54 protein-coding genes (2 of these 54 only partly in view) are annotated in these 57,349 nt (G+C 64.5%); 24 read left to right on the forward strand and 30 right to left on the reverse strand.

Going from position 1 to position 57,349, the window contains the following annotated elements; translation table 11 throughout:
• Positions 1-714, forward strand: the 3' portion of a protein-coding gene (locus tag MUG94_RS09335) for an MFS transporter (RefSeq protein WP_227907715.1). 615 nt of this gene lie to the left of the window's left edge; only the last 714 of its 1,329 coding nucleotides appear in the window; its start codon lies off the left edge, out of view; its stop codon occupies positions 712-714.
• Positions 715-742: 28 nt separating this feature from the next.
• Here the strand turns inward: MUG94_RS09335 and MUG94_RS09340 are convergent, their stop codons facing one another.
• Positions 743-2,404, reverse strand: a complete 1,662-nt coding sequence (locus tag MUG94_RS09340; protein ID WP_227889904.1) for an ABC1 kinase family protein — start codon at positions 2,402-2,404, stop codon at positions 743-745.
• Positions 2,405-2,557: 153 nt separating this feature from the next.
• On the opposite strand from MUG94_RS09340, the gene MUG94_RS09345 reads away from it, so the two are divergent.
• Positions 2,558-5,011, forward strand: a complete 2,454-nt coding sequence (locus MUG94_RS09345; protein ID WP_227907712.1) for a glycoside hydrolase family 3 C-terminal domain-containing protein — start codon at positions 2,558-2,560, stop codon at positions 5,009-5,011.
• Between the two features lie 26 nt (positions 5,012-5,037).
• Here the strand turns inward: MUG94_RS09345 and MUG94_RS09350 are convergent, their stop codons facing one another.
• From MUG94_RS09350 to abc-f, 8 genes are all read right to left on the reverse strand, one after another.
• Positions 5,038-6,090: an SDR family NAD(P)-dependent oxidoreductase gene (locus MUG94_RS09350; RefSeq protein ID WP_227907711.1), complete on the reverse strand. Its 1,053-nt coding sequence runs from the start codon at positions 6,088-6,090 to the stop codon at positions 5,038-5,040.
• 198 nt (positions 6,091-6,288) lie between these two features.
• Complete coding sequence (locus MUG94_RS09355) at positions 6,289-6,726, reverse strand: acyl-CoA thioesterase (protein ID WP_227889907.1); 438 nt, start codon at positions 6,724-6,726, stop codon at positions 6,289-6,291.
• Between the two features lie 142 nt (positions 6,727-6,868).
• Entirely contained in the window at positions 6,869-8,563 is a 1,695-nt protein-coding gene (locus tag MUG94_RS09360; RefSeq protein ID WP_227907709.1) for a DUF4389 domain-containing protein, read from the reverse strand.
• 26 nt (positions 8,564-8,589) lie between these two features.
• The gene (lpdA, locus tag MUG94_RS09365) at positions 8,590-9,990 is read right to left on the reverse strand and encodes a dihydrolipoyl dehydrogenase (RefSeq protein ID WP_227889909.1); all 1,401 of its coding nucleotides are present in this window, start codon (positions 9,988-9,990) and stop codon (positions 8,590-8,592) included.
• Between the two features lie 88 nt (positions 9,991-10,078).
• Positions 10,079-11,596 carry a carboxylesterase/lipase family protein gene (locus MUG94_RS09370; protein ID WP_227907706.1) on the reverse strand — a complete coding sequence of 506 codons (1,518 nt, stop codon included), beginning with the start codon at positions 11,594-11,596 and terminating at the stop codon, positions 10,079-10,081.
• Between the two features lie 167 nt (positions 11,597-11,763).
• Positions 11,764-12,936 carry a N(5)-(carboxyethyl)ornithine synthase gene (locus MUG94_RS09375; protein WP_227889911.1) on the reverse strand — a complete coding sequence of 391 codons (1,173 nt, stop codon included), beginning with the start codon at positions 12,934-12,936 and terminating at the stop codon, positions 11,764-11,766.
• A 104-nt stretch (positions 12,937-13,040) separates the two neighbouring features.
• Positions 13,041-13,265: a hypothetical protein gene (locus MUG94_RS09380; RefSeq protein ID WP_227907704.1), complete on the reverse strand. Its 225-nt coding sequence runs from the start codon at positions 13,263-13,265 to the stop codon at positions 13,041-13,043.
• A 177-nt stretch (positions 13,266-13,442) separates the two neighbouring features.
• A complete protein-coding gene (gene abc-f, locus MUG94_RS09385; protein WP_227907703.1) occupies positions 13,443-15,080 on the reverse strand; it encodes a ribosomal protection-like ABC-F family protein in 1,638 nt (545 codons plus the stop codon).
• A gap of 118 nt (positions 15,081-15,198) precedes the next feature.
• On the opposite strand from abc-f, the gene MUG94_RS09390 reads away from it, so the two are divergent.
• From MUG94_RS09390 to MUG94_RS09405, 4 genes are all read left to right on the forward strand, one after another.
• The gene (locus tag MUG94_RS09390) at positions 15,199-16,092 is read left to right on the forward strand and encodes an arginase family protein (RefSeq protein ID WP_227907702.1); all 894 of its coding nucleotides are present in this window, start codon (positions 15,199-15,201) and stop codon (positions 16,090-16,092) included.
• Between the two features lie 105 nt (positions 16,093-16,197).
• Positions 16,198-16,860 carry an SDR family oxidoreductase gene (locus MUG94_RS09395; RefSeq protein WP_227889915.1) on the forward strand — a complete coding sequence of 221 codons (663 nt, stop codon included), beginning with the start codon at positions 16,198-16,200 and terminating at the stop codon, positions 16,858-16,860.
• Complete coding sequence (locus tag MUG94_RS09400; protein WP_227907701.1) at positions 16,860-17,171, forward strand: putative quinol monooxygenase; 312 nt, start codon at positions 16,860-16,862, stop codon at positions 17,169-17,171. The genes MUG94_RS09395 and MUG94_RS09400 overlap by 1 nt, the downstream gene beginning before the upstream one ends.
• Before the next feature lie 192 nt (positions 17,172-17,363).
• Positions 17,364-17,918: a hypothetical protein gene (locus MUG94_RS09405; RefSeq protein WP_227889917.1), complete on the forward strand. Its 555-nt coding sequence runs from the start codon at positions 17,364-17,366 to the stop codon at positions 17,916-17,918.
• A 43-nt stretch (positions 17,919-17,961) separates the two neighbouring features.
• Here MUG94_RS09405 and MUG94_RS09410 read toward each other — a convergent pair whose 3' ends face one another.
• From MUG94_RS09410 to MUG94_RS09450, 9 genes are all read right to left on the reverse strand, one after another.
• Complete coding sequence (locus tag MUG94_RS09410) at positions 17,962-19,398, reverse strand: cryptochrome/photolyase family protein (RefSeq protein WP_227907699.1); 1,437 nt, start codon at positions 19,396-19,398, stop codon at positions 17,962-17,964.
• A 75-nt stretch (positions 19,399-19,473) separates the two neighbouring features.
• On the reverse strand, positions 19,474-20,025 hold the full coding sequence (locus MUG94_RS09415) for a MarR family winged helix-turn-helix transcriptional regulator (protein WP_227889918.1): 552 nt from the start codon (positions 20,023-20,025) through the stop codon (positions 19,474-19,476).
• 35 nt (positions 20,026-20,060) lie between these two features.
• Entirely contained in the window at positions 20,061-21,770 is a 1,710-nt protein-coding gene (locus MUG94_RS09420; RefSeq protein WP_227907697.1) for an AMP-binding protein, read from the reverse strand.
• Entirely contained in the window at positions 21,767-22,639 is an 873-nt protein-coding gene (locus MUG94_RS09425) for an enoyl-CoA hydratase/isomerase family protein (protein WP_227907696.1), read from the reverse strand. Before MUG94_RS09425 ends, MUG94_RS09420 begins: the two co-directional genes overlap by 4 nt.
• Before the next feature lie 24 nt (positions 22,640-22,663).
• Complete coding sequence (locus MUG94_RS09430; RefSeq protein WP_423724334.1) at positions 22,664-24,187, reverse strand: aldehyde dehydrogenase family protein; 1,524 nt, start codon at positions 24,185-24,187, stop codon at positions 22,664-22,666.
• Between the two features lie 51 nt (positions 24,188-24,238).
• Entirely contained in the window at positions 24,239-25,015 is a 777-nt protein-coding gene (locus MUG94_RS09435) for an enoyl-CoA hydratase (protein WP_227907695.1), read from the reverse strand.
• Entirely contained in the window at positions 25,012-26,052 is a 1,041-nt protein-coding gene (gene mmsB, locus MUG94_RS09440; RefSeq protein ID WP_227907693.1) for a 3-hydroxyisobutyrate dehydrogenase, read from the reverse strand. The genes MUG94_RS09435 and mmsB overlap by 4 nt, the downstream gene beginning before the upstream one ends.
• Entirely contained in the window at positions 26,049-27,164 is a 1,116-nt protein-coding gene (locus MUG94_RS09445) for an enoyl-CoA hydratase/isomerase family protein (protein ID WP_227907690.1), read from the reverse strand. Before MUG94_RS09445 ends, mmsB begins: the two co-directional genes overlap by 4 nt.
• 1 nt (position 27,165) lies before the next feature.
• Complete coding sequence (locus MUG94_RS09450; protein WP_227889924.1) at positions 27,166-28,302, reverse strand: acyl-CoA dehydrogenase family protein; 1,137 nt, start codon at positions 28,300-28,302, stop codon at positions 27,166-27,168.
• A 421-nt stretch (positions 28,303-28,723) separates the two neighbouring features.
• On the opposite strand from MUG94_RS09450, the gene MUG94_RS09455 reads away from it, so the two are divergent.
• Positions 28,724-29,794, forward strand: a complete 1,071-nt coding sequence (locus tag MUG94_RS09455) for a YeeE/YedE family protein (RefSeq protein WP_227907689.1) — start codon at positions 28,724-28,726, stop codon at positions 29,792-29,794.
• Between the two features lie 100 nt (positions 29,795-29,894).
• On the forward strand, positions 29,895-30,122 hold the full coding sequence (locus tag MUG94_RS09460; RefSeq protein ID WP_227907687.1) for a sulfurtransferase TusA family protein: 228 nt from the start codon (positions 29,895-29,897) through the stop codon (positions 30,120-30,122).
• Positions 30,123-30,153: 31 nt separating this feature from the next.
• Here MUG94_RS09460 and MUG94_RS09465 read toward each other — a convergent pair whose 3' ends face one another.
• The gene (locus MUG94_RS09465) at positions 30,154-30,924 is read right to left on the reverse strand and encodes an enoyl-CoA hydratase/isomerase family protein (protein ID WP_227907685.1); all 771 of its coding nucleotides are present in this window, start codon (positions 30,922-30,924) and stop codon (positions 30,154-30,156) included.
• A 165-nt stretch (positions 30,925-31,089) separates the two neighbouring features.
• On the opposite strand from MUG94_RS09465, the gene MUG94_RS09470 reads away from it, so the two are divergent.
• The 3 genes from MUG94_RS09470 to MUG94_RS09480 all read left to right on the forward strand — a co-directional run bounded on the left by MUG94_RS09470 (position 31,090) and on the right by MUG94_RS09480 (position 34,631).
• Positions 31,090-32,706, forward strand: coding sequence for a fatty acyl-CoA synthetase (locus MUG94_RS09470; RefSeq protein WP_227907683.1), 1,617 nt, complete (start codon positions 31,090-31,092; stop codon positions 32,704-32,706).
• Between the two features lie 80 nt (positions 32,707-32,786).
• Entirely contained in the window at positions 32,787-33,791 is a 1,005-nt protein-coding gene (locus tag MUG94_RS09475) for an aldo/keto reductase family protein (protein ID WP_227907681.1), read from the forward strand.
• Complete coding sequence (locus tag MUG94_RS09480; RefSeq protein ID WP_227907680.1) at positions 33,792-34,631, forward strand: SDR family oxidoreductase; 840 nt, start codon at positions 33,792-33,794, stop codon at positions 34,629-34,631. It abuts the gene before it with no gap.
• A 102-nt stretch (positions 34,632-34,733) separates the two neighbouring features.
• Here the strand turns inward: MUG94_RS09480 and MUG94_RS09485 are convergent, their stop codons facing one another.
• Positions 34,734-36,332: an HNH endonuclease signature motif containing protein gene (locus tag MUG94_RS09485; protein ID WP_227907679.1), complete on the reverse strand. Its 1,599-nt coding sequence runs from the start codon at positions 36,330-36,332 to the stop codon at positions 34,734-34,736.
• 403 nt (positions 36,333-36,735) lie between these two features.
• The gene (locus MUG94_RS09490; protein WP_227889932.1) at positions 36,736-38,217 is read right to left on the reverse strand and encodes an MFS transporter; all 1,482 of its coding nucleotides are present in this window, start codon (positions 38,215-38,217) and stop codon (positions 36,736-36,738) included.
• Positions 38,218-38,274: 57 nt separating this feature from the next.
• Here MUG94_RS09490 and MUG94_RS09495 point away from each other — a divergent pair, with 57 nt between their 5' ends.
• From MUG94_RS09495 to MUG94_RS09510, 4 genes are all read left to right on the forward strand, one after another.
• On the forward strand, positions 38,275-38,859 hold the full coding sequence (locus MUG94_RS09495) for a TetR/AcrR family transcriptional regulator (RefSeq protein ID WP_227907678.1): 585 nt from the start codon (positions 38,275-38,277) through the stop codon (positions 38,857-38,859).
• Between the two features lie 144 nt (positions 38,860-39,003).
• Entirely contained in the window at positions 39,004-39,834 is an 831-nt protein-coding gene (locus MUG94_RS09500; protein WP_227907677.1) for an SDR family NAD(P)-dependent oxidoreductase, read from the forward strand.
• Between the two features lie 156 nt (positions 39,835-39,990).
• Positions 39,991-40,338, forward strand: coding sequence for a UBP-type zinc finger domain-containing protein (locus MUG94_RS09505; protein ID WP_227889935.1), 348 nt, complete (start codon positions 39,991-39,993; stop codon positions 40,336-40,338).
• Between the two features lie 85 nt (positions 40,339-40,423).
• Positions 40,424-41,212 (forward strand): SDR family oxidoreductase, encoded by a 789-nt coding sequence (locus tag MUG94_RS09510; protein ID WP_227889936.1) that lies wholly within the window; start codon positions 40,424-40,426, stop codon positions 41,210-41,212.
• 8 nt (positions 41,213-41,220) lie between these two features.
• On the opposite strand, the gene MUG94_RS09515 is transcribed toward MUG94_RS09510, so the two are convergent.
• Positions 41,221-42,318 carry a lysylphosphatidylglycerol synthase transmembrane domain-containing protein gene (locus MUG94_RS09515; protein WP_227889937.1) on the reverse strand — a complete coding sequence of 366 codons (1,098 nt, stop codon included), beginning with the start codon at positions 42,316-42,318 and terminating at the stop codon, positions 41,221-41,223.
• Between the two features lie 172 nt (positions 42,319-42,490).
• On the opposite strand from MUG94_RS09515, the gene MUG94_RS09520 reads away from it, so the two are divergent.
• From MUG94_RS09520 to MUG94_RS09540, 5 genes are all read left to right on the forward strand, one after another.
• Positions 42,491-43,636 carry an ABC transporter permease gene (locus tag MUG94_RS09520; protein WP_227907676.1) on the forward strand — a complete coding sequence of 382 codons (1,146 nt, stop codon included), beginning with the start codon at positions 42,491-42,493 and terminating at the stop codon, positions 43,634-43,636.
• A complete protein-coding gene (locus MUG94_RS09525; protein ID WP_227889939.1) occupies positions 43,633-44,331 on the forward strand; it encodes an ABC transporter ATP-binding protein in 699 nt (232 codons plus the stop codon). The genes MUG94_RS09520 and MUG94_RS09525 overlap by 4 nt, the downstream gene beginning before the upstream one ends.
• Before the next feature lie 65 nt (positions 44,332-44,396).
• Complete coding sequence (locus tag MUG94_RS09530; RefSeq protein ID WP_227907675.1) at positions 44,397-45,002, forward strand: TetR/AcrR family transcriptional regulator; 606 nt, start codon at positions 44,397-44,399, stop codon at positions 45,000-45,002.
• Positions 44,999-45,436, forward strand: a complete 438-nt coding sequence (locus MUG94_RS09535) for a DUF3054 domain-containing protein (protein ID WP_227907674.1) — start codon at positions 44,999-45,001, stop codon at positions 45,434-45,436. Before MUG94_RS09530 ends, MUG94_RS09535 begins: the two co-directional genes overlap by 4 nt.
• A 117-nt stretch (positions 45,437-45,553) precedes the next feature.
• Positions 45,554-45,835 (forward strand): Lrp/AsnC family transcriptional regulator, encoded by a 282-nt coding sequence (locus MUG94_RS09540; protein ID WP_227889942.1) that lies wholly within the window; start codon positions 45,554-45,556, stop codon positions 45,833-45,835.
• A gap of 199 nt (positions 45,836-46,034) precedes the next feature.
• Here the strand turns inward: MUG94_RS09540 and trpD are convergent, their stop codons facing one another.
• Positions 46,035-47,081, reverse strand: a complete 1,047-nt coding sequence (gene trpD / locus MUG94_RS09545) for an anthranilate phosphoribosyltransferase (RefSeq protein ID WP_227907673.1) — start codon at positions 47,079-47,081, stop codon at positions 46,035-46,037.
• A 159-nt stretch (positions 47,082-47,240) separates the two neighbouring features.
• On the opposite strand from trpD, the gene ctaE reads away from it, so the two are divergent.
• From ctaE to qcrB, 4 genes are all read left to right on the forward strand, one after another.
• Entirely contained in the window at positions 47,241-47,879 is a 639-nt protein-coding gene (ctaE, locus tag MUG94_RS09550; protein WP_227889944.1) for an aa3-type cytochrome oxidase subunit III, read from the forward strand.
• Between the two features lie 81 nt (positions 47,880-47,960).
• Positions 47,961-48,752: a cytochrome bc1 complex diheme cytochrome c subunit gene (qcrC, locus tag MUG94_RS09555; RefSeq protein WP_227907672.1), complete on the forward strand. Its 792-nt coding sequence runs from the start codon at positions 47,961-47,963 to the stop codon at positions 48,750-48,752.
• 87 nt (positions 48,753-48,839) lie between these two features.
• Complete coding sequence (gene qcrA, locus MUG94_RS09560; RefSeq protein ID WP_227889946.1) at positions 48,840-49,871, forward strand: cytochrome bc1 complex Rieske iron-sulfur subunit; 1,032 nt, start codon at positions 48,840-48,842, stop codon at positions 49,869-49,871.
• Positions 49,872-49,874: 3 nt separating this feature from the next.
• Entirely contained in the window at positions 49,875-51,560 is a 1,686-nt protein-coding gene (gene qcrB / locus MUG94_RS09565) for a cytochrome bc1 complex cytochrome b subunit (protein WP_227907671.1), read from the forward strand.
• A 208-nt stretch (positions 51,561-51,768) separates the two neighbouring features.
• Here the strand turns inward: qcrB and MUG94_RS09570 are convergent, their stop codons facing one another.
• The 7 genes from MUG94_RS09570 to MUG94_RS09600 all read right to left on the reverse strand — a co-directional run.
• Positions 51,769-52,329, reverse strand: a complete 561-nt coding sequence (locus tag MUG94_RS09570; protein WP_227907670.1) for a hypothetical protein — start codon at positions 52,327-52,329, stop codon at positions 51,769-51,771.
• Positions 52,330-52,433: 104 nt separating this feature from the next.
• Positions 52,434-53,198, reverse strand: coding sequence for a GntR family transcriptional regulator (locus MUG94_RS09575; protein WP_227890295.1), 765 nt, complete (start codon positions 53,196-53,198; stop codon positions 52,434-52,436).
• Positions 53,199-53,448: 250 nt separating this feature from the next.
• Positions 53,449-53,850: a cytochrome c oxidase subunit 4 gene (locus MUG94_RS09580; protein ID WP_227907669.1), complete on the reverse strand. Its 402-nt coding sequence runs from the start codon at positions 53,848-53,850 to the stop codon at positions 53,449-53,451.
• A complete protein-coding gene (gene ctaD / locus MUG94_RS09585) occupies positions 53,847-55,568 on the reverse strand; it encodes an aa3-type cytochrome oxidase subunit I (protein WP_227889950.1) in 1,722 nt (573 codons plus the stop codon). The genes MUG94_RS09580 and ctaD overlap by 4 nt, the downstream gene beginning before the upstream one ends.
• Positions 55,569-55,577: 9 nt before the next feature.
• Positions 55,578-56,432, reverse strand: a complete 855-nt coding sequence (gene ctaC, locus MUG94_RS09590; RefSeq protein ID WP_227889951.1) for an aa3-type cytochrome oxidase subunit II — start codon at positions 56,430-56,432, stop codon at positions 55,578-55,580.
• 208 nt (positions 56,433-56,640) lie between these two features.
• A complete protein-coding gene (locus MUG94_RS09595) occupies positions 56,641-57,039 on the reverse strand; it encodes a HesB/IscA family protein (protein ID WP_227907668.1) in 399 nt (132 codons plus the stop codon).
• A 170-nt stretch (positions 57,040-57,209) separates the two neighbouring features.
• Positions 57,210-57,349, reverse strand: partial view of a dipeptidase gene (locus tag MUG94_RS09600; protein ID WP_227889953.1) — the 3' portion only. The gene runs 1,270 nt beyond the window's last position; only the last 140 of its 1,410 coding nucleotides appear in the window; its start codon lies off the right edge, out of view; the stop codon is at positions 57,210-57,212.

The raw sequence follows: 57,349 nt of genomic DNA on the forward strand, positions 1-57,349 counted from the left end.
TACTTCATCCGCCGCTCACTGCACGAGACACCCACCTTCGCCGCCGCAAAGGCCAACAACGAAATCTCCCGCCTCCCCGTCGGCGACCTGCTGGCCCACCACTGGCGCGATGTACTGCGCGTCATCTGCTGTGCCTTCATTGCAGCGGTGTCCACCGTGTACGGCACCCTGGCCATCAAGTACGGCACCGAGGTGGGCGACGTCGACGCGAGCATCACGCTCTGGCTTGTGGTGGCCGGAAACGTTGTCGCGCTGGGTACGCAGCCGCTGTTCGGGATGCTGGCGGACCGGATCGGGCGCAAGCCCGTGTTCATCTACGGTGCCCTCTCGTCCGCCGCAGTGATGCCGTTCTATCTGTTGTCGATGGAATCGGGAAACACGCTGCTGCAGTTCGCACTGTCCGTGGCAGTGTTCTCCTGCGGCTACGCTGCCGCCAACGCGGTGTGGCCGTCCTTCTACGCCGAAATGTTCAGTGCCAAGGTCCGGTTCTCCGGGCTGGCCATCGGCACCCAGCTGGGCTTTCTGATGGCCGGCTTCGCACCGTCCATCGTGGCAGCACTGGGTGGACTGGAGCCGGGCGGCTGGGTGGTGATCAGCCTGTTCACCGCGGCGATCAGCATCATCGCTTCGGTATCGGCCCTAACGGCAAAGGAGACTTATCGGACGGCCACGGCAGAACTGGGCGGGGTCAGGAGCGCCGCCACGGCGCACTGAGCACCTGCGAAGCGCAGTGACAGATCCGTCAGTAGCTAGCCAACCGCTGTTTCCGGGCGGTCCAGGCCAGGTAACCGCCCAGGGCCCCGGTGGAGGCGAGGCCCGCGGTCATCAGCGGAGCCTGCCATGACTTCCAGCGGTCCGAGTCCCCCAGCGCCAGTTCCCCCACCCCGCGGATGAAGGCCGCAGCAAAAATGGCAGCGACCATCCGGTTGCCCACTTTCTCCAGCCGCACTATCAGCGGAGCGAGTTCTTCTGCCCGCAAATGGATTTCCAGGCCTTCAAAGTCCAGCGTGGTCAACAGCCGCCGCACCTGGTCCGGAAGTTCGGCGCTGAGCTCCAGTGTCTCGGCGCCTGCCTGCCCCAGGCGCCGGACAAAGGCCACCGGATTCAGCTGGCGCATGGTCATCCGCCGGGCGTACGGGGCCAGCGTCTCGCCCATGCTGAAGTCCGGATCCAGCACCTCCCCCATGCCCTCGGTCATGATCAGCATGCGCAGCAGCAGGGCCATTTCCCGGGGCAACTGCAGGTGGTGGGTGCGGATGATGGCCATTGCTGCGTTGATGATGCGTCCCACCGGCGCGTTTCCGATGGTCTTCCCCTCATAGAGGCGGATCAGCTGCTGCAGGTCCAGGCGGAGCTGGATCCGGTCCACGCGGCGGGACGTGGGGCACATCCGGATCAGCGCCGAGGCCATCCGCTCCGCATCCTTGCGGATCACCGCAATAAAGAGGGCCGAGAGCTGGGTGCGGAGCCTGTCATCGACCTCCCCCACCATGCCGAAGTCAATCAGTCCGATTCGGCCGCCCTTTTCCACGAAAATGTTCCCCGGATGGGGATCTGCATGAAAGAAACCGTCGTCGAAGACCATCTTCATTTCCGCGTCCGCGGCGTCGGCGGCGAGCGCCTTGCGGTCAATCCCAGCGGCGTCGATGGCGGCGGTGTCCGTAACCTTCAACCCGTAGAGGCGCTGCTGGGTCAGGACTTTGGAGGTGCTGGCATCGGCATAGACGACCGGGATCTGGACAACGGCGCTGTCCTTGAAGTTCAGCGCAAAGCGGTTGGTGTTGCGGGCTTCCTGCTGGTAATCCAGCTCCTCGCGGAGGGTCTCGGCGAATTCTTCCATCAAACCCTTGATGTCATAGTCGCGCGCCGCTTCCCAGTGTCTGCCCGCATATCCGGCCAGCCCCTGGAGGATATCCAGGTCCTCGTTCACTTCCTCCTCCACGCCCGGACGGCGGATCTTCACCACCACGTCGGCGCCGTTGCGCAGCCGGGCCGCGTACACCTGGCCAATGGAGGCACTGGCCAGCGGCGAGGTATCGAAAGTGGAAAACCTTTCCAGCACGTTCGTGCCCAGTTCCGCCTGCAGCACCGGCTTGATTTGTTCCCAGGGCACCGGCTCGGTCTTGTCCTGCAGCTTGGTAAGTTCCTCCTGGTATTTGGGCGGAAGCAGGTCCTGCCGGGTGGACAGCAGCTGCCCCATTTTCACGAAGGTGGGTCCCAGCTCCTCCAGCGCCCGGCGCAGGTAGACAGGCGCGTTGGCGGTGTCTCGAGGGCGGTCCGAAGGCTGGGGCTTGCGGCGGAAAGGCAACCGATTCTCCAGGCCCGAGGCGGCGACAAGGTAGCCAAATCCATTGCGGTAAAGGATCTCTGCGATCTGGCGGTAGCGGTCGAGGTGGGTCTTCATACGTGGGCTCCCGTCCCGGAGGCAGGCCGTGGCACGCTGCAACCGTATTCTGAACCCTACGGCCGGGCACGGAGGTTGGAACAGGGTGCGCTGCCCCTTTTCCAGGTGCGGGCACGCGCTTAGACTCGGAACCCACCGATGAGGGAGCCGTTCGTGGATAATCCAGCCGTACCCCGGGATTTGAGCCTGGACGAAAAGACTGCACTGCTGTCCGGCGCGGGGTTCTGGGAAACCACTGCCCTGCCCAGCCACCGGGTCCGCGCCCTGGTGCTGTCAGACGGGCCGCACGGGATCCGGCGGCCGTCGGGGGATGCCGTTCTGGGACTTGGCGAATCCGTCCCTGCCACCTGTTTCCCCGCGGAATGCGCCACCGCCAGCTCCTGGGACCGCGGCCTGCTCGCCGAACTTGGCACCGCCGTCGCCCGCGAGGCCAGGATCCAGGGGGTGGACGTGCTGCTGGGTCCCGGGCTGAACATCAAACGCACTCCCCTCTGCGGACGCAACTTTGAGTACCTTTCGGAGGATCCGCTGCTTGCCGGGGAGCTGGGTGCCGCGTGGACGACGGCGGTCCAGGCCGCCGGCGTCGGGACGAGTCCCAAGCATTTCGCCGCCAACAATCAGGAGGCGGATCGGATGCGGGTGGACGCCGTGGTTGACCAGCGAACCCTGCACGAAATCTATCTGCGTGCCTTCGAGATTGTCGTCCGTACCGCGAAACCGTGGACCATCATGGCCGCCTACAACAAAATCAACGGACTGCACGCTGCGGAGAACCCGTGGCTGCTCGGGGAGGTACTGCGCGGGACATGGGGCTATGAAGGGGCCGTGATTTCGGATTGGGGTGCCGTCACCAACCGTGCGGCGGCGCTCGCGGCAGGGCTCGACCTGGAGATGCCCTCCAGCGGCGGTCTGGGTGCCCGGGAGCTGGTGGCCGGTGTGGACGCCGGGACGGTCACCGAGGAGCAGATTGACGGCGCGGTTGCCAGGATCCTCACCCTGGTGAACTATGCTTCCGCCGCCCCCGCCGACGGCGCGGAAACTTCGGATGGTGCGGAGCATGGGGAGAATGCGGAGGCCGACGAGGCCGCTGTCTATGCGGCCAGTCACGACTTGGCCCGCCGGGCCGCTGCAGCTTCGATGGTCCTCCTCAAGAACGACGGCGGTCTCCTTCCCCTGGACGCCGGAGGTCCGGGCGCCGGAGGTACCGTGGCCGTGATCGGCGAACTGGCCCGCACGCCCCGGTATCAGGGCAGCGGTTCCTCACGGGTAAACCCCGTGCACCTGGTCAGCCCTCTCGACGCGCTGCAGGAGGAATTGCCTGAGCTGCTGTTTGAACCCGGCTACTTGCTCCCCGGCAGTCCCGATGCGGCCGTCGATGACGCTTCTGCTCCGCGCCCTGAGGCTGGACCGATGGATCTGGTGGAAACAGCAGCAGCGGCAGCAGCCGCCGTGGACACCGCCGTCGTCTTCCTTGGCCTGCCGGACGAAGCGGAGTCCGAAGGCTTTGACCGCACCACCCTGGACCTGCCCGACGCCCAGCTGGAGCTGCTCAGCGCCGTTCTGGAGGCCAATCCCCGTACCGTCGTGGTGCTTTCCAACGGCGGGGTGGTGAGCACGGCGTGGGCCGGTGCGGTGCCTGCCCTCCTCGAAGCCTGGCTGCCGGGCGAGGCTGGCGGCAGCGCCCTGGCCGACGTGCTGCTGGGCCGGACGGACCCCGGCGGACGGCTCCCCGAAACGATTCCCCACCGCTTGGAGGACACGGCAGCCTACGGCAACTACCCCGGCGAAGGCGGCACCGTGCGGTACGGCGAAGGACTGCTGGTGGGCTACCGCTGGTATGACACCCGGCGGATCGACGTGGCTTTTCCCTTTGGCCACGGCCTGTCCTACACCAGTTTCGAGTACACGGACCTGGTGGTCGGCAGCACCGGAACAGGCGCAGACCAACTGGTGCACGTGGCGGTGACCGTCGCCAACACCGGAACCCGCAGCGGCAGCGAGGTGGTTCAGCTGTATGTGGGCGCTCCGGACGACGACGGCGGCCAGCAGCGTCCGCTGCGTCCGCTCCGGGAGCTGCGCGGCTTCGAAAAAGTGCTGCTGGAGCCGGGCGAATCGCGTCGTCTGGAGTTCCGCCTTGATACCCGCGCCCTGTCGCGTTTCGATCCGGTGAGCATGTCCTGGGTGGCGGACGCCGGTGAGTACCGCATTGAGGCGGGAGCTTCTTCCCGCGACCTGCGGCTGGCCGGAGTTGCAGCGATTGATGGAACGGTTCCTGCACCGGCGCTGAATACCGCGTCCTCCATCCAGGAGTGGCTCTCGGAGCCTGCCGCGGCCGCGGAACTGGTTTCCGGGTTGGCTGCGGCTGCCGCGGGTGGCGGGGACGCTGGCCCCCAGGACACCGCATCCGGCCCATCGGGCGTCCCCGGACAGGACAACACTGCGGGCCTGGACAGTGCGGGCCCGGACAGTGCGGGCCTGGCTGCCTCGCTGGCCCTGGTGGGCAACATGCCGTTGAGCCGGATGGCACGGTTTCCCGGCAGCCCGGTGACATCGTCGTTGCTGAAACGGCTGGAGGACTGGCTCCGGGAGCACCGCGGACAACAGTGAACCGGAGCCGGGCTCCCCCGGAAGATTCAGGCGATGCCCCAGCCTTCATCCGCCGGCAGGATGGCGCCGGTGACGTTGGCGGCGTCGTCGCTGAGCAAATAAGTCAGGGGGGAGGCAATTTGCGCCGATTCGATGTCGGGCGACGTCAGCGACAGTGACGGCAGCGGTCCGGCGCCGCCGAGTGAGCCGTAGTTCGATTCCAGCGCCCATCTGGTGGGACGGGGAATGACAGCGTTGACCCTGATGCCGCGCGGACTGTAAATGAACGCGGCGCTGCGGGTCAGCCCGATGACTGCGTGTTTGGAGGCGGTGTAGGCTGCGCCGGCAATGGACCCGCGCAGCCCCGCTTGCGAGGCGACGTTGACGATCGAGCCTGACCCCCGGGAAAGCATCAGGGGAATCAGCGCCCGCGACAGGCGGAAGGGTCCGTCCACGTTGATGCGGAAGACGCTCTCCCACAGGTCATCCTCCACTTCGTGCAGGGCGACCATATCGTCAGCAATTCCCGACACGACTGCGAGGCCGTCCACTCGCCCCCGGGCCTGAACCGCAATCGCGTTCACATCGGATTGCGAGGAAATATCAGCCACCACGCCGGTGATGTGCAAGTCCGGGTTCCGCTCCAGCAGCGCCTCCATCCGCAACGTGCTCAGATCGACGGCGAGTACATGCCCGCCCTCACGCGCCACCCGCAGCGCGGTGGCCCGTCCAATTCCCGACCCGGCACCTGTGACCACAACCGTCTTGCCGTCAAAACGGCCGTCGACCAGGGGCTCCTTCCAGTCATTAGGCGCCGGCGGCGGAGCAGATGGAAAGAGATGGCCGGTTGCCGGCTGAATCGACGGTTGATCGACGAGCCGGTTGGCGGCCTCTGCCATCAGGTCCAGGAACTCCGGTGTCACGACACCGTTGCTCAGCGTCACCAAGGTGGAGAGCGGCAGCATGCGGATCGCATACAGGGCACGCGCATCCGGGCTGCGGCGGGCCAGCACGTCAATCAGGACGGTGCGCCCGGTGGGATGGTCAAGCCAGTCGCCAATTGTGGATTCAGCGCTCAGGTGTTGTGCGGGATCCGGCATGCGGGCTCCGTTCCAGGCGGCGTCAGCCGCGGTCCGGACATGGCGCGGGCCCGGTCCACCACCGCCGCAGCCGCACCTTGCTTTCAAGGGAAGTGCTGCTGGGTCGAGTATCCCACGGGGACTCCCCCGCTACTGCTGCGGACCCCGCAAAAGGGTGCCCGGTGCAGTAAAACGGTTCGCTGCTGCGGACGGCCGCCTCTAGGCGTCGACTGAGACGACGGGAGGGAGGTGCTCGGCGGGGAGCCGGTCCCGGTCATAGGTGATCTCGGTGTACCCGTGCGGGGCGGGGTTTCCGTCGGCGCCGAGGTTCACGAAAACGATTCGGTCGATCGTCAGGATGCTGCGACGGGTCACCATGTTGCGCACCTCGGCCCGCATGGTCAGTGACGTGCGGCCGAATTTGGTGGCGCGCAAACCCATTTCAATCAAGTCGCCCTGTTGGGCTGAGCTGACGAAGTTGATCTCCGACATGAACTTGGTGACGACTCGACCGTTGCCCATCTGCAGGATGGCGTAAATCGTTGCTTCTTCATCGATCCATCGCAGAAGGCTGCCGCCAAACAGTGTGCCGTTGGCGTTCAGGTCTTCCGGACGAACCCATTTCCGGGTATTGAAATTTATGTTCTGGAGATCCATATTTCAAGGTTAGCGAGCTGTAACGGACTGTGCCCGCCGGTTGTGACTGGGCAGACGGACGGCCGTCACATCCGCCATCGTTGCCTGTGAGACCGGCCGCGGCGCAGCACCGTTCCTTCACGCATGCGGTGACAGGAAACACCTACCTTCTTCCCGTTCCCGGCCCCGGTTCCAGCTCCGGGCGGCCCAGTCCGGCGGCTTCGTCCCTGCGGTCGGCCGGACCCTGGTCCAGCCGGAAGGGCGGATACTCATCCCGCATGAGTGCCGCGTAGGCGAGCACCCGATAGGACCACCGGTTCAAACCCATGATCAGGTCGAAGAGGTGCCTGGGGTAGCGGCCGCGGAACAGCAGAATGACCGCCGCTATGAGGACGAGCAGGGCCAGCAGCGACAAACCCTGGTTGCTCACCACGTCAGGGGCACTCTCCCACCCTTCGTCCCAGGCATCTGCCCATGTGCCGCCGGGAACCATCCCGGTCCAGCTTCCCGTTTCCTGTCCTCCGGAAACGTAGAACCGGTTGACGACGATGGCGGCTTCAGTGAACGCACCCACCACCAGGGCTTGCGGGATGACGAGGAGCCACCATTTCACCAGCACCAGCCAGCGGGACAGCTCCTGCGGATAGTCCACGCTGAAGTCCGCCGGGTAGTCCGTGCGGTCCAGGGTGAACGGCGGATACCGGTCGGTGCCAAGGACGCGGGTGGCATAAAACGTTACCCGCCAGCTCCAGCGCACCACGCCCACATTAAATTCAAACAGTCCGTGCGGATAGCGTCCGGTGAAGAGGATCGCAAACCCGGCGACCACGGTGCTCACGAAGAAGGCAATCCACAGGAAGAACAGCACGATGTAGTGCGGGATCGCCAGGAACCATTTGACCAGCCACATCCAGCGCGAGAGGTCCGGATCAATCTCTCCGTAGAGCCGCACCGGGTAGCGCGGGCCGGCCAGTCCCGGGTCCCGCACACCGACTGCTCCGGCGGCTGCAAAACCGGCGGCTCCCGCGGCGCTGGCACCAACGGGACGGGCGAAGCGGTTGCCGGCGGCCGGTTGCTGTTCCTGCCCGTAGCGGTCCTGCATCTGACCGTAGGTCTGTGGCGGGCCCGGTGCCTGAGCCGGTTGTCCTGTTGGAGCCGGTTGTCCTGTTGGTCCGAGCACCGCAGCACCGGTCCCCGCCGGGCGACGGCGCAACCCTGCTGACCCAATGACCACCAGCGCAATTCCGGCGACCAGGCAGACAATGCTGGAGATCAAAAGGATCCACGTCAGCGGCTGCAGGACATCGGAGCGAACGCCCACCTGAAGCTCTGCTGAGACCGGCCGGCTCCCGTCAGCGTTCATGACCACGGCAGACCAGTCGCCTTCATCCAAATTCCATTCCACTGACTGCTCTCCGCTGCCGCTGGAGGACACCACCCAGAAATCCTCCTCCCCGGGAGGGGCCGGAGCCTGAGTTCCGGTTACCTCCAAGTAGTCGGTGCGGAACGGACGGAAGTTCACCTCCTGCAGCTCGCTGTGCTGTACGTCCAGGAGGTAGCGGTCCACATCATCGCTCGGACCGACACCGATGAACAGTTCCTGGCCCGCCTGGGTTGATTCACCCTCTACCTCAAGGGTCGCGACTTCGTCCGCCGAACGCACGCCGTCCACCTCAAGATCCGGAACGGTCAGGGCGTACGAGTCCACCTCGTAGACCTCCTCGGGGGCGGAGAAGAAGCGGTCATCGCCCTGCCCTGCATTGACCACCCCCACGGCGGCCGCCCCCGCCGCCAATCCCAGTCCAAACAAGATCAGCAAACAGCCAATGACGAACATGACAATCCTGCCAGTTCTCATGACGGGTCCCGCCTCTCAGCAGTTAGCTAGAAGTTGATCATGTGTCCGGTCAGACCGTGGAAGGCTTCCTGCAGTGCCTCGCTCAAAGTGGGGTGCGTGTGCACGTTCCGCGCCAGCTCATATGCGGTCAGGTCCCATTTCTGCGCCAGCGTCAGCTCGGGCAGCAGCTCGGACACATCCGGTCCGATCAGGTGCCCGCCCAGCAGTTCGAGGTGTTCCTTGTCGGCCACCAGCTTCACGAAACCCACCGGCTCGCCCAGCCCGTGGGCCTTGCCGTTGGCCGTGAACGGGAAGGTGCTCACCACCACGTCATAACCCTCATCGCGTGCCTGCTGCTCGGTCAGCCCGAAGCTGGCTACCTGCGGCTGGCAGAACGTGGCCCGGGGCATCATGCGGTAGTCGCCCAGCGACATGGTTTCGGCTTTGCCAATGGTCTCCGCCGCCACCACGCCCATGGCCTCCGCCACGTGCGCCAGCTGCAGCTTGGCCGTGACATCGCCGATGGCGTAAATGTGCGCAACGTTGGTGCGCATGAACTCGTCGATCCCGATCGCTCCCCTGTCGGTGAGCGCCACGCCGGTCTTCTCAAGGCCGTAGCCCTCCGTCCTCGGCGCGAACCCAATGGACAGCATGACGCGGTCCGCCTCGATGGAACCGTCCTTGCCGTTCTTGTCCTTGTAGGTCACGGTCACGGAGGAACCGTTGTCGGTCACCGTTTCCACCTTGGTGGAGGTCAGGATCGGCACGCCCAGTTTTTTATACTGCTTGGTGATCTCCTTGGAAACGTCCGCGTCCTCATTGGGCAGGGCCCGGTCCAGGAACTCGATGATGGTGACGTCGACTCCATAGCTGCGCAGCACATAACCAAACTCCATGCCAATGGCACCGGCCCCAACAATTACCATCTTTTTCGGCAGATCCCGGTCCATGATCTGCGCCTCGTACGTCACCACGTTCTCCGAGAGTTCGACACCGGGCAGCAGGCGTACGTAGGTTCCAGTGGCGATGATGGCGTTGTCAAAGGTGATGGTCTCTGAGCCGCCCTTCGACAGGGACACCTCCACAGTATGGTCGTCAGTGAACACCCCGTGACCGTCATACTCGGTGATCTTGTTCTTTTTCATCAGGAAGTGGACGCCCTTGACCCGCCCGTCCGCCACCTGCCGGCTGCGGTCAAACGCGGCACCGAAATCGAAGGTGACCTCTCCGTTCATGCCGAACGTCTTGGCCTGGTTCGTGAAGATCTGGGCCAGCTCAGCATTGCGCAGCAGGGCCTTGGAGGGAATGCACCCTACGTTCAGGCACACTCCGCCCCAGTACTTCTCCTCCACCACCGCAACGCTGAGGCCCAACTGGGCCGCACGGATCGCGGCCACATAACCGCCCGGACCCGCTCCCAGGATAACGACGTCGTAATGTTCACTCATGCTGCCAACTCTCCTTATGCACACTGCGGTGGACTGAGGATGGGACTAAAGCTGGGTTAACCCTCCCACAGGGAGTCTGTGGACTCCATCACAAATAGCCGCGGTAGCCCGCCCAGGCACGCCGCCGCTCAGGAAACGGGTCGGATTCAATCCGGTCTTCCCGGTCGAAGATCCGGGTCTGCCGCTCCACCGGCTCATAGCGCGGCCAGTCGGACCCGGGGCTGCCTGTTTTCGCCAGGCTCAGCAGCGTCCCCTGGAAACGCGCCGAGAGCTTTTTCAGGGCCGAGGCCCCTCCAAAGAGTGACAATGCACGGGTGATGGGCTCACCGGTTTCACCGAACATCACGGGCACGTCCATGGCGTGGGTCGCGCCGAAACCGAGCAGGTTCATCATTGGCGTGGCGAAGTCATACCGGTAAGACCAGGTTGGAGCCACCAGGGAGTGGGACTCGGCCACCACAGTGGACGGATACCAAAAGACGAGGTCACCGCTGATTTCCACCGACCGCTGTTTGGACGGATAACCCGGATAAGCGGCCAGCACGCGCGACTGCGCCGCCGGGTCGGTGCCCGCGAACATCTTTTCGATGCGGTCCGGAGTTGAAGGAAGGATGTCCACCACTTTGGCGAACAGTGCCCCTTCCTGCGCCATCGTGCCCAGCACCAGCGGGACTGGAGCAGACTTGCCCTTCATGAAGGCGTCAAAGGGATGTTCCGGCAGGAATTCGCCGTCAATCACCGGTGACACACTCAGCGATCCCGGCTTGTCGGCCGGGCCAATTTTGGACGTCAGCCGGTTGGTTGCCTGCACCAGGGCGGCGGCCGGGAGGACGGCCAGTGCTTCGGCGGCGTCAGACAGGGGCACCTTGAGGATCTTCAGCAAATCCCGTGCCCAGGAGGCGTGGAGCTCCGGGGAGTACGCACTGGAAGGCGCCGGGCTCTGGGCGTAGGCCTTGTGGAACAGGCCTCGGGCGGCCGGAATGCACATGAGCGACGTCACCGAGATGCCGCCGGCGGATTCGCCGAAGATGGTCACATTTCCCGGATCGCCGCCAAAGTTCGCAATGTTGTCCCGAACCCATTCCAGCGCAGCCACCTGGTCCCGCAGACCGAGGTTTGAGTCGAACGTCCGCTTGGCGGTCGAGAAGGAGCTGAAATCCGTGAAGCCCAGGGCGCCGATCCGGTAGTTCAGAGATACGTAGAGCGCTTCTCCGGTCCGGACCAGATGGGAACCGCGGTAGGTTTTCACGGTGGAGGACCCGGAGCTGAAGGCGCCGCCGTAAAAGTACACCAGCACGGGAAGTTGGTCCGCGGCCGGTTCCAGGGGGGCCGAGATGTTGAGTGTCAGGCAGTCCTCGTCCATCGGTGCCCGCCTTCTGGAGCCGGTCAGGGACGGGTTCCGGGACTGCGGCGGCGCTGCCCCGAAGGCGCTGCCGTCCAAGACCCCGTTCCACCCGTCCGCCCGCTGCGGTGACCTCAGCCGCAGCGCTCCCACCGGCGGCGCAGCATAGGGGATGCCCCGCCAGGTGCGCACTCCGTTGGCCACAATTCCGCGGACCAGGCCGTTGTCCGTAGGGATCAGCAGGGATTTAGCGTCAGCGGTCATGAGCTGCTCGATTCCGGTCGGCGGTCACGGTGCGGCCCTAGAACCATAGTCCCCGACGGCGCGCGTGTCCTAGACACGAGCCTCATCGGAGCTTCGATCACCGTCAACTCGTCTGCGGCCCGTGATGAAACCGCCCGCCGGACCCGGTTTTGGCACCGGTCCCCGGGTCATGCCGTGGGCAGCACCCCGTACGGATAATCGGCAGAACGGCCCTGGAAAGCGAGGATGGCCGGGTTCAGGATCCGTCCCTCCCGGATTTCAATGGCCCGCGCCACCGGGGATTCTTTGTCCCACGCTTCCGGCCCCGACATCACAGTGCGGAGGAAAGGAAGCACTGCCTCGCTGATTTCCCACGTCGCCGAGTCCCAAAGGTGGGACGGACTGTGATCCACGGCGTAGTACCGGACAGCATTGCCCACCTCGAAGACGGGGTCGGCAAAGCTGGTGGGCTTGGCCCAGGAGAAGCCCATGCCTTCGTCGCAGGAAACATCAATGATCATGCTGCCCGGGGCAAAAGCGGCCAGGTCGTCTTCCTGCAGATAGGTCAGAGGGGCGTTGGGGTCCTGCAGAGTGCAGTTGACCACCAGATCGAACCCGGCGAGGTACGTTGCCAGCGGTTCGCGGCCGTCGTCAGTAATGACGTGGCTGAGTTGGGGCAGGTCGGCGTCGCGCTCAAAGCGTGAGATCCTCGCGGAGTGGATGGGCGAGCCGACGGCGGCGGTGTCCCGGTTCGTGAGCACCTGCACATCGTGGATTCCCAATGCATTCAGGGCGGTGACGGCGCCGCGGGCTGTGGCGCCGAAACCGATGACCGCGGCGCTGAGCCGGCGGCCGTAGTCGCCCGTTGACCCGGCAAGCTCCAGCGCGTGCAGGACCGAGCTGTAACCGGCCAGCTCATTGTTTTTATGGAAAACATGCAGTCCGAAGGCGCCGTCTGCCGTCCAGTGGTTCATGGCCTCGAACGCAATCAGGGTCAGCGACTTGTCCACGGCCAGCTGTGTGATGACCGGATCCTGGACGCAGTGCGGCCAGCCCCACAGCACCTGCCCGTCGGAGAGTTCCCGCAGGTCCTGCGCCTGCGGCTTCGGCAGCAGGACCACGTCTGCGGCGGCGATGACCTCACTGCGCGGGGCCATGCGCCCCACGAGGGGAGCCAGCTGTGCATCGGCCAGGCCAAATCGTTCGCCGTAGCCCTGTTCAAGAATGATGCGCGCGCGGAGATCAGCGTCGATCCGTTCCAGATGGCGGGGATGAAGGGGAAGGCGGCGTTCATCCGTCTTCCCCGATGTGGCGATGACGCCCAACGTCATCAGAGCGCGTTCCGTGGTTGTGCTGCCCATTTGAACCCCCAAGTATTCCCGGCAAAGTGCCGGGGATACTGAGACTACGCCCGTGCCGGCTGCTTCCGGGCCGGCGACGGCATCAAATCAGTGCGGTGATGTCCTCAGGCAAGCGCAAGTGCCCGTTCCCGGGGACGGTTAGGAGCGGACTGCCGCCGCAGAACCGCAGCGCGCTGCAGACGGCGGTGCACCATGAACTCTTTCAGGCACAGAAAAGCCACCGCAGCAACGTTGAGGGCAACTTTGGTTCCCGTCGACCAGTCGGTGGTCACGCAAAGGACCCAGACACTCAGCAGCACCGGCACGTCCATCACGCGCAGGGCTTTCACCGGTTCGTCCTTCCAAGCAGCTGCAGTGACGCCATGATAACTACTCCCCCCACGAGACCGAGACCATAAAGACCGGTCTCGCAAGGACCGAGACCAAGCGGTGGTGTCACCTGTCAGGACACGCACCGCCCGTAACATTTATCACACTTCGGCGGAACACTGGAATTGAGCTCATCCTCAGCGAACGGTGACGGTGCCTCCGGCGACATCCCAGCGGGCATCCAGCCGCACGTTTTCGAGCATCCTCCGGTCGTGGGAAACGAGCAGCAGGGCGCCGTCATAGCTTTCCAGCGCGTCCTCCAGCTGCTCGATGGCCGGCAGATCAAGGTGGTTGGTCGGTTCGTCGAGCACCAGGAGGTTCACGCCGCGGGCCTGCAGCAGGGCCAGTGAGGCCCGGGTGCGCTCGCCCGGCGACAGGGAGTCCACCCGGCTGTTCACCTGATCTGCTTTGAGCCCGAACTTGGCCAGCAGCGTGCGCACTTCGGCACTGTTCATTTCCGGCACGGCAGCTTCAAAAGCATCCCCCAGCGGCTGGGTGTGGTCCAGCTGTCCCCGTGCCTGGTCGATCTCCCCGACGGCGACGGAGGAGCCCAGCGAAGAGCTCCCTTCACTGGGCTCCAGCCGTCCCAGCAGCAGGGCCAGCAGCGTGGACTTTCCGGCCCCGTTGGGTCCGGTGATGCCGATGCGTTCGCCCGCGTTGACCTGGAGCGAAACCGGCCCCAGCGTGAACCCGCCGCGGCGGGCCACTGCGGAGTTCAGCGTCGCGACGACTGAGCTGGAGCGCGGCGCCGATCCAATGGTGAACTGCAGCTGCCACTCCTTGCGCGGCTCCTCCACCTCGTCCAGGCGCGCGATGCGGGACTCCATCTGGCGGACTTTCTGCGCCTGCTTTTCGGAGGATTCCATCGATGCCCGGCGCCGGATCTTGTCATTGTCCGGCGATTTCTTCATCGCGTTGCGCACGCCCTGCGAACTCCACTCGCGGGTGGTGCGTGCCCGGGAGACCAAATCCGCCTTCTTGTCGGCGAACTCCTCGTAAGCTTCGCGGGCGTGCCGGCGTGCGACGTCGCGCTCCTCCAGGAAGGCGTCGTAGCCGCCGTCGTACACCGCCACCTTGTTCTGTGCCAGGTCAAGTTCCACCACGGTGGTCACGCAGCGGGCGAGGAATTCACGGTCGTGGGAAACGAGCACGACGCCGCCGCGCAGGCCCTGCACGAATTCCTCCAACCGGGCGAGCCCGGCCAGGTCCAGGTCATTGGTGGGCTCATCCAGGAGCACAATGTCGAACCGGCTCAGCAGCAGGGCAGCCAGTGCCACCCGGGCAGCCTGGCCGCCGGAGAGCGAAGTCATCAGCGCGTCGGCGCCCACGTCCAGTCCCAGCTCGGCGAGGACGGCGGGAATCCGATCCTCCAGGTCAGCGGCGCCGCTGGCCAGCCAATGGTCCAGCGCGACGGCGTAGGCGTCGTCGGCCCCTTTGGCGTCGGTGCCGAGGGCCTCCGCGGTGGCTTCCATGGCTTGGGTCGCCGCTGCTGCGCCCGTCCGACGCGCAATGTAGCCGGCCACCGTTTCGCCCTCCACGCGTTCGTGTTCCTGGGGCAACCAGCCGATGAAGGCATCTGCCGGTGAAGTGGACACGCTGCCGGCGAACGGCTCGGCAGCACCGGCAAGCAGGCGAAGAAGGGTGGATTTACCGGCACCGTTGGAACCCACCACGCCCACGACGTCGCCCGGCGCGACCGTCAGGTTCAGATGGGAAAAAAGGGTTCGGTGGGCGTAGCCCCCGGACAAATCACGGGCCACGAGTGTTGCAGTCATGCTTCCATCCTATTTTGTTTGTGCGCAGGGATTTTTCGGGCATCATTTTTGCCGTCCAACCTGCCGGACCGGGGGTTTGCCCTTATCCGGCGGCAGCGGTGCGGCGTAAGTTGGGCCCATGAACTCGACCTCCCCCACCGGTCCCGGCGCGCTTCGCCTGATTTTCCCGCAGTGGCAGGGTGCCTCCGGGCCCGCCACCCATCAGTTGCATCCGGGTGTGGACGCGCATGACACCCAGTTGTCCTTCAACCTCGGTCCCGCACTCCTGGAACTGATGTCCCCGGACCATGACGGCCCTAAAGCCTATGTGCCGGTCAGCACCGACACCAGCGACGAAGCCCTCGCAACGGTCAACGGCATCTACGCACGGGAGGCGGTGGTCCGGCAGCTGACGGAAGCGCTGAGGATTCTGCGCGATGCCCGGCCGGAGTCAGTGGTTACCTTTGGCGGAGAGTGCTCGATCAGCGTGGCCCCCTTCAGCCATCTTGCCTCTGTCTACGGCAACGGTCTTGCCGTGCTGTGGATCGACGCCCACTCCGACACCGGGGTCCCGGGCGATTCCTACACCGGGTTCCACTCCATGGCGCTTGCCACCCTGGCCGGCGAGGGGGACGCCGGAATCATCGCGGAGCTTCCGGCGCTGATCCCGCCGGCAAACATTCTGCAGGTCGGACTTCGGCACTGGGACGAAGAGGGCATTGCGGTCAAGGAACGTCTGGGCATCCAGAGCGTTGGCATCACTGGCACGCCGGCGGACAACCGGCAAGTCCTGGAGTGGATTGCCGGAACCGGCGCAACCCAGCTGGCCATCCACATTGACCTGGATGTTGTTGACCGGCGCGACTTCACGGGTTCAGTGGGGCAGGGCACTGACGGGATGCGGATGTCCGAACTCGTGAGCCTCGTCTCCGACGCCGCCGGAGTGGCGGACATAGTCGGGCTGAGCCTGACCCAACATATCCCCATGGAGCTGATGCGGCTCGGCGGCCTGCTCCGGGACCTTCCGGTCTAGGCGCCGGTCCCCTCCGGTCTCCGCGCATAGCTGAACGAGCGTGCACCTCAACCATCAGCGTGCTTATGGTGGGCACAGACACTGATCCCCACGAAAGGACTCACCATGTCACGCATTGCCATTATCGGAGGCCACGGCAAGGTTGCCCTGCACCTGGCGAAGGACCTGACCGCCAACGGCCACCAGGTCACGTCTTTGTTCCGCAACCCGGACCACACTGCCGACGTCGAGGCCACGGGAGCAACCGCCGTCGTCGCGGACGTTGAAAACATGTCCAGTGACGAAATCGCAGAGAAGCTTGCCGGCCAGGATGCCCTGGTCTGGTCTGCCGGCGCAGGCGGCGGAACCGCCGAGCGTACCTACGCTGTAGACCGCGACGCCGCCATCCGCTCCATGGACGCAGCCAAGGCCGCCGGCGTTCCCCGCTACGTCATGGTGTCCTACTTTGGGGCCGGACCCGATCACGGTGTTCCCGAGGACGACGGTTTCTTCGCCTATGCCGACGCCAAGGCCGCAGCAGACGAATACCTGCGCAGCAGCGGACTGGATTGGACCATCCTCGGCCCCAGCGCGCTGACCATGGATCCGGGCACCGGAAAAATCGAGACCGGTCCCGGTGTCGAGGGTACGCAGGTGTCCCGCGAAGACGTGGCACTGGTTGCCGCTGCCGTGCTGGACCGCCCTGCCACCATCGGGCAGACTATCGAATTCAACAACGGTTCGGTTCCGGTCGACGCCGCCCTGGATGCTTTGAAGGAGCAGAAGTAATGAGTCTTGTCGTAGTTGCCACCATGTTTCCGAAGCCCGAGTTTCGTGACGAAGTCATTGTGACGCTGGAAGATGTCATCGCACGCGTCCACGCCGAAGATGCAGGCTGCGAGGTGTACAGCCTGAACGAGGGCCGCGACCGCCTGGTCATGATCGAGAAGTGGGCCAGCCAGGAAGACCTGCAGGCCCACTCCGTGAGCCCCGCCTTCATGGCGCTGACGGCCGCGCTTGAAGGAAAGATGGCAACCGACATGGACGTCCAGATCCTGCAGCCCCATCCGGCCGGCACTCCCGGCCAGGGCCAGGTCTAACCTTGTAAAAGGTTTCGCAGCGTATTTGGAGGCCCCGAATACCCCCTGTTTGGGGGTATTCGGGGCCTTTTCGCGTCGGACATCAAGTCATCAGCCGGCGTCCCGGTGTGATCGACGCCTCCTGTCAGTCCCCGCACCCGAACCCGTAAAATTGGTGGAAGAAGCTTGGATTCGTAGGAAAGTTAGGAGCCATTGGACCTCACCACCACACTGCGCCGCATCGACTACGGCGAGCCTTCGGAGCACGGCGCAACAACTTACATCCTGCACACGGCCGCCGGAAAATTCCGCACCCAGCCGGACAACATCCGGCCCCGTTCCCTCGCCCTCGCAGTGCCTGTCAGTTCCAATCTTCCCGCCCGGCCCCGCCTCACACTGGTCCTCGACGATGACCGCAGCGTGGTGGACTGGCGACCTGCCGCTGAGGATGAGCAGCCGCCGGGTGAAGTGTCACTGCAGGGGGTGGAGTGGGACGGGCACTTCGGCCTGGCGGTGGATTACTACGACACTGCCGCCGCTGCCGCTGCCGCGCCGGACACCCGCTGGGCAGTCGTCCGCAGCGGCCCCGACCGCAGCTTCGTGATCGGCCCCACCGCCGACTATGCCGCAGCTTTCCGAGTGGCCCTCAATCACAACCTCTCCGACGACTACCGCGCTGATACGTTCGACGACCGGTACATCGTTATTCAAGCCGCCCTCGCCGAGTGGGCCTGCTACGCCGCCGAAGGCCCGCGCGCTGACATCTGACATCGCGCTGACATCCGCGATTCCGTCCCCGCTGTACAGCCGCTCAGCGAATGCTCTCGTACGCCTCAAGCGCGTGCCGGCGTGACTCCTTCAGGTCCACGAGCGGCTCGGGATAGGCGGGAGTCAGTGCGTCCGGCACCCAGCGGGCGATGTACGCGCCGTCGGGATCAAAGCGCTTCGCCTGCGTCTGCGGATTGAAGATCCGGAAGAACGGTGCTGCGTCCGCGCCGGAGCCGGCGACCCACTGCCAGTTGGCGGGATTACTCGCGGGGTCGGCGTCCACCAGGGTCTCCCAGAACCATTCCTCGCCCGCCCGCCAGTGGATGCCAAGGTTCTTGATCAGGAAGCTGGCGGCGACCATCCGCACCCGGTTGTGCATCCAGCCCATGCTCCAAAGCTGCCGCTGGCCGGCGTCGACCAGTGGAAACCCTGTTCTTCCGGCCTTCCACGCGTCGAGGGCGTCCAGGCCATCCGGCCGGGATCCCGACGGCGCCTGCGCATCCTTCCCGCGCAGGATCGCCGGGGTCTGCGGTCCGGAGCCCTCCGGATACTCCCAAGGGAACCCGTCGAAGGCAGGCCGCAGGTTCTTGGTGGCCAGATCCGGATTGTGAAAGAGCTGGTGCCAGCAGAACTCACGCCAGCCAATTTCGGTGCCGAACACATCCGGCCCCGGCCCGTTCCCGCGGACGCGGGACAGCCCGTGCCAGACTTGGAACGGACTCACATGCCCCCAGCGCAAGTACGGTGAGAGCCTGCTGGTTCCGGGCTTCGCCGGGCGGTCGCGGCCGTCGTCGTAATGCTGCACCGGCCCGGCCAGGAAATCGCTAAGCGTGGACAGGCCGGCTTCCTCGCCCGGGATCCAGGCTTCCGCCAAACCTGCGGACCAGTCCGGATGCTGCGGCAGCAGGTTCCAATCTTCCAGGTCCTCCCCGGCGGGAATTCCGTCCGGCGGGGCGGCGGCCTTATCCGGAGCCGAAAGATTGTCCGGAACCGGCAGGGGTGCCCGGAAATCCATGGCGGAGACCGTGCGCCAGAAGGGAGTGAAGACCCGGTACGGTCCGCCACCGCCCGTACGCACGGTCCAGGGTTCGTGCAGCAGCGAAGCCTGGAAGCTCTCCGCCTGCACATCAGCGCCAGCGGCCCACTCCTTGACCGCCGTGTCCACCTCCCGCTCCGGACCGCCGTACCGCCGGTTCCAGAAGATCCGCTCCGCGTCCGCTTTCTGCGCGAACGCCGGAACGACGTCGGCCGCCGGCCCCCGCAGCAGCACCAGCGGAATGCCCAGGGCCAATAGGTCTTTCCGCAGGGTCTTCAGGGCGTGGTGCAGCCACCACTTCGCGGCGGCACCCACCGGCCGGATGCCCGGTGATTCCTCGTCCAGAACATATAGGGCTACCGCCTCGCCGTCGTGGGCTGCGGCAAGGAGGGCAGGATTATCCGCTGTGCGCAGATCGTCGCGGAGCCAGGCGATGGAGACCACGGGCGGGTCCTTTCCTTGGGTAACACGACCCTACCCGGGGCCGGGCAGGACGGCCCCTGCCACACGGAACTGCCGTTACGGACCTGCCGTTACGCCCTCTCCTGGAGACTCATCGAAATCTCCGGCCTGGCGCCGGAAGCGGGTCAGTATGCCGGCCAGGGCCGTGAGGTCCTCCTGGCCGAACCCCGGACGGGAAAACACCTGCTTGTTCAATGCGGCAACAGCTTCCGGCACCAGGTCCCTGCCCGCAGGAGTAATTGCCACCAGAACGGTCCGCCCGTCGGACGGATGAGGACGCCGCACAGCGAGTCCCGCGTTCTCCAGGCGGTCCACGGCGTTGGTGACCGATGTGGGATGCACCTGAAGCCGGGCGCCGGCCTTGGCCATGGGAAGCGCTCCGGTGGCTGTAAAACTGAGCAGGGCCAGGAGTTCAAAACGGGAGAAGGTCAGGCCAAACGGTTTGAGGACGCTTTCCACCCGGGTGAGCAGGATCTGGGAAGTGCGCATGACCGCGGTTACCGCAGCCATGCCGTCGGCAGCATCGCCCCACCCGTGTTCCTCCCAATGCCGGCGCGCCTCGGCTATCGGGTCCTGGGCCAGAGGTTTCGGGGCCGGAGGCTGCGGCACGGTCGGTTTCGGCGAGAGGGATTTCGATGACGGAGTCACCCGCGCAGCTCCGGAAACTCATCATCCCGGTACTCGATGCCGGCCCGCACGGCACCGCCGTCGTTCTCCAGGGCGCGCAGCTGGACCCGGCGGATTTTCCCGGACATGGTCTTGGGCAGCTCATGGAACTCCAGCCGCCGGACCCGGAGGTAGGGAGCCAGATGTTCGCGGGCGTACCCCAGAATCGCCAGCGCGGTTTCCCGGTTCGGCTCCCACCCCTCGGCCAGCGCCACGTAGGCCTTCGGCACCGCCAGGCGAAGCTCGTCCGGAGCAGGCACGACGGCGGCTTCGGCCACTGCCGGATGTTCGATGAGGACGCTCTCGAGCTCAAACGGACTGATCTTGTAGTCGGAGGCCTTGAACACGTCGTCGGTACGGCCGACATAGGTGATGTAGCCGTCCGGGTTCCGGATGGCCATGTCACCGGTATGGAAGTAACCGCCCTCCATGGCCGCGACGGTGCGCTCCGGATCGCCGCGGTAGCCGGTCATGAGGTTCAGCGGCGTGCCGGCAAGGTCCAGACAGATTTCGCCCTCGTCGGCCACCTGTCCCGTCGAGGGATCAATGATGACCACCGGAACGCCAGGCAGGGGCCGCCCCATGGAGCCCGGATGCAGTTCGGCGCCCGGGGTGTTACCCACCAAGGCCGTGGTTTCGGTCTGGCCGAACCCGTCCCGGATGGACAGTCCCCAGGCGGCCTGCACCTTGGAGATTACCTCCGGATTCAGCGGCTCACCGGCGCCGATCAGCTCACGCAGGTGCGCCGGACGTTCCCCCAGGCTGGACTGGATCATCATCCGCCATACGGTCGGCGGCGCGCACAGGCTTGTCACGCCGGCCCGGTGCATCTGTTCCAGCAGCGCCTCCGGACGGAAACGGGCGTAATTGTAGATAAAAACGGTGGCTTCAGCATTCCACGGGGCGAAGAAGCTGCTCCAGGCGTGCTTGGCCCATCCCGGCGAGCTGATGTTCAGGTGCACGTCCCCTGGCTGCAAACCGAGGAAGTACATCGTGGACAGATGCCCCACCGGATAGGACACCTGGGTGTGCTCGACCAGTTTTGGCCGGCTGGTGGTTCCGGATGTGAAGTAGAACAGCAGCGGGTCCGCGGCATCGGTGACGGTTTGGAGCTGAACCGGGGTTGCTTCATACGCCTGCGAGTAGTCCAGCCAGCCGCTGTGTTCCGCCGTGGCATCTTTCCCGACCAGGATCTTGGTGCAGGACCCGGGAACGTCGTCGAACTTTGCCGCGTCAGTGGCGTTGGCGATAACCCACTGTGCTTCCCCGCGGAGAATCCGGTCAGCCAAATCCGCACTTCCCGCTGCGGATGCTGTGGGCATGATAACGGCGCCAAGCTTCATGGCGGCGAGCATGCTCTCCCAGAGTTCCACCTGGTTGCCGAGCATCAGCATCACCGGATCCCCCTGGCGGACCCCCTGGTCCGACAGCCAGGCGGCAACCTGGTCGGAACGGCGGACCATGTCATCAAAGCTGTACTTCTGCTCCGACCCGTCCTCTTCCACGATCCACAGGGCGCAAGCCGAGTTGCCGCGGGCCATGGCATCGAACCAATCCACGGCCCAGTTGAACTTCCCCTCCAGCCGCGGCCAGGCAAAGGACTCCACGGCCTTTTCATAGCTGCCCGACAGAGCGAGCAGCTCGTCACGCGCGGCACGGAACAAAGTGGTGGAATTGTTCTGGTTCATCGTGCTTCTTCCTCGTGCTGGAGACTGTCGTCAGTGATGTTTGCTTGGGTCCTGCCCGGGCCGGTCCAGGTGAACACCGGGTCTTCCTTGGCCAGGAAGGCACGAACGCCGATTCCCGGATCAGCTGCCGCCGCCATTTCCTCCTGCCAGCGGTTGCTGGCCTGGTCCAGCGCGTTCCGGCCGGAGTGTCCTGCGCCTTCTGTGCCAACGAACGCAATGATGTCCACCAGCTCCTTCATGGCCTGCAGCGAAAGCTGGGACCTGCCGGCCAGGCGGTGCGCGAAGGATGCAACGTCGGTCCAAAAGTCCGCCTGCGGAATCACCCGTTCCACGAGGCCCAGACGCAGCGCCTGCTCGGCAGGAACAAAGTCGCCGCTGAACAGCAGGTACTTGGCCGCCCCGGGACCGGCCAGCCGAACCAGCCGCTCAATTCCGGACAGCGGATAGACAATGCCGATCTTGGCCGGTGTGATGCCGAAAACGGCACGGTCCGAGGCCAGCCGGAAATCGCACGCTCCGGCCACCTGCCATGCGCCGCCCAGGCAGTAGCCGTCCACGGCGGCGATGACCGGCTTGGGGAACGCCGCAATGGCCTCTTCCCCCGCAGTGACGTCGCCGCCGTCGTGCAGTCCGTTGTCCGGATTGTGCAGGATCGCCTTCAGATCGGAAATGTCAGCTCCGGCAGAGAAATCTTCGCCGTCGCCGCGGATGATGACCACCAACACGTCCGGATCCTCCGCCAGCGGAGCGAGCACGACGGCGAACTCCCGCCACATGCGCGCGGTCAGGGTGTTGCGGCGGCCGGGATTGGACAGCAGTACCGTTGCCACCGGCCCGTCCCGGGTAACCAGCAGGGTGCCTTTGCTCATGGTGTCCTCAGCCTCAGGGGAGTTTCAGCCGCGCAGCTTGACGTTGATCTGCTTGGTCTGGGTAAACCCGGCCAGCATGCCCTCCAGCGACACCTCGCGGCCAATGCCGCTTTGCTTGTAGCCGCCGTAGGACTGGCCCACCACCTGGCCTCCGCCCTGGTTCACCTGCACCCATCCGGCGTCAACCCGGTGGGCGGTGTTCAGGGCGTTGTCCAAGTTGTGGGACCAGACGTAGGCTGCCAGCCCGTAGTGCGAGTCGTTCGCCATCCGGATCACGTCTTCGGTGTCCCGCCACGGGATGGCGACCAGCACGGGACCGAAGATCTCCTCCTGGGCCAGGCGGAAATCGTTGCGTCCTCCGCCAAAAACGGTGGGCAGGTGGAAATAGCCCTCAGTGAGCGGACCTTCAGCGGGAACGTCGCCGCCCAGGAGCGTCTTCATGGAACCGCGGCCGTCCTCAAGGTAGCCGCTGATGGAGGTGAACTGGCTGTTGTTGATGATCGCCCCCATGTCCGTGGCCTCATCCAGCGGATTGCCCACCACCAGCGCGCCCAGTTTGAGGGTGAGCCGTTCCAGGACCTCCTCATAAATGTCCTCGTGCAGGAACAATCTCGACCCGGCGGTGCAGCTCTGTCCCTGGCGGGTGAAGCGCGAGGCCAGCAGCAATCCGTCAATCAGGTCCTCGTCCACGGCATCCGGGAAAACAATCGACGGATTCTTTCCGCCCAGTTCCAAAGACACATGGGCCAGCCGTTCCCCGGCAGTGCGGGCGACGCCGCGGCCCACTTCCGTGGACCCGGTGAAAGAGACTTTGTCCACCCCTGGATGCTCCGCCAGTGCCGCACCGATGACGCTTCCGCGGCCAGTCAGGGCGTTGACCGTGCCGGCCGGAAGATGCCGTGCACAGATCTCGGCGAGCAGCAGAATAGTGAGCGGGGCGTCGTCGGCTGCTTTGAGGATCACGGTGTTGCCGGCGGCCAGGGCTGCAGGGAGCTTGAACCCGGCAATCATCAGCGGAGAATTCCACGGGAGGATGCAGGCCACCACGCCGAGCGGTTCCAGCCGGGTGTACTGCAGCTGGCCGTCGCCGGCCGGCAGGGTAACCCCCTTGACCTCCCCGGCAATTCCGGCGAAGTAGCGGAACAGGGCCACCAGTGTGGTGACTTCCGGGCGTGCCTGGGTGCGCAGGGCGTTGCCGGTGTCCAGGGCCGTCAAACGGGCAAAATCCTCCGCCCGCGCCTCGATGTCATCCGCGATCAGGGACAGCGCCCGTGCCCGGACAGTGAAGTGGACGTTGCGCCAGCCCGGGAAGGCTTGCCGTGCTGCGGCCACCGCCCGGTCAACATCCTCGGGACCCGCAGCCGGAACCCGGGCGATGACGGTTTCCCGCTTGGCCGGGTTCATCACGTCCCGCCACTGACCCGTTGCGGACCCCACGGGCTCCCCGCCGATCCACATGGGCTGGTCGACGCCGGACAGGAACGAGCTGTAATCGGACGTTTCGGAAGGTCCGGCCGCCGGTTCCGACGGAATGTTGAGCTGGGTCATGATGCCTCGTTCTCTGAAGTGTGGTCGGTGTGGAGGTCCGGGGAGTAAATGTCAGCGGTGCTTAAAGTCCGGCTTGCGCTTCTCGATGAACGCGGCCATGCCTTCCTTTTGATCTTCCAGGGCAAAGACGGAGTGGAACACCCGGCGCTCGAAGCGGATGCCCGAGTCCAGGGTGGTTTCGAAGGCGGCGTTGACCAGTTCCTTGCCCAGCATGGCCACTGGAGCGGACATGGAGGCGATGGTTTCCGCCGTGGAGCGGGCTTCGTCGAGCAGCTCGCCGGCGGGCACCACGCGGGCAACCAGTCCGGCGCGTTCGGCTTCCTCAGCGCCGATGGTCCGGCCGGTGAGGATCATTTCCATGGCCTTGGCCTTGCCCACGGCACGGGTCAGGCGCTGGGAGCCGCCAATACCGGGAATCACGCCGAGCTTGATTTCGGGCTGGCCAAACTTGGCCGTGTCAGCGGCGATGATGAAGTCGCACAGCAGGGCCAGTTCGCAGCCGCCGCCCAGGGCATGGCCGGCGACGGCGGCGATCACCGGGGTGCGGACGGCCGCCAGGGTGTCCCAGCCGCGGAACCAGTTCCCCAGGTACATGTCCATGTACGTCTTTTCGGACATTTCCTTGATGTCCGCTCCGGCGGCAAAGGCCCGTTCGGAGCCGGTAATGACAATGGCGCCGATGTCCGGATCGTTGTCCAGCTCCGTTGCGGCCGAGACCACATCCTGCATCAACCCGAAGTTCAGCGCGTTCAGGGCCTTGGGTCGGTTCAGGGTAATGGTGCCCACCCGTCCGCTGCGCTCCAGAAGGATGTTCTCGTACTCGCTCATACTGCTCCGCTCTGTCCTGCCGGCTGCCCGGCGGTGTTGCTGTTGCTGTCTGTGCTGTTCATGGAAGCACTGTTGCTTATGTTGCCATCGGATCCGTCGCTCGCCGTGGCGGCACGGATGGTGTTGATGACGGCGGAGAAGTCCTCTCCGCCGCTGCCGGAGTCCGTGAGTTCCCGGAAGATCTCCCCTGCCCGGCGGCCAAGTTCGGCGCGGACACCGGTGGAGTCCAGCGCATCTGCGGCTAGGCCCAGGTCCTTGGCCATGAGGGCCGCTGCGAAACCGGGCCGGTAGTCCCGGTTGGCGGGGCTGGCCGGAACCGGGCCGGGAACCGGACAGTTGGTCGTCAGCGCCCAGCACTGGCCGGATGCCGCTGAGGCCACGTCAAACAGGGCCTGATGTGTCAGCCCGAGTTCTTCGCCCAGGACAAACGCTTCGCTGACGGCAATCATGGACACCCCAAGGATCATGTTGTTGCAGATCTTTGCGGCCTGACCGGCACCGGGACCGCCGCAGTGCACCACGCGCCCGCCCATCACCTCGAGCAGGGGCAGCGCCGCGGCAAAGTCCTCCCCGGCACCGCCGACCATGAACGTCAGGGTTCCGGCCTCGGCACCCACCACTCCCCCGGACACCGGAGCATCCAAGCCGCGGTGGCCGGTCTCCAGCATCAGGGCGTGGGCCGTGGTGGCGTCGTCCACCGAGATGGTCGAGCACTCCAGGAAGAGGGCATCGGGGGATGCTGCTGCGAGGAGGCCCAGGGTGTCACCGTCTCCTGAAAGGGCATTGAGCACGTGCGTTCCCGTGGGCAGCATGGTGATCACGACGCCGGCTCCGGACACCGCTTCGTCAGCGGAGGCCGCCATGCGGATGCCGGCCGCAGCAGCCTTGTCCGCTGCTGCCGGAACCGGGTCGTAACCGGTGACGGAGTAGCCCGCGGCCACCAGGTTGGCAGCCATTGGACCGCCCATATTGCCCAGCCCGATGAAACCTATCTGCATCCCGTGCTCCTGTGTCTGTGTGTCTGGTTCGACTGTCATCGCTGCTCCTGGCTGATCAAAGAACTGTCGGTTTTACGGTCCTGCAGGCCCTCCCACAGATCGGGACGGCCGTCCAGCGGGGCAAAGTAGGAATCAACGTCTGCCTGCCGCACCTCCGCCAATGTGGCCGGCGTCCACCGCGGATTGCGGTCCTTGTCGATGACCTGCGCCCGGACTCCTTCGGCGAAGTCCGGTGCGGTCAAGGCATGAAGTGAAACCCGGTATTCCTGTTCCAGCACGCTCGGCAGGTCCGGAAGTTCCCTGGCCCGGCGCAGCGACTGCAGTGTCACCTTGAGCGCCGACGGGGATTTCGAGAGCACGACGGCGGCTGCCGCCTTTGCGTCCTGGGCGTCCGAGCGGAGCAGCGCGTCAACGATGGTCTCCACGTCCTCGTAGGCGTAGCAGTCATCGATCCATGCCTGGGCTGCAGCAAGGGGCGCATCCGGCGCCTTCCGGGCAAATTCCAACAGCACTTCGTCCGCCGGCCTCTGTTCCAGCGCCGCCGACAGCTCGCCGAGGCGGGAGCTGTCCACATACACATCGGCCAGTCCCATCAGCAGGGCATCAGGCCCCGTCATGGTCCCTGCGGTGAGGGCTGCGTGGGTGCCCAGCTCGCCGGGCGCCCGGGAGAGCAGGTAGGTGCCGCCCACGTCGGGAATGAAACCGATGCCCGTTTCCGGCATGCCCACTTTCGTGCGCTCCGTGACGACCCGGTGCCGTGCGTGCGCCGAAACGCCGACGCCGCCGCCCAGCACAATGCCGTCCATCAGGGCCACGTACGGTTTGGGATAACTGCTGATCCGGGCATTGAGTTCGTACTCCTCAGCCCAGAAACCGGCTGACTCCGCGCCACCGTTGCCGGCATCGTGGTACAGGGCCACGATGTCACCGCCGGCACACAGGCCGCGCTCTCCGGCGCCGGAGAGCAGGACGGTGGCTACGCCGTCGTCGTGCTCCCACGCATCCAAGGCATCGCTGATCAGGGAAACCATGGTGGCCGTGAGGGCGTTGATCGCCTTGGGCCGGTTCAGGATGATGTGCCCCAGGTGTCCTCGGCGTTCGAGCAGGACCTCAGGTTCGCGAGCCTCGGGTGTTTCGGGTGTTTCAGTCATTTCAGGCCTCCGCCAGCGTGCGGCCGACAATGAGCTGCATGATCTCGTTGGAGCCTTCAAGTATTTGGTGGACCCGCAGGTCCCGAACGATTTTTTCCACTCCGTATTCGGAGAGGTAGCCGTAGCCGCCGTGCAGCTGCAGGGCTTCGTTGGCCACTTTGAACGCGTTGTCTGTGGCCACCCGTTTGGCGATGGCGCAGAGTTTGACGACGTCGGGCGCTTCCCGGTCCAGCGCATCGGCACCCCGCCAGAGCATGGTGCGTGCGGTCTGCAGGTCCATTTCCATATCGGCCAAACGGAACAGGAGGGAGGACTGTTCGATGAGCGGTTTGCCGAAAGCGGTGCGCTCCTTCAGGTGCGCCACGGTCTTGTCCAGCGCCGCCTGCGCGCCGCCCAGGGAGCACGCTCCCATGTTCAGGCGCCCGCCGTTCAGTCCCTTCATGGCGATGCCGAAGCCGGCGCCCTCGTCGCCCAGGCGGTTGGCCACCGGAACGCGCAGATCAGTGAAGATCACCTGTGCAGTGGGCTGCGCATTCCAGCCCATCTTGCGCTCGGGCGGTCCGAACGAGAGGCCCGGCGTGTTGGCCGGCACCACAATGGCGCTGATGCCGCGCGGACCGGCACCGCTCGTGCGGGCCATGACGATGTAGTAGCTGGAGGAGCCGGCTCCGGAAATGAACTGCTTGACCCCGTTAAGCACGTACTCGTCGCCGTCGCGCACTGCCTTGGTGGTCAGTGCCGCCGCGTCTGAACCCGCTCCGGGCTCCGTCAGGCAGTAGCTGCCCAGCGCCTGCATGGATGCCAGTTCCGGAACCCATTGGGCCCGCTGCTCGGCGGAGCCAAAGGTGTCGATCATCCACACCACCATGTTGTGGATGGAAATGTAGGCAGCTATGGAGGGGTCCGCTTTGGAAAGTTCTTCGAAAATCAGCACCGCGTCCGATCGGGAAAGGCCCGAGCCGCCGTACTCCTCCGCAGCATAAATGGCACCCATGCCGAGTTCTCCGGCCTGGGCCAGGACATCCACCGGGAAATGCTTTGTTTCATCCCATTTCGCCGCGTTGGGGGCCAGCGCGTCGGAAGCAAATTCCCGCACCATATCCCTAATGGCCTGCTGGTCCTGCGTGAGTTCGAACATGCTCCGCCCTTCATTGGTGCCGTGACGCCTAACATACTTGGACTCCCTAGTAATTACTAGGGCTTCCAAGGACTCTTTCTTCCGGGCACCTCTGCTGCGGCGGTTGTTAGCTGACTTATCATTCCGGACGGCGTCATAGTTAGACCACCACGGCAGTGTCTGCAAGAATTCCCGAACCGGCCATTACTGCCAGGATTGCGCTGGCCCGCGGCCGCTGAGTGCGGCCCGCAAACGTTCTGAATTGCTTCCTTATTCCCGCCCCGTCACGGGGCTTCATGCGCGTTCATCCGGGGCCATGATCCTTGGCGCGCCCCTGTCCCGCAGCCTACCGTTGCGAAGCTGCGGGCAGTTCTCCCGCAGCCTCATGAGCCCCGCTGGAATTCATCCCCCGGGATTCACCTCCCCCGCAAAAGGAGTACCCATGCTTATCTCCGGCCTTTTTGTCGGCATGGCCCTGGGCTTTGTCATGCAGCGCGGGCGCTTTTGCGTCACCGGTGCTTTCCGCGATGTTTGGATCACGCGCAACACGCGCTGGCTGACCGCTTTCCTTGTGGTGGTGGCGGTCCAGAGTGTAGGCATTTTCGCGCTGGACGCTGCCGGCGTCATTTCACTCAATTCCGGCCCGTTCCCGTGGCTTGCCACTATTGTTGGCGGTTTCATTTTCGGATTCGCCATTATTCTGGCCGGCGGGTGTGCCACCGGTACGTATTACCGTGCCGGTGAAGGTCTGGTGGGGAGCTGGCTCGCGCTCATCACATATGCGCTCTTTGCCGCCGTCATGAAGACGGGACCGCTGTCCGGCTTCAATACCTCCATGCGCTCCGTGACCGTTGAGCAAAGCAACTTCTATTCGGTGCTCAATGTCTCACCATGGATCTTCGTAGCTCTGCTGGTGGTTGGCGTTACCCTGGCGGTCCGCCACCACCTGAACAAGCCGCGCTTCAAATTGGCAGCTCCGCCGGCATCAAAAACCGGACTGGCACATTTGTTGTTTGAAAAGCCCTGGAATGCCTTTGCCACCGCAGTGGTTATTGGCCTGATCGCCATTGCCGCGTGGCCGCTGAGCTGGGCCACCGGACGGGAGGCCGGTCTGGGGATCACCACCCCGTCCTCCAACGCCGTCAACTACCTGGTCACGGGAGATCCCGAACTCGTGGACTGGGGGGTGCTTCTGGTTGCCGGCATCCTGGTCGGCTCGTACATCGCAGCCAAGGGCAGCGGTGAATTCCGGATTCGGGTCCCCGACGCCGCAACAGTCGTGAAGAGCCTTGGCGGCGGCGCCCTGATGGGCATCGGAGCTGCACTGGCAGGCGGCTGCACCATCGGCAACGCCATGGTGGAGACCGCACAGTTCAGTTTTCAGGGCTGGACGGCGCTGGTGTTCATGATTCTGGGCACCGGTGCGGGCGCTCGCCTCACGATTATGAACCGCCGTTCCTCGTCCGGTTCCGGTCCCGCCAATGTTCCCGCCCGCGCCGCGGCACTCAGCTAAACCCGCAGCTCCCGGATAAACCAAAAGCACCCCGGGCAACATCTTCCGACAACAAGCAACCCGCCCGGAAACAGGCGGCTCCCGAAAGGAAACACTTCCCATGGCCCAGGTAACCCTCCAAACCAACGGACAGGTCTGCCCCTTCCCCCTCGTCGAGGCCAAGGACACCATGGCCTCGCTGGCAACCGGCGACGAACTGGTGATCAACTTCGACTGCACCCAGGCCACCGACGCGATTCCGCGCTGGGCCGCGGAGAACAACTACCCCGTCACCGACTTCTCCAAGATCGGTCCGGCGGAATGGTCCATTACGGTGCGGAAGGCCTGAACTGCGGGGTTCGCTTTCTGCCCGCCAGCCGTTACCCGCCCGACCGCCCGGCGAAGGCAGCAAGCCGGTCCCTTGTGTCCGCTGAAGCCGCCATTGAGGCAATCGTTTCTGCTTCCTCCTGCAGATGCGTCTCGTAGCCAGCAGTGCTTCGGGCACGCAGCAGCCGTTTGGTCGGGCCCAGCACGGAAACAGCCCCTGAGGCCAGCTGCTCCCCCAGCTCCTGCGCCCTGCCGGCAATCTCCTCGGCGGGCACCAGCTCATTGATCAGTCCCCACTCGAGGGCATCGGCGTGGCCGGCCACCCTTCCGGCCAGGCACATCTCGGCCGCCCGGCGCGGTCCGGCCAGTTCAGGCAGCAGATAGGACACGCCGCAGTCCGGCGTCAGGCCCACTCCCGCGTAGGCGGCCAGGAACCGTGCCTTCGGCGAAGCCAGGATGAAGTCCGCATTGAGCGCCAGGCCGAGTCCGGCACCGGCTGCCGGCCCGTTCACCACCGCTATGCTGATCAGCCGGGATTTGGCCAGCGCCAGGACGGCCTCATGCAGTCTGCCGGCCAGTTCCTTGAGGAAAGCGCCCTGATCTGCGGCGGCAGCCATGGCAGCCACATCGCCCCCGGCACAGAAGAAGCGGCCGGCACCCTGCAGCAGCAGGACATGGCAGTCCGCGTGCATTTCGGCGTCGGCGAGCGCGGCACAGAGTTCCTCCGCCAGCTCCAGGTCAAGAGCGTTGGCGGAGTCCGGACGATTCAGCGTCAGCCGCGCCAGCGCGCCGTCGTACTCCAGGGTGAGACGGCGGTACGTCATGCGTCGGATCTCCTTCTGCGTGGTCGGTCTTCCGGCTGCGCGTCAGTCTAACCGGGCACGTCAAGATCTTCCCCTGCGTCGTCCGCTGGGACAGAATGTGGGCCAACAGGTCTGCGGGCGCGCTGGTGCGGCTACGCGGCAAGCACTTCATTTTGGGGGTACAGCGTGTCCGTTCATCCGCTTCTTGCACTGTCCCGCAGCCAGTCTCTTGGCGACCTTCCGCGGCGCAGCGCCTTGCGCTTCCCGGAGCGCACCGCCGTCGTCGACGGTGATGTCCGCCTGAGCTTCGCTGACTTCGAACGCGCCGTGGGCGCCGCCGCAGCGGCCCTGCAGGCGCACGGGATCACGCCCGGCGACCGTCTGGCCCTGCTGTCCCGCAATAACTGGCAGTTTGCGGCGCTGGCCTTTGCGACGGCGCGCGCCGGCGTGGTCCTGGTTCCGATCAACTTCATGCTGGGTGCCGACGAGGTGGCCTACGTATTGGATCACAGCGGCGCCACGGCATTCGTGGTCCAGGACGCGCTGGTGCCGGTGGCCGAAGCCGCCATGGAGGCAGCCGAGACCGACGGGGTTGTTATCCGGACCAGCATCTGCAGCGGAATGGAGCCGGCACCCGCCGGTTGGGGGAACGTGCGGGACTGGTTCGAGTTCGACGGCGGTACCGCGCCGCTTCCGGTGGTGGCCGACGATGACCCGGTGCGGCTGATGTACACCTCGGGGACTGAATCCCGACCCAAGGGCGCGCTGATGTCCAGCCGGTCCCTGATGTGGGAATACGTCTCGGCAGTGGTGGACGGCTACATGACCGCGGACGACGTGGACCTGCATACCCTGCCCCTGTATCACTGTGCCCAGCTGGACTGCTTCCTCGGCCCGGACATCTACCTCGGCGCCACCAGCATCATCCTTCCGGCTCCGGATCCGGCGGCCATCCTGGCCGCCATTGAACGCGAGAAGGTCACGAAGTTCTTCGCTCCGCCGACGGTGTGGATTTCCCTGCTGCGCTCCCCGCTTTTCGATGCAGCGGATCTGTCCTCCCTCCGGAAGGGCTACTACGGGGCGTCTGCCATGCCGGTGCAGGTGCTGAAGGAGCTGCGGCAGCGCCTGCCGGACGTACGGTTTTGGAATTTCTACGGCCAGACGGAAATGGCACCGGTCGCCACCATCCTCGGTCCGGAGGACCAGCTGGCGCATGCCGGATCCGCGGGGAGGCCGTCGCTGAACGTGGAGACTGCCGTGGTTGATGACGATGACCGTCCTGTTCCTCCCGGCACCGTCGGAGAGATCGTGCACCGCAGCCCGCACGCGACGCTGGGCTACTACCGGGATCCTGAACGCACCGCCGAGGCTTTCGCCAACGGCTGGTTCCATTCGGGTGACCTGGGCTATTTCGACGACGAAGGTTACCTAAGCGTCGTGGACCGCAAGAAGGACATGATCAAGACCGGCGGTGAAAATGTGGCAAGCAGGGAGGTGGAAGAGGCAATCTACCTGCTCGACGGCGTCGCCGAAGCTGCTGTGTTCGGGGTGCCCCATCCCCACTGGGTGGAAGCCGTCGCCGCGGTGGTGGTTCCCCGGCCGGGCGTTGAGCTGGTGCCCGAGGAGGTCATGGCGCATACCCGCAGCCTGCTCGCCGGCTATAAAACGCCCAAGTACGTCATCATTGCGGACGCGCTGCCGAAGAACCCCAGCGGAAAGATCGTCAAGCGGCAGCTGCGGAACGAGCACACGGATCTGGGGACGTCGTCGGCGGCAATTTTGCCTGCGCCGGGGCTGAATTGACGGATGTCCAACGCGGGCCTAGCTTTGCAGCTGTGGATGCGTGAGACGGATCACTGACAACAGGCAAGGGAAGCACAGCTATGGAACACAGGTACCTCGGCAACAGCGGACTCAAGATCTCCGAAATCATCTACGGCAATTGGCTGACCCACGGCTCCCAGGTGGAGAACGACGTGGCCACCGAGTGCGTCCGTGCTGCCCTGGATGCCGGCATCAGTACTTTCGATACGGCAGATACGTACGCCAACACGGCTGCCGAGACGGTCCTTGGCGCAGCCCTGAAGAATGAACGCCGGGAGTCGCTGGAGATCTTCACGAAGGTGTATTGGCCTACCGGTCCGGCCGGGCACAATGATTCCGGGCTGTCCCGCAAACACATCATGGAATCCATCAACGGTTCCCTGCAGCGCCTGCAGACCGACTACGTGGACCTCTACCAGGCCCACAGGTATGACTCGGAGACGCCGCTGGAGGAAACCATGCAGGCCTTTGCCGACATCGTGCGGCAGGGCAAAGCCCTCTACATCGGCGTCAGCGAATGGAACGCCGAGCAGCTCCGCGCCGGACAGGCCCTCGCCAAAGACCTGGGGTTCTCGCTGATCTCCAATCAGCCGCAGTACAACATGCTGTGGCGGGTCATCGAAGCGGAGGTGGTACCGGCTTCGGAAGAGCTGGGCATCTCCCAGATTGTCTTCTCCCCCATGGCGCAGGGCGTCCTCAGCGGCAAGTACAAGCCGGGTGCCGACCTGCCCGAAGGCAGCCGTGCCACCGATGCCAAGGGCGGCGCGAAAATGATCAGCCGATGGATGAAGGACGATGTGCTGGCCGGTGTCCAGAAGCTGCAGCCGATTGCCGATGAGGTCGGGCTGACCATGGGCCAGCTGGCTGTCGCGTGGGTGCTGCAGAACCCCAACGTGGCTGCCGCCATCATCGGCGCCTCTCGTCCGGAGCAGGTCACCTCGAATGTTCAGGCGGCGGGAGTGGTGCTGAAGCCGGACGTCCTGTCCCGCATCGATGATGCCGTCGGCTCACTGGCCGAGCGTGATCCCGCTAAGACCCAGACCCCGGAGAGCCGTCCGTCCTAGATGACTCCCGAACATTTGAATGCCGAACATGCGCACACCCCGCTTCCTCTGGCAGGCCGCACCGCTGTCATCACCGGGGTCAGCAGGCGTCAGGGGATCGGCTTTGCCGTGGCTTCCCGTCTGGCGCGGATGGGCGCGAGTCTCTTCCTCGCGCACTATTCTCCGCACGATGCGGATCAGCCGTGGGGCGCGGACTCGATTGACGACGTCGTCGGCGGCTTGCGGGATTGCCTTGCCGATGGGGCGCAGCTGGCCCACGCGAGCATTGACCTGGCCGATGCCGGTGGCGCGGGGCAGCTGATCCGGGATGCCGCCGCAGCGTTGGGTCATCTGGACATCCTGATTTGCAACCACGCCCGCAGCGGCGGCGACGGACCGTTGGAGGACATGAGCGCCGGGAAGCTCGATGCCCACTGGCGGGTGAATGCCCGTTCTACGATCCTTGCCACCCGCGACTTTGCCCTGCAGCACGATGGGCGGTCCGGGGGCCGCGTGGTGTGGATGACTTCCGGCCAGATCAACGGCGGAATCATGGAGGACGAGATTGCCTACGCCACGTCGAAGGCGGCCCTGGCCGGGATCACCCCGTCAGTGGCCGCTGACCTGGTCCGCCGGGGAATTGTCCTTAATACCGTGAACCCTGGTCCGGTGAACACCGGCTATCTGGATGTCGACACCGCCGACCGTCCTCCGGAAGTCCTTGCGGAGGTTCTTTCTCGGTTTCCGGGCGGGCGATTCGGAGAACCCGATGACCCTGCCCGCCTCATCGCTTGGCTGGTCAGTGACGAGGGACGGTGGATGGTAGGTCAGGTGCTCAGCAGTGACGGCGGATTCCGCTAATTTTGCATCCGATGGTTTTGGCGGCGGAATAGCGTTGTTCGCTGTAGATGTCGCTGGCTGAAGATAGTGGACGCGCGTCTTGGAACGACAATGTGCCAGTTCCTAGAACGGCGGCGGATCATCGCCGTAGTCATCGGGACTTTCGTCTGCACCGCTCCGGCAGGAAACGTCAGGCCGAACGCGCTGCGCTGCGGCAACGCCAGTGTCGGGTCCTTTCGCCAGCGTGAGATGCGGGTCGGTGCGGTAGGTCCGGCCTCCCGGTGACGTCCACTCGATGATTCCCGGTGAGCGTTGTCGTGCTTTCCAGAAGCCCCGGGATTTGAACATGTGATGCCGCCGGCAGAGATGTTCCAGGTTGTCGTGGTCGGTGGTGCCACCATGGGACCACGGTTTGGTGTGGTCGATCTCGGAGATCACGGCGTTGGTCCGGCATCCCGGGAACCGGCAGGTCCCGTCGCGGGCCCGGAGCCAGCGCTGCAACCCGGCAGGAACTTTCCGTCGCCGGCCGACCCGCAGGATCTCGTCGGTGCCCGGGTGGCGTTCCACGGGTGTCCAATGGGCTGCCTGCCGGGCGAGCCTGCGGGCGGTTTCGGGGCTGATGGGCCCGTACCCGTGCAGTTCCGCAGGCTGTTCATCAGCTCCGAAGAGGGTTTCCGCGGTGATCAGGACCAGGATTTCCGTGCGTGCCCGGGCACGGGCACGGGTCTTCGTGGTGATGCTGTCGTGGGTGTCATCACCGGCATCCACATCAGCTCTGTCATCCTGGGCAGCATCACCACCCTCCCGGCCTTCCTCAATCCCGCCCTCGAGGAGGTCAGCGAGGATGTCCGCACGCAACGCGTCCACCCGCCGCGGATCTCCGGCAGCTTGTTCACCTCGGGCAGCTGTGGTCAGCTGCGTGTAAATCAGCTGGGCACGGGCCGCCGGCAACAACGCCGACAACCAGGACATGCCGTCCTCGTCCGGTGCCAGACAGACCCGGCGCTGTTCAAACGCTGTCCCGTGCCGGACGCTGATGGTTTCCGGATACGCTTTTTCCCGCATGCGGCGGGCCTTCACCCGGAACTGAGACGGCGTCTGTCCCGCCACAGCCATTTCCAGCAGATCATTTTCAAAGCCGGCCAGTTCAGCCTCGGGAACATTCTGGGACTGGTCCAGCACGGTTTGGACATGCCCATAACTGAGCATTCCTTCTTCCAAACTGGCCAGGGTTGCCGTGTGGGTGGAGCACAGCTGTCCGGCGTCGCTCATCAGCATCTTGGCGGTGTTGGTGGGCAGGTGCAGGATGGCGGCAGCTTCCTCCGCAGCGAGACTGAACGTCAGTCCCGGATCTTCCCTACCGATGTCTTGGAGTAGATCATCGCGGAAGACGGTCTCCATCCGGTGCAGGATTTTCGCTTGCTGGGCCTGAGCCCAACGGATCAGGGCATCCAACCGGGACAACACCACCCCGGCTTCGTCCTGGGTCAGGGACTCAGCCGCCTGCAGGGCCAACGAACCGGTGAACCCGTCCCGGTATGAGGGACCAAAGCCGGAGGAGGCCTGCGCAGGACCATTCTGGGCGGAATCGCTATGGGCGGTACAGGAATCGGCCCTTCCGGGCTCCGCTTGGTAGACCGAGAGACTCGGCCCAGCAGCCCGTCCGGCACCGGTGGGTTCACCAGTGTCGCCGCGCCGCCGAGAAGATCCGTTCTGATCCATGTCTTCAGGCTTTCACCCGCCACTGACATTTCCGACGCGAAAACAGCCCAAAATGACCCAAAACAGGCCCTTTTGAGGCACGCCAAATACCCGACTTTTCGCACCCCACTACCTGTCTAAGAGCGGATTTACCTGCGGACCACCTGTGTCAGGATGCAGAGGTGTCAGCGGGAGGCAGATCTGTTCGCTCCGCTGGACGGACGCCGGACGAAGCATTGATGGCCATCCCCGAGGTCTTCCACCTCGATTAGGCGCGCAACTGCCGGCATGGAGACATGGTGATTAGCCAACAAAAAACGCGGACCGGCCCCTGTGTTATCAGGAGCCGGTCCGCGTTCCGGGCAATGCCGTACTGCTTCTAGGTTGTTGTGGCCCTAGGTCGTTGTGGAAGCATCGAAACCTGTCAGCCCGCGTGCGCCATGGCAGGAACCTTCAGCAGGTCTTCCTTGGCAGGACGGATCATGAAGAAGCCAATCGGCGCGGCCAGGAGAATCGCAGCACCGGCCCACATGAACGCGGCCGAGTATCCGCTGACCAGGGCGCCGGCTTGGACGCCGGGAAGAACCTCGTTGCTGCTGAGGTATGAGGTCATTGCCGCAGTGTAGATCGCAGTGAACAGAGCCGTTCCGATGGACCCGCCAATCTGCTGCGTGGCGGAAACAGCGGCACTGGCGACACCGGCGTCGTGCTCGTCGATGCCGGCCAGCGCAACGTTCTGCAGCGGAACAAAAATCATGGCCAGGCCGAAGCCCAGAAGAATCAGGCCGGGCAGGACCTCCAGCGCGTAGTTTCCTTCCACAGTGATGAAGGACAGCCAGAAGAGGCCGACGGCGCCCACCACCGGTCCCAACGTCATCGGCAGGCGGACACCCGTACGGGGAAGGAACTTCGAGAGCACTCCTGCACCGGCGGTGATGGCGAGCGTCATCGGCAGCGAGGCCAGGCCGGACTTCAGCGGCGAGTAGCCCAGGACAATCTGGAAGTAGAAGACCAGGAACAGGATTCCGCCCAACAGGGCGGCGCCGGTCAGGGCAGAGATCAGGAAAGCGCCGCCGCGGACCCGGTTAGCCAGCACGCGCAGCGGCAGCAGCGGGTTGGACACCTTGGATTCCACGAACACGAAAGCAGCCAGGATGACGACGCCGGCCACCAGGAACCCGATGGTCTCAACGCGGACCCAGCCCTCTTCCGCCTGGGCGAAGCCGTAAACCAGCGACGCGAGTCCGGCAACCACCAGGACGGCGCCGGGCAGGTCGTAGCGGGTGTTGCCGTGGGCCTTGCTCTCCCGGATCAGGGGCAGGCCGGCGGCAATGGCGACGACGGCGATCGGCACGTTCACCAGCAGGCACCAGTGCCACGATGCGTACTGCGTCAGCACGCCGCCCAGCAGCAGGCCGATGGCCGCACCGCCGCCGCCGATGGCGCCGTATACCGCAAAGGCTTTAATGCGGTCCTTGCCCGAGGGGAAGGTGATGGTCAAAATAGCCAGCGACGCCGGCGCGAGAAGCGCAGCGAAGGCACCCTGCAGGCCACGGGCGGCAAGGAGCATTTCGGTGCTGGAAGCAAAACCGCCCAGCGCAGAAGCAGCGGCAAAGCCGAGCATGCCCACCATGAAGGTGCGCTTGCGTCCCCAGTAGTCGGCGATCCTGCCGCCCAGCAGCAGCAGGGACCCGAAAGCCAGGGCATAAATGGTGACCACCCAGGTGCGGTCACCGTCAGACATGCCGAGATCCAGCTGGGCGTCCGGCAGGGCAATGTTGACGATGGTTCCGTCCAGGACGACCATCAGCTGGGCCAAAGCCAGGACGGACAGGAGAAGCCAGCGGTGCGGATGCGCCGAGTGGTCGACGGCCGGAGACAATCCGGCGGGGGTGGTGCGGTCCATGTAACGAAGATCCTCAATCAAAACGAACTGGTTGGTTGGCTTAGATAGACTACAGGCATGAGAAGCGACGGCGAGGCAACACGGGCCAGAATCATGGCGGCAGCGCGCACTGAATTTGCCCGGCACGGACTGGCCGGCGCACGGGTGGACCGGATTGCGTCCGAGGCCAAAGCCAGCAAGGAGCGGCTGTATGCCTATTTCCGTGACAAGCGCTCCCTCTTCGCCGCCGTCCTGAGGGACAACCTGCAGGAAACCACGGCTCAGATTCCCAAGGACGCGTCGGACCTGCCGGGATTCGTCGGCGCGATGTTCGACCACGCCGTCGAAAAACCCGAGCACCTGCGCATGCTGGACTGGGCGCGGCTGGAAGAGGAACCCAATGTGCTCCTGCCCACACCGTGCGGCCGGCCGGGTCCCCTCAACGAAGACATCGTCATTGCCCAAAAACAGGGCGTCATTGATCCGTCATGGGACCCTGACGAGCTGATGGTCCTGCTCTTCTCCCTGGCCACCGCCTGGGCGCAGTCCCCCGAAACCCTCTTCACCGGGAAACCTGATGACACCAGGGAATCCCGTCAGCAGCGCAGAGACGCGGCCGTTGCCGCGGCCTGCCGCATCCTGGAGCCGCGACCGCAGGCGTAACAGCAACGCTCCGGGCCAGCGCCTCCGCCATCCTCTCCCCAGGCATCACTGCAATACAGCGTCTTGGTTCGTTGGCGGATGGTGCGGGCATTGCCATACTGGGAGGGTCTTCGCACGATTCCTCCCTCTGCCGAAAGGCCACCTGTGCCAGAGCGAACCATCGTCATTACCGGGGCAAGCGACGGCATCGGTGCCGCTGCAGCCCGCACCCTGCACAGCTTGGGTGACCGCGTCGTCGTCGTCGGGCGGTCGCCGGAGAAGACATCGGCGGTCGCGAAGGAAATCGGCGCGGACTATCTGCTCGCGGATTTTGCCCGGCTAGATGACGTCAGGACCCTCGCGGGAAGACTGCTGGAGCGCTATCCGCGCATTGATGTCCTGGTCAACAACGCCGGAGGCATCATGGGCCGGCGCGAAGAAACGGTGGACGGACACGAAAAGACGCTGCAGGTCAATCATCTGGCCCCGTTCCTGCTGACCAATCTGCTGATGGAACGGCTGCTGGACTCCGGTGCGAGCGTCATCAACACGTCGAGCGTGGCCAACAGCCTCTTCGCCCACTTCGATATTGACGATCTGGAGGCCCGCCGCAAGTACAGCCCCAACCGCGCCTACGGAAACGCCAAGCTGGCCAACATCCTGTTCACCCGGGAACTGGATGCCCGCTACCGGGCCCAAGGCATTTCCACGGCCGCCTTCCACCCCGGCGGGGTGGCAACCTCCTTCGCCTCGGAATCAACGTCCATGATGCGCGTGATGTACCGGACGGTCCTGAACCGATTCCTCATCTCTCCCGAGCAGGGCGCCCAGACACTGGTGTGGCTGGCCACTGCGGCTCCGGGACAGGACTGGCAGCCGGGCAAGTACTACTACAAGTGCAAGATCTCCACCGCCAACAAAGACGCTTACGACGCCGCCCTGTCTGCGCGGCTCTGGGAAGAAAGCTCCCGGATGGTGGGGCTGGCCGCCGGCTGAGACGTCGTGGCGGCAACGGGCCACCAGTGCCCGCAGGTCGGACAGAGAACCGGACACGGCCCCGGCGGCCTGCGCGTGGACCGGCACCTTGAGCTAGCTCCCTGCGCCCGGCTACCGTTGCACGTCAGGGGTGGCTCCGCCCAGGAGTGACGACATATGCAGAATCTTTCCGGCATCAACGTTTCCGAACCTCCCACTGGTCCCGGCTGCGTGGAGTGCACAGCGGAGGGTGGCTGGTGGTTCCACCTGCGCCGGTGTGCCGAATGCGGCCACATCGGCTGCTGCGACAGTTCACCCAACCAGCACGCCACCGCGCACGAAGCGGCAACCGGACACCCGGTCATCCGCAGTTATGAACCAGGTGAAGACTGGTTCTGGGACTACCGGACCAGCTCCGTCTTTGAGGGTCCGGCCCTGGCGCCCCCGCTGAGCCATCCGCTGAACCAGAGCGTTCCGGGGCCGGCCGGAAGGGTTCCGCGCAACTGGCAGAGCAAACTGCATTAGGGGCCTCACCGGCTCCTCAGTGTTGGGCCGGTTGCCCGCATCACATCCGTCCAATTGCTCCACGTCGCTCGCGTAATCTGGAGTCATGGCACGTACATACATAGTTACTGGATCAGGATCGGGAATCGGCGCCGCTACAGCCGAACTGCTGCGCGAGCGCGGCAACACCGTTGTGGGAGTGGACCTCCGCGGCGCTGAGGTCGAAGCGGACCTGAGCACCCCCGAAGGCCGCCGCACGGCTGTCGACAAGGCATTGGAGCTCGCCGGCGGAAAGGTGGACGCCGTCATTGCCTGCGCCGGCATCTCCGCCCCGGCACCCATCACGGTTGCGGTCAACTACTTCGGAGTTACTGAATTCCTGGAACTCCTGGCTCCCACGCTGGCGAAGAGCGAGGCACCGCGGGCCGCAGTGGTCAGCTCCATGGCGTCACTGCAGCAGAACTCCCCCGAGCTCGTGGACGCACTGCTGGCCGGCGATGAGGCACGCGCCCTGGAAATCGGTGCAGCCCTTGCCGAGCAGGGTCCGCAGGTCGGCTACCTGAACTACCCCTCCTCCAAGCGTGCGCTCAGCCGCTGGGTCCGACGCGAGAGCATCACGGACACCTGGGCCGGCGCAGGCATTCCGCTGAACGCCGTGGCTCCCGGCACCGTGATCTCGGCCATGACCAAGGACCTGCTGTCCACCCCCGAGGGACGCAAGATGGTGGACGCCTCAGTGCCGATGCCGCTGAACGGGCACTCCGAAGCGATCGTCATTGCACGGCTTCTCGCCTGGCTGACCAGCGAAGAGAACACGCACACCACCGGCCAGACCATCTACACCGACGGCGGCGCTGATGCGACGCTGCGCGGGGATGACATCTGGGGCGCATAACAACCCCCTCAGTCCCCGGGCTGTGAATGCCCTGCAGCCGTTAAAGCGGCCCCGGAACCTTCGTTCCGGGGCCGTTTCCGTGTGCGGCGCAGGATGCCCAGCCGGAGCGACAGGTACGCCAGACCGCCGGCGGGGATCGGCAGCCAGAACTGCACGAGGCGCCAGGACAGCACCCCGAGAAGTGCGGCATGATCCGGCGCCCCGAATGCCACGAGCATGGGCACCAGCACGCCCTCCACCAGCCCCAGACCACCCGGAGTGAGCGGCACCAACGCCACCAGGTTGGCGAGCGAATAGGCCAGCAGCAGTTCTGCAGGATGAAGCACGTGCCCGAAAGCGGCCAGGAAAAGCCAAAGACACGCAGCATCCAGGACATAGCGGAGGGCGGCAAGAACAACCGCTGCCGCCAGCCTGCGCGGATCCCGGCGAAGCATCTGCACTTCGCCGGCGATCGTCCTGACAAACTGCTCCGCAGAGGCGGGAGAAACGATCCTTACGGCTCGGGCCACGGCACGCACGGCATGGACAGCCCCGGCCAGGTGCCGGTCCAGCACCGTAAGCACAGCGATGGACAATGCCAGGAGCACCAGCACCACGGCACCGGCGATGGTGAGGTAACGGCCTCCGGCAGAGGCACCGTGAACGGTCAAGAGTCCCAGACCGAAGAGTCCTGCCAGCACCAAGTTGGCTCCCACCACCTGTACGGTCGCAGCACTCAGAGCATCCTCGGACTGGACTCCGCAGCGCGTGAGCAGCCGAAAACGTGCGGCCGCGGACGTCGTCCCGCCGCCGGGGACGGTGTGGTTGACGGCCAGGTCAGCCAGGTCGATGCGGAACAGGGTGAAGAATCCCGGGCGCCTGTCCCCGGGCAGCACCTCGCGGGTCAGCCAGCTGTAAGCGGCAAGCGAGGCCGCCTCCAGGAGCAAGGCACACAGGACAAGACTCAACGGCAGCCGCAGAACCGCTGAAACAACGTTGCCGGATCCCACGAGCTGCGGGAGGACGACGTACTCGATGACCAGCACCACGGCCAGTACGGCGACGGTCCACCTCAACAGCCTTGAATGCTCAACCCGGTGCCAGGCGGCGCGCAGGTGCAGGGTCATGCCTCAAGAACAACAGTTCGGCCTCCCCGGGGCCAGAGCGGACCCTGCCGGGCGGCCGGACATCGCACAACCGGCCGCGCCGGTTTGCATCGGCGCCAATCTTTCTGACAGCATGTTGGCATGATGCCGACATGATGTTGGCATCTACACCCACAACCCACGGAGATTCCCAATGTTTCTAGCGCTGCGTGAATTGCGCTTCGCCCGGGCACGGTTTGGCTTGATGGGCGGCGTCATCGCCCTGATCGCCATCCTGATGGTCCTTTTGTCCGGTTTGTCCTCCGGTCTCGTCAATGACGGCGTGTCCGGACTCAAGAGCATGCCTGCCACTGCCTTTGCCTTCAATGAAGGCACCAAGACCGACAACGCTTTTTCCCGCAGCGTGGTCGATGAGTCCCAGGCCGAAGCCTGGCGTGGCCAGCCGGGAGTGGAGGACGTCACTCTCATGGGTGCCACCATGATGAACGGCGCCACCGACGACGGCACCCAAGTGGATCTTTCCCTCTTCGGCATTGATACCGATTCCTTCCTCGCCCCCGAGATTGGCGATGGCCGGCCCGTATCAGCCCCGAACGAGATTGTTGTCTCCCCCACCGGAGCTGACGAGGGCCTGGAGCTGGGCTCGGTCGTCACCCTGGACCGGATCGGCACGGAGCTGACCGTAGTCGGCTACACGGCCGACCAGGCCACGTTCGGGCACGTGACCATCGGCTACCTTCCTTTGAGCACCTGGCAGTATATTGCCAGCGGCGACGCAGGTCCCGGAGCACCCACAGAGGGCGACACGGCCGGAACCTCGTTCGACACGGCCAGCACCGTGGCGCTCCTCGCCGAGGACGGCGCCGACATTGACTTCGCTGCAGGCGACGAAGCTGCCGGAACCGTCACGTCCACACTGAAGGAATCCTTCGGCGCCTCACCTGGCTACAGTGCCGAAACCCTGACGCTGCAGATGATCCAGGTTTTCCTCTACGCCATCTGTGCACTTGTTGTCGGAGCTTTCTTCACCGTGTGGACCGTCCAGCGCAAGCACGAACTGGCTGTCCTGCGCGCCATCGGCGCCTCCACCTCCTACCTGCTGCGCGACGGCCTGGCCCAGGCTGCCATCGTCCTGGTCGGCTTCACCGCTGCCGGCGTCCTGGCGGGCCTCGGCTTGGGCGCGGCCCTGGCCGGAACGCCCATGCCGTTCGCCCTCGAAGCCGGACCGATCGGCCTCGCCACGGCGCTGACGATCCTGCTGGGACTGATCGGCGCCGCCGCCGCCATCATTCGAATTTCCCGGGTTGACCCCCTGGCTGCCCTGGGAGGACAGCGATGAATACGAAAACTGAAACCAGAACAGACACAACGCTGGGGCTCGTGATTGAAGGAGCCAGCCTGGCACTGGGCGACGGCGATGCCACCGTCCAGGCACTGGACAACGTCAGCCTTACGGTTCGCCCGGGCGAACTCGTTGCCGTCGTCGGACCTTCCGGCGCCGGTAAATCGAGTCTGCTCGCAGCAGCCGGCGCGCTCACCGCTCCGGACTCCGGAACCATAACGATCAACGGAACAGACCTAGCAACGTTGAACAATGCTGCCCGGGCCCGTTTCCGGCTGCGCAACATCGGCTTCGTTTTTCAGTCCGGAAACCTGATCCCGGCACTGACCGCCGGTGAGCAGCTGGAGCTGGTGCACCGCATGGCCCACGGGAAAACCAACTTTGATCCGCGGGAGCTGCTCGCTGCAGTGGGCATGGATCACAAACTCAAGAGCCGTCCGGATCAGCTCTCCGGCGGTGAGCGCCAGCGGGTGGGCATTGCCCGCGCCTTGGTAACCCGGCCGCCGCTGCTGCTGGTGGACGAACCCACCGCCGCGCTGGACCGGCGCCGCAGCCAGGAAGTTGTCGCGCTGCTGGCCCGGGAAACCGCAGAGCGCGGCGTTGCTACAGTTATGGTGACGCACGATCACGACGTTCTGCACCACTGCCACCGCGTGGTGGAAATGGTTGACGGGCAACTTATCAACCCGTAGGCCGCTTATCCCCGGCTTGCAGACGTCATGAAAACTGACACACAGAGCAAGTAACAGGAGGGCACGTGCCCCGCATTACCGCCCCTACGGTCGCAGAGCACCGCGCGGCCCAGCAACGGGCACTTCTGGATGCGGCACGCACCCTGCTGGCCCGGACGGGAGAGGCTCCCAGCATGGCCGATGTGGCCGCGCTGGCGGGCCTCGCCCGGCCCAGCGCTTATCAGTATTACAAGTCCCGGCAGGACCTGCTGCATGCGCTGGTGCTGGACGTCTTCCCCCGCTGGGCCCGCCGGGTGGAAGAGGCCATGGCTGCGCAGCCTGATCCGGCCGACCGCATTCTGGCTTATGTAATAACCAACATTGCCCTCGTGGCAGAGGGCGAACATGCCGTGGGCAGTGCCTTGGCGGCTGTGGCCCCCAGCGAGGAACTCAACACCCAGAGCTCGATGATGCACTCGCAGCTGCTGGATCCGCTGGTCGGAACGCTACGCGAGCTGGGTGCCGAGGATCCGGCCGCCACCGCGGAACTGATCAACGCCATCGTCCACTCGGCCACGAAGCTCCTCGAGTCCGGCACACCGCAGGAGGCCGTGAACGCGCGCGTCACCGAACTCCTTGGTCCCTACGTACGGGAGCACCGCCGCGGCGCTTCCGGAAAGCAGCATCCGTGAACCACCCCCGCACCACGCCTGACGCAGCTTCGGCCGGCACGTCGGCCGCCGTATCCCCCTCCGCGTCTCCCGCCCGCCGCAGCCGCGCCGTGATCCTGGCCCTCGACGTCGTGCTCATCATCCTCTTTGCCGCACTGGGCCGGGACACGCATCAGCACGGATTGGACCCGGCCGGCATCCTCGTCACCGCCTCGCCGTTCCTGGCAGCCTGCCTGGCCGGCTGGGTACTCTTGGGCCGCCGGCATTCCCCTGCGTCGCTGTGGCCGGCCGGTGTTGCCCTGTGGCTCATCACCGTGGTTGCCGGACTGGGAATCCGCGCGCTGTTCGGCGGCGGCATGGCCCTGAGCTTCGCGATAGTCACGCTGTGCGTCCTCGGCGCCTTCCTGCTCATACCGCGCGGCGCAGCCCTCCTCCTGGACCGCAGAAGGCGCTGACCCTCCATCCGCTGCCTGAGGCAGCACGCGCCGGCGGTTCCGATAGGCTCGAAGCAGTGCGGCCGCCTGCAGCGAAGCATCGGCCTCAAACCCCGCCGGCATTACGAAAGGCTCATCATGATCACCGCTTTTGTCCTCATCCAGACCGACTCCGCCCGCATTCCGGAATGTGCCGAGGAGATCTCGGAGATCGAAGGCATCAGTGAGGTCTACTCCGTCACGGGTGAATGGGACCTCATCGCCATTGCGCGCGTACGCCGCCACGAGGATCTTGCCGACGCGATCGCCAACCGGCTGTCCAAGGTCAAGGGCGTCATCGGCACCACCACGCAAATCGCTTTCCGCGCTTACTCCCAGCACGATTTGGACGCCGCTTTTTCCCTTGGCTTCGACAGCTGACACGCCGGAATTTGGAGCCAAATATCACAGTCCGGCGCCAGCAGAAATAACAGTCTTATAACACTTTGAGGCCCTTTTTCACCTCCTGCGGAGGCGAAAAAGGGCCTCATTTGGGTCTGTGAACACCGAATTTGTGGTCAAAAACCGGCGGAAAAGGCGGGATGGGCCGGCCCGAATTTTCTGCAGTGAGGGAGTCGGACTACCGGGTGACAGCAATCCAGCGGTCCAGCGCCGCCTGGGCCGAACCGGAGTCTATGGCCTCTTCCGCACGCCTGATTCCGGCCGTGAGCCGTTCCCTCAGGTCACCCTGAGCCTGCGGGTCCAGCGCCACCAGCGCCGCACCGGCATTGAGGACGACGGCGTCCCGTACGGGCCCCTTATCACCGGCCAGCACACTGCGCACCACCGCGGCATTGGCGGCAGCGTCTCCGCCCCGCAGATCGTCCAGGGTGGCCCGGGGGATCCCGAGGTCCAGGGGATCCACCGTTGACACCTCCACGGCCCCGTTGCGGACCTCCCAGACCGTGGAGACGCCCGTCGTCGTCATCTCATCCAGTCCGTCCTCACCGCGGAAGACAAGGGCGCGTACGCCGCGGGCTGCAAGAACCCCGGCCATCAGGGGCGCCAGCCGGGCATCGGCCACCCCAATCGCCGACGCGGCGGGGCGGGACGGGTTGGTCAGCGGCCCCATGAAATTGAAGGCAGTCGCCACACCCATTTCACGCCTCGGCACCGCCGCATGCCGCATGGACGGGTGGAACACCTGGGCGAAACAGAACGTGATGCCGGCGGTCGCCGCAGCCTCCGCCACCCGGTCCACTGTGAGGTCCAGGCGCACGCCCAGAGCTTCGATGACGTCCGCGGACCCGGATGACGACGACGCCGCCCGGTTGCCGTGCTTGACCACCTTGGCTCCGGCCCCGGCGCAGACAAGAGCGGCCATGGACGAAATGTTCACTGTGTTGTGCCGGTCACCGCCGGTGCCCACAATGTCCAGGGTCTCCCCCGTAATTTCGATGGGCCGTGCGTTCTCCAGCATGGCCTCCACCAGTCCGGTCAGCTCCTGGACCGTCTCGCCCTTGGCCCGCAGGGCCACCAGAAAGCCGGCCATCTGGGCATCCGAGGCCTCCCCCGCCATGATCGAATTCATCGCCCATCGGGTCTGGTCAGCGCGCAGATCCTGCCGCAGAATCAGGGCGTTGATGAGCGTCGGCCAGGTGTGTTCAGAGCTCGGATTCGTAGTCACATCCCCTAGGTTATCTACGATTCGTAGAAAATGCGGATTTGTTTCTGGAGAGCCACTTCCGCGCCGTTACTGGGATCCGCGGGGTTTCGGCACTATTTTGACGCGCCGATCGTGAATATCTGTTGGAGAAGTGGAGAGTTTTACGTCCATAATGTCTATGTGACAACAGCGACCCATGCCCCCAGTACCCCGGCTCACCCCACGCTGAACCGCCCCAATATGGTCTCCGTCGGAACCGTAGTGTGGCTGGCCAGCGAACTGATGTTTTTCGCCGCTCTCTTCGCCATGTATTTCACTCTTCGCTCCACCTCGAGCGACCTGTGGGCCATGGAGACCGAGAAGCTCAACGTTCCGTTTGCGTTGGCGAACACGGTGATCCTTGTTCTTAGTTCCGTTACCTGCCAGTTCGGCGTCTTTGCCGCCGAACGCCTTCAGCCGCGCCGCACAGGGGGACTCTTCCAAGTTTCCCGCTGGGGCATGGTCGAGTGGTTCCTCCTCACCTTCCTCATGGGTGCAATCTTCGTATCCGTCCAGGCTTACGAATACGCGATGCTCGTGACCGAGGGAGTATCGATCTCCTCGAACTCCTACGGTTCCTCGTTCTACCTGACGACCGGTTTCCACGGCCTTCACGTGCTCGGCGGACTCATCGCGTTCCTGTTCATCATTGGACGAGCCTACGCAGCGAAGCGTTTCGGACACTTCGAAGCCACCTCCGCGATCGTGACCTCGTACTACTGGCACTTCGTGGACGTAGTCTGGATTGCCCTGTTCGTCATCATCTACTTCCTCAAGTAACACCTGTTTGAGCCGGCAAATACCAAAGAAATCCACAGTGGCACCAGCACACCAAAGACCACACAAGTTAGGAACCACCAAGTGAAGGCACTATCGCAAAGGCGACGTCATCCCCTAGCAGCAGTTGCGCTGCTGCTGCTGGGGCTCCTCGTTACGGGTGGGCTCTACGCAGCTGTCAGCGGGGCCAACGAGGCCCAGGCTGCCAGCACCGCCTACACGGCTGATGACAAAGACCAGGGCGAGAAGCTCTTCATCGCCAACTGCGCCACCTGCCACGGCATGGATGCATCGGGATCCGCGAACGGTCCCTCGCTCATCGGCGTCGGCGCCGCATCCGTAGACTTCCAGGTCGGCACCGGCCGCATGCCCATGGCCATGCAGGGCCCGCAGGCCCAGCAGAAGCCCGTCCAGTTCACTGAAGAACAGACCAGCCAGCTGGCCGCCTACGTGGCAAGCCTCGGTGCCGGTCCTGTCGTACCGGACGCTGAAACCGTCGACGCGGCGGGCGGCAACGCAGCCGAGGGCGGCGAGCTCTTCCGGGTCAACTGCGCCATGTGCCACAACGCAGCAGGCGCCGGCGGTGCCCTGACGCAGGGTAAGTTTGCTCCCTCCCTGGAGGGCGTCTCCGAGAAGCACATCTACGAGGCCATGGTCACGGGCCCGCAGAACATGCCCGTCTTCAACGACGCCAACGTCTCCCCTGAGGACAAGCAGAGCATCATTGCCTTCCTGAAGAACATCGAAGCCAACGGCTCTCCGGGCGGTGCCCAGCTCGGGTCCCTGGGCCCGGTTTCCGAAGGCCTGTTCATCTGGACGGCCGGCCTCGGCCTCGTCATTGCTTTCACCATTTGGTTGACCTCCCGGTCTTCCTAGACATCACCCGCGCTCACCCTCCCGGGGTGACATCACAGTTACACATAGGTCTATAAATGCAGTTTCAAGAGAAGGATGAGGGGGATCATGGGCGACCATAGTCACGGCAGTCCGAACACCTCGGGCACCGTCGCTACGGCTGGCCAGGACGACGAAGAGAAGTTCCGGAATCCCGGTCTTCCTCCGCACCGTCCTCGCCTGGCCGATACGAATCCCCAGGCTGAGAAGCGCGCCGAGAAGCAGGTGGCGGCATTGTTCGTCATTTCCATCATCGGTACGCTCGTGTTTTTCATCGGGTACTTCGGCATCAAGCTTGAAGGCGGCCACACCATTGCCGACATCCGGGTGCAGAACCTGCTCCTGGGGCTTGGCACCGCCTTCGCGATGCTGGGCATCGGCGTCGGTATTGTGCACTGGGCCAAGACGCTCATGCCGGACCACGAAATCACCGAGGAACGGCATGAAATCCGTCCCGAGGAAGACCGCGTCATCGCTGAGAAGATGCTGGGCGACATCATCGAGGAGACGGGCATCAAGCGCCGTCCCCTGATCCGGAACACGCTCCTTGGAGCCATGGTCCTCGCACCGCTTCCGGCCATCGCCGTCTTCCGCGACCTCGGTCCGCTGCCCGGTGACGTCCTGCGCCATACCATGTGGGCCGACGGCGTACACCTGACCCGCGACCCCAGCGGCACCCGCATCAAGGCATCGGACGTGACGCTGGGTTCAGCGTTCCACGTCATCCCCGAGGGCCTGAATGAGTCCGAGCACAAGCTGGAGGAAAAGGCCAAGGCCGTTGTCCTGCTCATGCGCCTGGACCCGGAATCGCTCAACCCCTCCCCCGGACGCGAAGACTGGAACGTAGACGGCATTGTCGCCTACTCCAAGATCTGCACCCACGTTGGTTGCCCGGTGGCGCTGTACGAACAGCACACCCACCACCTCCTGTGCCCCTGCCACCAGTCCACCTTTGACCTCACGCAGGAATGCAAGGTCATCTTCGGGCCGGCCGTTCACCCGCTTCCGCAGCTGCCCATCGCAGTCGACGAAGACGGTTACCTGATCGCCACCAGCGATTTCCATGAACCCGTTGGACCGAGCTACTGGGAGCGTGGCTAAACCATGAGTGTTCCCTCCGCTACCCCCTATGAGGCCAAGACCCGTCTTGGCCGCGTCACCAACTTCGTTGACTCCCGAGTCAGCGGTTCCGCGATGGTCAAGGAGTTCGGCCGCAAGGTCTTCCCCGACCACTGGACGTTCATGTTCGGTGAAGTTGCGCTGTACTGCTTCGTCATCCTGCTGCTTTCGGGCACCTTCCTGACGTTCTTCTTCGACCCGTCCATGGCCGAAACGCACTACCACGGCAGCTATGTGCCGCTTCAGGGCGTCGAGATGTCCGTGGCGTACGAGTCTTCGCTGAACATCTCGTTCGATATCCGCGGCGGTCTGTTCATGCGCCAGGTGCACCACTGGTCGGCGCTGCTCTTCGTAGCCGCCGTCTCCGTGCACATGCTGCGCGTGTTCTTCACCGGTGCTTTCCGCAAGCCCCGCGAGCTCAACTGGGTGGTGGGCGGCGTTCTGCTGATCCTCTCCCTCGCTGCAGGCTTCACCGGCTACTCCCTCCCCGATGACCTGCTGTCCGGCAACGGCCTGCGCATCATCGACGGCGTTATCAAGTCGGTGCCGGTGGTTGGCACGTACATCAGCTTCTTCCTCTTCGGAGGCGAGTTCCCGGGCACCGACATCATCGGCCGCCTGTACATGCTGCACATCCTGCTGGTTCCCGCCCTGATCCTGCTGATGATCGCCATCCACCTGTTCATGGTTGTCATCCACAAGCACACCCAGTTCCGCGGCCCCGGCCGCACGAACATGAACGTGGTGGGCTACCCGGTTGGTCCGGTTTACGCTGCAAAGGCCGGTGGATTCTTCTTCATCGTCTTCGGCATCATCGCCATCATCGCGGGCCTGTTCACGATCAACCCGATCTGGAACTACGGCCCCTATGACCCCTCCCCCGTTTCCGCCGGTACCCAGCCTGACTGGTACATCGGCTGGGTTGACGGCGCCCTGCGCCTGATGCCGGGCTGGATTGGGAACATCCCGATGGAGTGGAACATTCCGTTCCCGTGGGGCACCAACACGCTCTCCTTCAACGTTCTGTTCCCGGCGTTGGTACCGGCAGGCATCGTGTTCACGCTGCTGTTCACCTGGCCGTGGATCGAAGCTTGGCTGACCAAGGACAAGCGCGTCCACAACCTGCTGGACCGCCCGCGGAACGCTCCGTTCCGCACCGGCGTCGGCGTTGCCGGCATCATCTTCTACTGCACCATGTGGGCTGCTGCCAGCTCCGACCTCATCGCCACGCACTTCCATGTGTCGCTGAACGACGTGACCTACTGGCTGCGCTTCCTGGTGATCTTCGGACCGCTGATCGGCTTCGCCGTCGCCCGCCGCATTGCCCTGGCACTGCAGCGCAAGGACCGCGAGATCGTGCTCCACGGCGTGGAAAGCGGACGCATTGTCCGTCTCCCGCACGGTGAGTACATCGAGGTCCACCAGCCGGTGGACGAGTTCAAGCGCTACAAGCTCGTTGACTTCGATTCGCCCGAAGCCATTCCGGCCCAGCCGGATGCCCGCGGCAAGATCTCCGGCAAGGAGAAGCTGCGCGGCCGCCTGTCGCGGTTCTTCTTCGAAGACAGGGTTGCTCCGGTGACGCCTCGCGAGCTCGAGGATGCGCACCATCACGAAACGCCCGCTGAAGTGGAAGCGGCTGAGGAAGACCAGGCTTCGATCACGAACCGGTAGTTCTCAGCGCTGATACTCAGCACTGCTCATCAGTACGGCTAAAGGAGCCGGCCAGCGAAAGCTGGCCGGCTCCTTTTCTGTTGCAACAGCCGCAGGCGGCCACGCCTGGGCATTTTGAGAGAAGCTCCCCGCTTCTGCCCCTAATAACGCATAAGGGGAGCCTCCCGGCAGATGCGGGAGGCTCCCCTTGCAAGGATGGCGGTTGGTGCTAGTCCAAAGTGAACGGGCTCTTTGCCGGAAGGGGATGCCTGCGCTTCCAGCTGCTTGTATCGGCAACGGGGGCCGACCCGATGCTCAGCTTGGTGAAGTCCAGGTTGGCGTCCCGAAGCACCACCAGCATGCCCTTGACCGCCCTGGGCACGTCCGGAACCAAGGTGAAGATGTTCAGCTTCCCCGGAGCGAACTCGCTCTCCTCCACGGATCCCAGCCCCCGCCAGGAAAAGTAGGAGGCCAGTGCGGTGCGGGCCTTGTACTCGAGGTAGCGATCGCGTTCGGTGCCTTCGGCGGATTTCAGCGCGTATTGCGCGACAACCCAGAACTGTTCCTCGGCCGCAATCTCGGCGTAGCCAAGTTCCGCTGATTTTGCGGCGAAGGCTGCAAACCTCTTCTCCGCGGCGGCTTCGTCCACTCCCGCAGAGGCACTGCTGGTTCCCATGTTGCCGACCTTGCCCTGGGTGAGCATGAATTCCTGGGAGTCGACGTCATACATCGCTTCCCGAAAGTGCAGGACTCCCCTGCTGTCGCGCCGGTACATCACGGTGATGCTCATGTAGGTAGCCTTTCTGGCTGGTGTTGGTCATTGCGGTGCCGCACGGGCACCGGGATGTGCGGTATCTCCGCCTCAGGGCCGCTCCCCCGTCTCAGGCAGGGCGCTTAGGAGCCGGGATGCCGTCCGGGGTGATAGGAACGCGGAGTGCGCATTCCAGGCCGTTGTAGGGGCACCCAGAGCTTGTAGCGGTCCGCGCGGTAGTAGGAGACGGAATAATCCACCATGCTTCGGGAGACGTAGGCGTGCCGCTGAATCTTCAGCAGCGGAGCGCCAAGCTCGACATTGAGCAAACGGGCGGTGGAAGCCGAAGCTGCGGTGGCCTCGATTGTGTCCTCTCCCCATTCCATCACCATGCCGTAGCGTTCGCTCAGTACGCGGTACAGCGAGGTGGGCGGCTCCTCGTCCAGCATCCCCGGAACATGGACAGCAGGGATGAAGTTCTCATCAACGCTCATGGGCTCGCCGTCGGCAAGCATCTGCCGGCGGAACCGGACAACCGGCTGACCGGGGTCGATCTGCAGTTCACGCGCCACCAGGTGCGATGCCCCCACCTGCTCGAAGCTGAGGACACGCGCGTCGGGGACCATTCCGCGGCGGGCCATTTCCTCGCTGTAGGAGGTGAGCTTGACCTGAAGGTCGAGTTTGGGCCGGGCCACGAAGGTACCCAACCCCACCACCCGTTCGAGGACCTCGTCGGCAACCAGTGCGTCAATGGCCTGGCGCACCGTCATCCGGGCCACGCCGAAATGCGCGGCAAGTTCCCGTTCCGAGGGAATCGCCGCACCGGCCGCCGCGTGCTCTTCAACAAAGCGCCGCAGGATGTTCTGCAACTGAAGGTGCTTCGCTACTGCGGCGCCCTCGTCAATCATGTCCGGCAGGCCGCGCAGGGCATGGTTTGTCATATCCGCCCGGTCCCGGAGCACGTTCTGCTGCGCATGCGGTTCCTTCCTCTGGCGCTGTTGCTCATCCAAGGATAGCCGCAGACCAGCCTCGTCCACGGCCGGTGCACTCTCCGCCGCACGCACAACTGACGGACGCACAACAAAGGGTCCGCAGTTGCCTGCGGACCCTTTGGTGTGTGTTGCTTATGCTGTTGTGTTTCTGGCTTGGTCCCGGACCCTAGTGGGCGTGGGCGCCGCGGCTGTACTCGTACACCCAGCCGACCAGCGCGACGAGCGCCAGGCCTGCACTGATGAAGAGGATCCACCAGCCAACGGCCATGCCCAGGAACCCGCCGGCGGCGGAAAGGCCGAGCAGCAGCGGCCACCAGCTCCACGGGCTGAAGAAGCCCTGCTCGCCGGAACCCTCATGGATTTCAGCGTCGAGGCGGTCTTCCGGCCGGGGGCCGACGCGCTTGCCGGTGAAGCCGATGTAGAAGGCGATCATGGCGGACATGGCGGCCGTCAGGAACAGGGCCAGGTAGCCCACGGGTTCCATCCACTCAACCATGTAGCCGTAGACAACGCCGACCACGAGGAAGAACGGTGCCATATAGGCGAAGAGCTTTGTCTCTACCTTCACTTGGCCTTCTCCTTACGATCAGCAGCGCCCAGAACCTTGCCGGCGGCCGAATCATCGGTCACGGTCTGCTGCAGTTCGGGGTGGTGCAGGTCCAGTGCCGGACGCTCCGAACGGATGCGCGGCAGCGACGTGAAGTTGTGCCGCGGCGGCGGGCAGGACGTGGCCCACTCGAGTGATCCGCCGAAGCCCCAGGGGTCATCAACTTCAACCTTCTTACCGTGGCGCCAGGTGATGTACACGTTCCAGAAGAACGGAATCATGGACGCGCCCAGCAGGAAGGAGCCGTAGGTGGAGAACTGGTTCATCAGCGTGAAGTTGTCCTCCGGCAGGTAGTCGGCGTAACGGCGCGGCATGCCGATGACACCCAGCCAGTGCTGGATCAGGAACGTGGCGTGGAAGCCGACGAACAGCATCCAGAAGTGGATCTTGCCCAGACGCTCGTTGAGCATCTTTCCGGTCCACTTCGGCCACCAGAAGTAGAAGCCGGCGAACATGGCGAATACAACGGTTCCGAATATCACGTAGTGGAAGTGGGCAACCACGAAGTACGTGTCAGAGACGTGGAAGTCCAGCGGCGGCGAGGACAGGATGATGCCGGTCAGGCCACCGAACAGGAAGGTGATGAGGAAGCCGATGCTCCACAGCATGGGCGTCTCAAAGGTAATGGACCCCCGCCACATCGTGCCGATCCAGTTGAAGAACTTCACGCCCGTAGGCACCGCAATCAACATGGTCATGAAGGCGAAGAACGGAAGCATGACGGCGCCGGTGACATACATGTGGTGGGCCCACACGGTCACGGACAGGGCTGCAATGGCAATCGTTGCGTAGACCAGGCCCTTGTAGCCGAAGATCGGCTTGCGGCTGAAGACCGGGAAGATCTCCGAGACGATGCCGAAGAACGGCAGGGCGATGATGTACACCTCGGGGTGGCCGAAGAACCAGAACAGGTGCTGCCACAGGATGGCACCGCCGCGCTCGGGGTCAAAGATATGTGCTCCGAACCGCCGGTCCGCACCCAGTGCGAACAGTGCAGCCGCCAGCGGCGGGAATGCCATGAGGACCAGGATGGCCGTAACCAGCGTGTTCCAGGTGAAGATCGGCATGCGCCACATGGTCATGCCCGGGGCACGCATGCAGATGATGGTGGTGATGAAGTTGACCGCACCCAGGATGGTTCCGAAACCTGACAGGGCCAGGCCGAACACCCATAGATCCCCGCCGACCCCCGGAGAGAACGTGGTGTTGGACAGCGGCGCATAGGCGAACCAGCCGAAGGAGGCGGCGCCCTGCGGGGTGATGAAGCCGGCAACGGCAATGGTGCTGCCGAAGAGGAAGAACCAGAACGCCAGGGCGTTCAGGCGGGGGAAAGCGACGTCGGGAGCACCGATTTGCAGCGGCATCATGACGTTGGCAAAGCCGGAGAACAGCGGGGTGGCGAACATCAGCAGCATGACAGTGCCATGCATGGTGAACAGCTGGTTGTACTGTTCCTTGGTCTGCACAATCTGCATGCCGGGTTCAAACAGCTCGGCACGGATGACCAGGGCCATCACACCTGCGAGACAGAAGAAAATGAATGATGCGATCAGGTACATGTACCCGATGGTCTTGTGGTCAGTGGAAGTGATCCAGCTGACAATAATGCGCCCCTTGGAGACGGGGACGACGCGCGGTGCAACCTGAGTTTCTTCCGAAGTGTATTCGAGAGTAGTCACAGCTTCCTCCTACCTCCTTACTTCGCTTGATTCTGAGTTGTACACGCGGTCGTACTCGGAGCCGACCTGACCGTCGGGCAGGGTAGCCACGTACGCGTCGTATTCGGCTTCCGAAACCACCTTGACGTTGAAGAGCATTTCCGAGTGGTACTCGCCGCAGAGTTCCGCGCACTTGCCCTCGTAGGTGCCTTCGATGCCGGGAGTGATGTTGATGTAGTTGGTGCGTCCCGGGTAAAGGTCCATCTTCTGCAGGAAGGCCGGAACCCAGAAGGAGTGCTGCACGTCGCGGGAGTTGAGCTGGAGCTCAACGGTCTGGTTGACCGGCAGGTACAGGGTCGGCATTTCCGACTCCGACTTTTCCTGGCCGTCCAGGTTCACCTGGACGTTGAGGTCATACTTGTCCTCGGTGACGTAGTTGAAGTCCCAGGACCACTGCTTTCCGCGGACGTCCACAACGACGTCGGGATCATCAACGCGCTCACTGATGGCGCGGATGTCCTGGTCAGTGAAGTAGAACAGCACCAAGACCATGAACAGCGGGATGGCCGTGTAGAAGATCTCCAGGGGGAGGTTGTAGCTGAGCTGACGCGGGTAGCCGGTCTCATTCTTCCGGCGCCGGTAGGCGATGATGCACCAAAGAATCAGCGCCCAGGTGAGCACGCCAACAGCCAGTGCCGCGATCCATGAATTGACCCAGAGGTCCATGATGCGGCCGGTGTGGTTGGTGGTGTCGCGCTCTGTGGGCAACCATCCCCGTTGGGCTTCTGCTGAACAACCCGATAAAAACAACGCGCCGGCCGACGTTACGGCTGAGATCTTTAAGATCCTGGCGCGTCGGCTGCTGGTTCGGTCCTGCGAACTCACAGACGGCCCTTCCTCTTGTTACGTGCAAGTGCGGCACAGCGGGCAGACGAATCCCCAGCTGCGCACGATCAGTTTTACTACTACGTGTAGAGCTTACCCGCACGCGTGGCCATCCAGTGACAGACCGCACCGCGTCCTTGGCAAAATACCGTGTGTTACGGCCAACGGCCGAAGGCCCCGTCAGTGAAACGGGGCCACGGGACGCAGCTTAGTGGAAAGAGTCTCCGCAGGCACACGATCCGCCTGCGTTGGGGTTGTCGATGGTGAACCCCTGCTTGGAAATGGTGTCCTCGAAGTCGATCGAGGCGCCGGACAGGTACGGCACGCTCATCTTGTCGACAATGACCTCGACGCCGTCGAAGTCGCGGACGGCGTCGCCGTCCAGGACACGCTCGTCAAAGTACAGCTGGTAAATCAGGCCGGAACAGCCGCCGGGCTGAACGGCCACGCGAAGCCGCAGGTCCGTCCGGCCTTCCTGCTCCAGGAGGCTGCGGACCTTTCCCGCAGCAACCTCGGAGAGCGCAACTTCGTGGGTCGGCAGCTCTGCCTCGGGGGCGGTTGCCGCGGCATCCACGCCGGTGCCGGTTTCGCTGGTGGAAGTGCTCATTGCTTCTCTCTTTCCTCACGTGGACCGTGCACGGGAGGGCAGTTGCTCCCCCGAAGGCTCCGGGCCAGGTCCTTCTCCATGGTACGTCGGTGCTTACACCCAGACGCAACGCGGCCGGGCACAAAAAGATTTCCGTGCCCGGCCGCGGTGCCGCTGTGCAAAATGACGGGCTAGGCCTTCGAAGCCTGTCCGAGGCTGGCCAGCAGCAGGGCCTCCGCCAGCACGGCGTTACGGAAATCACCAAGGTCCAGGGACTCATTGGCGCTGTGGGCACGTGAATCCGGGTCCTCAACGCCGGTGATCAGGATCT

The sequence above is a fragment of the Arthrobacter gengyunqii genome (genome assembly GCF_023022985.1).
GTDB classification, from domain to species: domain Bacteria; phylum Actinomycetota; class Actinomycetes; order Actinomycetales; family Micrococcaceae; genus Arthrobacter_B; species Arthrobacter_B gengyunqii.

Excerpts from the sequence above, each read along its gene's own strand:
- MUG94_RS09465 (WP_227907685.1), bottom strand. The coding sequence starts at position 30,924 with ATGACGTACCGCCGTCTCACCCTGGAGTACGACGGCGCGCTGGCGCGG.
- qcrB (WP_227907671.1), top strand. The coding sequence starts at position 49,875 with ATGAGTGTTCCCTCCGCTACCCCCTATGAGGCCAAGACCCGTCTTGGC.
- MUG94_RS09360 (WP_227907709.1), bottom strand. The coding sequence starts at position 8,563 with ATGAGAACTGGCAGGATTGTCATGTTCGTCATTGGCTGTTTGCTGATC.
- MUG94_RS09480 (WP_227907680.1), top strand. The coding sequence starts at position 33,792 with ATGACTCCCGAACATTTGAATGCCGAACATGCGCACACCCCGCTTCCT.
- MUG94_RS09425 (WP_227907696.1), bottom strand. The coding sequence starts at position 22,639 with ATGAGCAAAGGCACCCTGCTGGTTACCCGGGACGGGCCGGTGGCAACG.
- MUG94_RS09595 (WP_227907668.1), bottom strand. The coding sequence starts at position 57,039 with ATGAGCACTTCCACCAGCGAAACCGGCACCGGCGTGGATGCCGCGGCA.
- MUG94_RS09420 (WP_227907697.1), bottom strand. The coding sequence starts at position 21,770 with ATGAACCAGAACAATTCCACCACTTTGTTCCGTGCCGCGCGTGACGAG.
- lpdA (WP_227889909.1), bottom strand. The coding sequence starts at position 9,990 with ATGAGTGAACATTACGACGTCGTTATCCTGGGAGCGGGTCCGGGCGGT.
- MUG94_RS09355 (WP_227889907.1), bottom strand. The coding sequence starts at position 6,726 with ATGGATCTCCAGAACATAAATTTCAATACCCGGAAATGGGTTCGTCCG.
- MUG94_RS09515 (WP_227889937.1), bottom strand. The coding sequence starts at position 42,318 with ATGACCCTGCACCTGCGCGCCGCCTGGCACCGGGTTGAGCATTCAAGG.
- MUG94_RS09570 (WP_227907670.1), bottom strand. The coding sequence starts at position 52,329 with ATGAGCATCACCGTGATGTACCGGCGCGACAGCAGGGGAGTCCTGCAC.
- MUG94_RS09395 (WP_227889915.1), top strand. The coding sequence starts at position 16,198 with ATGTCACGCATTGCCATTATCGGAGGCCACGGCAAGGTTGCCCTGCAC.
- MUG94_RS09455 (WP_227907689.1), top strand. The coding sequence starts at position 28,724 with ATGCTTATCTCCGGCCTTTTTGTCGGCATGGCCCTGGGCTTTGTCATG.
- MUG94_RS09575 (WP_227890295.1), bottom strand. The coding sequence starts at position 53,198 with ATGATTGACGAGGGCGCCGCAGTAGCGAAGCACCTTCAGTTGCAGAAC.
- MUG94_RS09400 (WP_227907701.1), top strand. The coding sequence starts at position 16,860 with ATGAGTCTTGTCGTAGTTGCCACCATGTTTCCGAAGCCCGAGTTTCGT.
- mmsB (WP_227907693.1), bottom strand. The coding sequence starts at position 26,052 with ATGACAGTCGAACCAGACACACAGACACAGGAGCACGGGATGCAGATA.
- MUG94_RS09510 (WP_227889936.1), top strand. The coding sequence starts at position 40,424 with ATGGCACGTACATACATAGTTACTGGATCAGGATCGGGAATCGGCGCC.
- MUG94_RS09445 (WP_227907690.1), bottom strand. The coding sequence starts at position 27,164 with ATGACTGAAACACCCGAAACACCCGAGGCTCGCGAACCTGAGGTCCTG.
- MUG94_RS09475 (WP_227907681.1), top strand. The coding sequence starts at position 32,787 with ATGGAACACAGGTACCTCGGCAACAGCGGACTCAAGATCTCCGAAATC.
- MUG94_RS09450 (WP_227889924.1), bottom strand. The coding sequence starts at position 28,302 with ATGTTCGAACTCACGCAGGACCAGCAGGCCATTAGGGATATGGTGCGG.
- MUG94_RS09430 (WP_423724334.1), bottom strand. The coding sequence starts at position 24,187 with ATGACCCAGCTCAACATTCCGTCGGAACCGGCGGCCGGACCTTCCGAA.
- MUG94_RS09540 (WP_227889942.1), top strand. The coding sequence starts at position 45,554 with ATGATCACCGCTTTTGTCCTCATCCAGACCGACTCCGCCCGCATTCCG.
- MUG94_RS09525 (WP_227889939.1), top strand. The coding sequence starts at position 43,633 with ATGAATACGAAAACTGAAACCAGAACAGACACAACGCTGGGGCTCGTG.
- MUG94_RS09340 (WP_227889904.1), bottom strand. The coding sequence starts at position 2,404 with ATGAAGACCCACCTCGACCGCTACCGCCAGATCGCAGAGATCCTTTAC.
- MUG94_RS09460 (WP_227907687.1), top strand. The coding sequence starts at position 29,895 with ATGGCCCAGGTAACCCTCCAAACCAACGGACAGGTCTGCCCCTTCCCC.
- MUG94_RS09435 (WP_227907695.1), bottom strand. The coding sequence starts at position 25,015 with ATGAGCGAGTACGAGAACATCCTTCTGGAGCGCAGCGGACGGGTGGGC.
- qcrA (WP_227889946.1), top strand. The coding sequence starts at position 48,840 with ATGGGCGACCATAGTCACGGCAGTCCGAACACCTCGGGCACCGTCGCT.
- MUG94_RS09520 (WP_227907676.1), top strand. The coding sequence starts at position 42,491 with ATGTTTCTAGCGCTGCGTGAATTGCGCTTCGCCCGGGCACGGTTTGGC.
- MUG94_RS09485 (WP_227907679.1), bottom strand. The coding sequence starts at position 36,332 with ATGGATCAGAACGGATCTTCTCGGCGGCGCGGCGACACTGGTGAACCC.
- MUG94_RS09490 (WP_227889932.1), bottom strand. The coding sequence starts at position 38,217 with ATGGACCGCACCACCCCCGCCGGATTGTCTCCGGCCGTCGACCACTCG.
- abc-f (WP_227907703.1), bottom strand. The coding sequence starts at position 15,080 with ATGACTGCAACACTCGTGGCCCGTGATTTGTCCGGGGGCTACGCCCAC.
- MUG94_RS09350 (WP_227907711.1), bottom strand. The coding sequence starts at position 6,090 with ATGCCGGATCCCGCACAACACCTGAGCGCTGAATCCACAATTGGCGAC.
- MUG94_RS09375 (WP_227889911.1), bottom strand. The coding sequence starts at position 12,936 with ATGGGCAGCACAACCACGGAACGCGCTCTGATGACGTTGGGCGTCATC.
- MUG94_RS09505 (WP_227889935.1), top strand. The coding sequence starts at position 39,991 with ATGCAGAATCTTTCCGGCATCAACGTTTCCGAACCTCCCACTGGTCCC.
- MUG94_RS09390 (WP_227907702.1), top strand. The coding sequence starts at position 15,199 with ATGAACTCGACCTCCCCCACCGGTCCCGGCGCGCTTCGCCTGATTTTC.
- MUG94_RS09495 (WP_227907678.1), top strand. The coding sequence starts at position 38,275 with ATGAGAAGCGACGGCGAGGCAACACGGGCCAGAATCATGGCGGCAGCG.
- MUG94_RS09370 (WP_227907706.1), bottom strand. The coding sequence starts at position 11,596 with ATGACCGCTGACGCTAAATCCCTGCTGATCCCTACGGACAACGGCCTG.